General features: G+C 37.0%; 41 protein-coding genes, 1 tRNA gene, 3 rRNA genes, 1 pseudogene and 3 riboswitches (2 of these 49 running past the window's edge). Of the genes and pseudogenes, 19 read left to right on the plus strand and 27 right to left on the minus strand.

Going from position 1 to position 57,671, the window contains the following annotated elements; genetic code table 11:
- Window positions 1-1,348, minus strand: partial view of a beta-galactosidase gene (locus tag ACM9HF_RS00690; RefSeq protein WP_473613593.1) — the 5' portion only. 986 nt of this gene lie to the left of the window's left edge; 1,348 of the gene's 2,334 nt are visible here — the first part of the coding sequence; its start codon is at window positions 1,346-1,348; its stop codon lies beyond the left edge, outside the window.
- Between the two features lie 177 nt (window positions 1,349-1,525).
- Between ACM9HF_RS00690 and ACM9HF_RS00695 the strand changes: the two genes are divergently transcribed.
- The 3 genes from ACM9HF_RS00695 (at window position 1,526) to ACM9HF_RS00705 (ending at window position 5,207) form a co-directional block, all read left to right on the plus strand.
- Window positions 1,526-2,473: a sugar kinase gene (locus ACM9HF_RS00695; protein ID WP_473613594.1), complete on the plus strand. Its 948-nt coding sequence runs from the start codon at window positions 1,526-1,528 to the stop codon at window positions 2,471-2,473.
- A gap of 4 nt (window positions 2,474-2,477) precedes the next feature.
- Window positions 2,478-3,557, plus strand: coding sequence for a glycoside hydrolase family 117 protein (locus ACM9HF_RS00700; protein ID WP_473613595.1), 1,080 nt, complete (start codon window positions 2,478-2,480; stop codon window positions 3,555-3,557).
- A 75-nt stretch (window positions 3,558-3,632) separates the two neighbouring features.
- Window positions 3,633-5,207 carry an MFS transporter gene (locus tag ACM9HF_RS00705; RefSeq protein ID WP_473613596.1) on the plus strand — a complete coding sequence of 525 codons (1,575 nt, stop codon included), beginning with the start codon at window positions 3,633-3,635 and terminating at the stop codon, window positions 5,205-5,207.
- 552 nt (window positions 5,208-5,759) lie between these two features.
- Here ACM9HF_RS00705 and ACM9HF_RS00710 read toward each other — a convergent pair.
- The 8 genes from ACM9HF_RS00710 to ACM9HF_RS00745 form a co-directional block, all read right to left on the minus strand.
- Window positions 5,760-6,200 (minus strand): DUF3718 domain-containing protein, encoded by a 441-nt coding sequence (locus tag ACM9HF_RS00710; protein WP_473613597.1) that lies wholly within the window; start codon window positions 6,198-6,200, stop codon window positions 5,760-5,762.
- A riboswitch (cyclic di-GMP riboswitch) is annotated at window positions 6,181-6,274 on the minus strand. It overlaps the preceding gene by 20 nt.
- 257 nt (window positions 6,275-6,531) lie before the next feature.
- Entirely contained in the window at window positions 6,532-6,891 is a 360-nt protein-coding gene (locus tag ACM9HF_RS00715) for a DUF3718 domain-containing protein (RefSeq protein WP_473613598.1), read from the minus strand.
- A gap of 61 nt (window positions 6,892-6,952) precedes the next feature.
- Window positions 6,953-7,046: riboswitch (cyclic di-GMP riboswitch) on the minus strand.
- Between the two features lie 223 nt (window positions 7,047-7,269).
- The gene (locus ACM9HF_RS00720; RefSeq protein WP_473613600.1) at window positions 7,270-8,181 is read right to left on the minus strand and encodes a hydroxymethylglutaryl-CoA lyase; all 912 of its coding nucleotides are present in this window, start codon (window positions 8,179-8,181) and stop codon (window positions 7,270-7,272) included.
- On the minus strand, window positions 8,181-10,226 hold the full coding sequence (locus tag ACM9HF_RS00725) for an acetyl/propionyl/methylcrotonyl-CoA carboxylase subunit alpha (protein ID WP_473618242.1): 2,046 nt from the start codon (window positions 10,224-10,226) through the stop codon (window positions 8,181-8,183). The genes ACM9HF_RS00720 and ACM9HF_RS00725 overlap by 1 nt, the downstream gene beginning before the upstream one ends.
- A gap of 37 nt (window positions 10,227-10,263) precedes the next feature.
- Window positions 10,264-11,133 carry an enoyl-CoA hydratase/isomerase family protein gene (locus ACM9HF_RS00730; protein WP_473613602.1) on the minus strand — a complete coding sequence of 290 codons (870 nt, stop codon included), beginning with the start codon at window positions 11,131-11,133 and terminating at the stop codon, window positions 10,264-10,266.
- Between the two features lie 11 nt (window positions 11,134-11,144).
- Window positions 11,145-12,752 carry a carboxyl transferase domain-containing protein gene (locus ACM9HF_RS00735; RefSeq protein WP_473613603.1) on the minus strand — a complete coding sequence of 536 codons (1,608 nt, stop codon included), beginning with the start codon at window positions 12,750-12,752 and terminating at the stop codon, window positions 11,145-11,147.
- 106 nt (window positions 12,753-12,858) lie between these two features.
- Window positions 12,859-14,028 carry an isovaleryl-CoA dehydrogenase gene (locus tag ACM9HF_RS00740; RefSeq protein WP_076418743.1) on the minus strand — a complete coding sequence of 390 codons (1,170 nt, stop codon included), beginning with the start codon at window positions 14,026-14,028 and terminating at the stop codon, window positions 12,859-12,861.
- A gap of 36 nt (window positions 14,029-14,064) precedes the next feature.
- Complete coding sequence (locus ACM9HF_RS00745) at window positions 14,065-14,463, minus strand: MerR family transcriptional regulator (RefSeq protein WP_473613605.1); 399 nt, start codon at window positions 14,461-14,463, stop codon at window positions 14,065-14,067.
- A gap of 248 nt (window positions 14,464-14,711) precedes the next feature.
- Between ACM9HF_RS00745 and ACM9HF_RS00750 the strand changes: the two genes are divergently transcribed.
- Complete coding sequence (locus ACM9HF_RS00750; RefSeq protein ID WP_473613606.1) at window positions 14,712-15,896, plus strand: acetyl-CoA C-acyltransferase; 1,185 nt, start codon at window positions 14,712-14,714, stop codon at window positions 15,894-15,896.
- A gap of 84 nt (window positions 15,897-15,980) precedes the next feature.
- On the opposite strand, the gene ACM9HF_RS00755 is transcribed toward ACM9HF_RS00750, so the two are convergent.
- The 3 genes from ACM9HF_RS00755 to nhaA all read right to left on the minus strand — a co-directional run bounded on the left by ACM9HF_RS00755 (window position 15,981) and on the right by nhaA (window position 18,172).
- Window positions 15,981-16,343 carry a hypothetical protein gene (locus tag ACM9HF_RS00755; RefSeq protein ID WP_473613608.1) on the minus strand — a complete coding sequence of 121 codons (363 nt, stop codon included), beginning with the start codon at window positions 16,341-16,343 and terminating at the stop codon, window positions 15,981-15,983.
- A 169-nt stretch (window positions 16,344-16,512) separates the two neighbouring features.
- Entirely contained in the window at window positions 16,513-16,974 is a 462-nt protein-coding gene (locus ACM9HF_RS00760) for a hypothetical protein (RefSeq protein WP_473613611.1), read from the minus strand.
- Window positions 16,946-18,172 carry a Na+/H+ antiporter NhaA gene (nhaA, locus tag ACM9HF_RS00765; protein ID WP_473613613.1) on the minus strand — a complete coding sequence of 409 codons (1,227 nt, stop codon included), beginning with the start codon at window positions 18,170-18,172 and terminating at the stop codon, window positions 16,946-16,948. The genes ACM9HF_RS00760 and nhaA overlap by 29 nt, the downstream gene beginning before the upstream one ends.
- A 155-nt stretch (window positions 18,173-18,327) precedes the next feature.
- On the opposite strand from nhaA, the gene nhaR reads away from it, so the two are divergent.
- The gene (gene nhaR, locus ACM9HF_RS00770; RefSeq protein WP_473613616.1) at window positions 18,328-19,236 is read left to right on the plus strand and encodes a transcriptional activator NhaR; all 909 of its coding nucleotides are present in this window, start codon (window positions 18,328-18,330) and stop codon (window positions 19,234-19,236) included.
- Window positions 19,237-19,296: 60 nt separating this feature from the next.
- Here nhaR and ACM9HF_RS00775 read toward each other — a convergent pair whose 3' ends face one another.
- Window positions 19,297-21,663, minus strand: coding sequence for an alkaline phosphatase D family protein (locus tag ACM9HF_RS00775; protein ID WP_473613618.1), 2,367 nt, complete (start codon window positions 21,661-21,663; stop codon window positions 19,297-19,299).
- A gap of 295 nt (window positions 21,664-21,958) precedes the next feature.
- On the opposite strand from ACM9HF_RS00775, the gene ACM9HF_RS00780 reads away from it, so the two are divergent.
- Window positions 21,959-22,915 carry an adenosylmethionine decarboxylase gene (locus ACM9HF_RS00780; protein WP_473613619.1) on the plus strand — a complete coding sequence of 319 codons (957 nt, stop codon included), beginning with the start codon at window positions 21,959-21,961 and terminating at the stop codon, window positions 22,913-22,915.
- A 6-nt stretch (window positions 22,916-22,921) separates the two neighbouring features.
- On the opposite strand, the gene ACM9HF_RS00785 is transcribed toward ACM9HF_RS00780, so the two are convergent.
- Window positions 22,922-23,845: an AraC family transcriptional regulator gene (locus ACM9HF_RS00785; RefSeq protein ID WP_473613621.1), complete on the minus strand. Its 924-nt coding sequence runs from the start codon at window positions 23,843-23,845 to the stop codon at window positions 22,922-22,924.
- 208 nt (window positions 23,846-24,053) lie between these two features.
- Here ACM9HF_RS00785 and ACM9HF_RS00790 point away from each other — a divergent pair, with 208 nt between their 5' ends.
- The 10 genes and pseudogenes from ACM9HF_RS00790 to ACM9HF_RS00835 all read left to right on the plus strand — a co-directional run.
- On the plus strand, window positions 24,054-27,434 hold the full coding sequence (locus ACM9HF_RS00790; protein ID WP_473613622.1) for a methylmalonyl-CoA mutase family protein: 3,381 nt from the start codon (window positions 24,054-24,056) through the stop codon (window positions 27,432-27,434).
- Window positions 27,435-27,779: 345 nt separating this feature from the next.
- The gene (locus ACM9HF_RS00795) at window positions 27,780-28,898 is read left to right on the plus strand and encodes an enoyl-CoA hydratase/isomerase family protein (protein WP_473613623.1); all 1,119 of its coding nucleotides are present in this window, start codon (window positions 27,780-27,782) and stop codon (window positions 28,896-28,898) included.
- 9 nt (window positions 28,899-28,907) lie between these two features.
- On the plus strand, window positions 28,908-29,669 hold the full coding sequence (locus tag ACM9HF_RS00800) for an SDR family oxidoreductase (protein WP_473613625.1): 762 nt from the start codon (window positions 28,908-28,910) through the stop codon (window positions 29,667-29,669).
- 112 nt (window positions 29,670-29,781) lie between these two features.
- Window positions 29,782-30,318: a D-glycero-beta-D-manno-heptose 1,7-bisphosphate 7-phosphatase gene (gene gmhB / locus ACM9HF_RS00805; RefSeq protein WP_473613627.1), complete on the plus strand. Its 537-nt coding sequence runs from the start codon at window positions 29,782-29,784 to the stop codon at window positions 30,316-30,318.
- A 609-nt stretch (window positions 30,319-30,927) separates the two neighbouring features.
- Window positions 30,928-32,470: ribosomal RNA gene (locus ACM9HF_RS00810) — 16S ribosomal RNA — on the plus strand.
- A gap of 116 nt (window positions 32,471-32,586) precedes the next feature.
- Window positions 32,587-32,663 (plus strand) — tRNA-Ile (locus ACM9HF_RS00815).
- A 565-nt stretch (window positions 32,664-33,228) separates the two neighbouring features.
- A 23S ribosomal RNA gene (locus ACM9HF_RS00820) occupies window positions 33,229-36,119 on the plus strand.
- 141 nt (window positions 36,120-36,260) lie between these two features.
- A 5S ribosomal RNA gene (gene rrf / locus ACM9HF_RS00825) occupies window positions 36,261-36,375 on the plus strand.
- Together the 16S, 23S and 5S rRNA genes with 1 tRNA gene alongside form the textbook arrangement of a ribosomal RNA operon.
- Window positions 36,376-36,705: 330 nt before the next feature.
- Window positions 36,706-36,915 carry a helix-turn-helix domain-containing protein gene (locus ACM9HF_RS00830; protein WP_473613628.1) on the plus strand — a complete coding sequence of 70 codons (210 nt, stop codon included), beginning with the start codon at window positions 36,706-36,708 and terminating at the stop codon, window positions 36,913-36,915.
- Between the two features lie 13 nt (window positions 36,916-36,928).
- Window positions 36,929-37,135: pseudogene (locus tag ACM9HF_RS00835) on the plus strand (transposase); the annotation flags it as partial.
- A gap of 365 nt (window positions 37,136-37,500) precedes the next feature.
- On the opposite strand, the gene ACM9HF_RS00840 reads toward ACM9HF_RS00835, so the two are convergent.
- Window positions 37,501-37,947, minus strand: a complete 447-nt coding sequence (locus ACM9HF_RS00840; protein WP_473613631.1) for a GNAT family N-acetyltransferase — start codon at window positions 37,945-37,947, stop codon at window positions 37,501-37,503.
- 129 nt (window positions 37,948-38,076) lie between these two features.
- Here ACM9HF_RS00840 and ACM9HF_RS00845 point away from each other — a divergent pair, with 129 nt between their 5' ends.
- Window positions 38,077-38,613 carry a VC2046/SO_2500 family protein gene (locus tag ACM9HF_RS00845; protein ID WP_473613633.1) on the plus strand — a complete coding sequence of 179 codons (537 nt, stop codon included), beginning with the start codon at window positions 38,077-38,079 and terminating at the stop codon, window positions 38,611-38,613.
- Window positions 38,614-39,860: 1,247 nt separating this feature from the next.
- On the opposite strand, the gene ACM9HF_RS00850 is transcribed toward ACM9HF_RS00845, so the two are convergent.
- Window positions 39,861-41,453: an alpha-L-fucosidase gene (locus tag ACM9HF_RS00850; RefSeq protein WP_473613635.1), complete on the minus strand. Its 1,593-nt coding sequence runs from the start codon at window positions 41,451-41,453 to the stop codon at window positions 39,861-39,863.
- An 818-nt stretch (window positions 41,454-42,271) separates the two neighbouring features.
- On the opposite strand from ACM9HF_RS00850, the gene ACM9HF_RS00855 reads away from it, so the two are divergent.
- Window positions 42,272-43,930, plus strand: a complete 1,659-nt coding sequence (locus tag ACM9HF_RS00855) for an apiosidase-like domain-containing protein (protein ID WP_473613637.1) — start codon at window positions 42,272-42,274, stop codon at window positions 43,928-43,930.
- Between the two features lie 79 nt (window positions 43,931-44,009).
- On the plus strand, window positions 44,010-44,477 hold the full coding sequence (gene yfbV / locus ACM9HF_RS00860; RefSeq protein WP_473613639.1) for a terminus macrodomain insulation protein YfbV: 468 nt from the start codon (window positions 44,010-44,012) through the stop codon (window positions 44,475-44,477).
- A gap of 126 nt (window positions 44,478-44,603) precedes the next feature.
- Here the strand turns inward: yfbV and atzF are convergent, their stop codons facing one another.
- From atzF to ilvN, 11 genes are all read right to left on the minus strand, one after another.
- Entirely contained in the window at window positions 44,604-46,382 is a 1,779-nt protein-coding gene (atzF, locus tag ACM9HF_RS00865) for an allophanate hydrolase (protein WP_473613642.1), read from the minus strand.
- 38 nt (window positions 46,383-46,420) lie between these two features.
- A complete protein-coding gene (uca, locus tag ACM9HF_RS00870) occupies window positions 46,421-50,068 on the minus strand; it encodes an urea carboxylase (protein ID WP_473613644.1) in 3,648 nt (1,215 codons plus the stop codon).
- Between the two features lie 148 nt (window positions 50,069-50,216).
- Window positions 50,217-50,855 carry an urea amidolyase associated protein UAAP2 gene (locus ACM9HF_RS00875; protein ID WP_473613646.1) on the minus strand — a complete coding sequence of 213 codons (639 nt, stop codon included), beginning with the start codon at window positions 50,853-50,855 and terminating at the stop codon, window positions 50,217-50,219.
- Window positions 50,856-50,864: 9 nt separating this feature from the next.
- Complete coding sequence (locus ACM9HF_RS00880) at window positions 50,865-51,584, minus strand: urea amidolyase associated protein UAAP1 (RefSeq protein WP_473613647.1); 720 nt, start codon at window positions 51,582-51,584, stop codon at window positions 50,865-50,867.
- Window positions 51,574-52,356, minus strand: a complete 783-nt coding sequence (locus tag ACM9HF_RS00885) for an ABC transporter ATP-binding protein (RefSeq protein ID WP_473613648.1) — start codon at window positions 52,354-52,356, stop codon at window positions 51,574-51,576. Before ACM9HF_RS00885 ends, ACM9HF_RS00880 begins: the two co-directional genes overlap by 11 nt.
- Window positions 52,357-52,363: 7 nt before the next feature.
- Entirely contained in the window at window positions 52,364-53,188 is an 825-nt protein-coding gene (locus tag ACM9HF_RS00890) for an ABC transporter permease (protein ID WP_473613650.1), read from the minus strand.
- A 90-nt stretch (window positions 53,189-53,278) separates the two neighbouring features.
- Window positions 53,279-54,313 (minus strand): putative urea ABC transporter substrate-binding protein, encoded by a 1,035-nt coding sequence (locus tag ACM9HF_RS00895; RefSeq protein ID WP_473613652.1) that lies wholly within the window; start codon window positions 54,311-54,313, stop codon window positions 53,279-53,281.
- A 54-nt stretch (window positions 54,314-54,367) separates the two neighbouring features.
- A riboswitch (guanidine-I (ykkC/yxkD leader) is annotated at window positions 54,368-54,495 on the minus strand.
- Window positions 54,496-54,731: 236 nt separating this feature from the next.
- Window positions 54,732-55,628, minus strand: a complete 897-nt coding sequence (locus ACM9HF_RS00900) for a LysR family transcriptional regulator (RefSeq protein WP_473613653.1) — start codon at window positions 55,626-55,628, stop codon at window positions 54,732-54,734.
- A gap of 160 nt (window positions 55,629-55,788) precedes the next feature.
- A complete protein-coding gene (rlmA, locus tag ACM9HF_RS00905) occupies window positions 55,789-56,613 on the minus strand; it encodes a 23S rRNA (guanine(745)-N(1))-methyltransferase (RefSeq protein WP_473613654.1) in 825 nt (274 codons plus the stop codon).
- Between the two features lie 12 nt (window positions 56,614-56,625).
- Window positions 56,626-57,432, minus strand: coding sequence for an exodeoxyribonuclease III (gene xthA, locus ACM9HF_RS00910; RefSeq protein WP_473613656.1), 807 nt, complete (start codon window positions 57,430-57,432; stop codon window positions 56,626-56,628).
- A gap of 187 nt (window positions 57,433-57,619) precedes the next feature.
- Window positions 57,620-57,671, minus strand: partial view of an acetolactate synthase small subunit gene (ilvN, locus tag ACM9HF_RS00915; RefSeq protein WP_076417977.1) — the final stretch only. The gene runs 446 nt beyond the window's last position; 52 of the gene's 498 nt are visible here — the last part of the coding sequence; its start codon lies beyond the right edge, outside the window; its stop codon occupies window positions 57,620-57,622.

Below are 57,671 nucleotides of genomic sequence, written 5' to 3' on the forward strand. Positions count from 1 at the left end.
CCGTCCAGTTACCTAAAGAGGTAAATCCCCAGTTTTTCATTCTGTTAACGGTAACTTCTTGCCATTTGTCTAGGTAATTAGCGTTGTTTTGGCCGTATTTACGCTCTAAGTTGGCTGAATAAAAGCTGTACGTTTCTCCATGTTTAAGTGGACCTGAATGAGCACTTTTTCTGTAACCATAGTGTTTTCCTAATGGTTCATCGTAGCTAGGTAACCATTCAAACAAGTTTTTTCTAATTTCAGATGCAACAAATCTTGTTGGTATAGCGTTATTGCTGACGCGGTTTAATCCTTGAGAATCTTCAGGCGTTACATCGTTTGGATCTTTTTTCGCTAATACTTCTTGATCAAAATCATAGCCAGTCATTGTTGTAGAGTTTGATAAACGAATAATGTCGATACCTGTAGCAAAATATAAATAGCCTTCAGGATCAACTAATGACCATTTACCGTTGACTTTTTCGGTTCTAAAAAATCCTGTTGCTTTCAATTTAGGACCATTTAACCAACCTCCAAATTTTGAATAACCTTCTGTTAATTTACCGTCTAATAATTTACTTTCGGCATCTCTTTCTTTAATTAGATCAGCTTGAGAATTTATTTTAAAAGGAAAATTTTGTTTAGCATTTTGGCCAAATTCATCAACAATATGGGTTAAATATTGCTTGTTAAATTCTGGATTTTTTCTCAATCGAACATTTTTAATAATTATTGTTTTATCGTGTAACGCACTTTGTACACTTAAATTTATTTTCTTAATGCCTGCAAGGTTAAGATTTTTTTTACCCCACATAGAAACAAATTGTAATTCGTCTGATTCCCACGTATCAGGGTTTGATCTAAGGCCAGAGTTAAAATTTAACTCTACTGCTTCGTCACCTTCAGGCGTACCTAAATCATGGCCAGCCATTTTGGCGTAGTAAGTATTAGCCTTGCCTCTGGCGACATTAACGGTTCTTGTATAGTTAGCACCGTCGATATCTGTTATATCTAAGTATATTTGTACTGAATGTTCGCCTGGATTGGCTATATCAAATGCAAGGTTGAAGTCTTCAAAATGACTCCAATCCCACGGAGTTGATGGAGTAAAACTAATAGAAGCGTAGCTATTTTCTTTTGATTGAAAATTAACATTAAGCGCGTTATCACCTATAACACGAGTTTGCGTATTATAGGTTTCTATAAACTTATTGTCTGTATCGTTATTAAAATTTAGCAGGCTGGTTAGTTCAGAGCTAGCCGATTGTGTTTGTTTTACTGCTGTGTTTGATTGTTTTTCTGTTTGTTGGCAACCAACTACAGAGATCAAAGACGCAGCAACAATAGAGTAAATAAAATTACGGTTCATTTTTTTGCCTTATATTGTCATCTTTCTTTATTTAGCTGAGTATACCTATATATTTGTAAAATGAAAATTGTTAACAATGTTTGTTTTTTGAGGTAATATAATTAACTTAAAACTAGATTCTAAGTATAACGAAAATCGTCAGTGATGACTTAAAGGGTTAACGAGGCTTAATATTAAATGAAAAAACTTTTAGCTGTTGGTGAATGCATGTTGGAATTAACTCATGAAAATGCAGACACTATTAGAAAGTCTTATGCTGGTGATACCTATAATGCATTGGTATATGCCAACAGATTTAATCCTAATATAAAAACAAGCTTTTTTACTGCCATAGGTGCCGATGAAGTTAGTAATGATATGCAGGAAAGATGGGCATTTGAAAAAATTTCAAATGAACAATGTATAAAAACGAAAGAACTTACTATTGGAATATACAGTATATCAACAGACGAATTGGGTGAGAGGAGTTTTAGCTATTGGCGAAAAAACTCAGCAGCGACTCATATGATGACACTAAAGCCTTTAGATGAACTTGTGCAAATGTGCTCAGGCTTTGATATTGTTTTTTTTAGTGGCATTACATTAGGCATTTTATCTGATGAAGATAAAGGTTTACTCTTTGACCTACTAACGCAATTAAGGCGTTTAGGTAGCAAAATAGCGTTTGATCCTAATTATCGGCCTGCTATGTGGCAGAATAAGGAACATGCTATTCATTGGTTAGAGCAATCTTATAAAAATAGCGATATTGTTATGCCAGGGCTTGAAGAACATGAAGAGCTTTATGGTCATACAACTTATCAAGAAATAGCTGATTATTGCCATGCTTTAGATGCCAAAGAGGTGATTATTAAATGTGGTAAAAATGGAACTTATGGATTTGAAAACAACCAACAAGTTGCACATCAACCTTTTGAAGCCGCTCCTATTCAAGTAGATAGTACCGCAGCAGGAGATTCTTTTGCAGGTACATATTTAGCTTCAAGACTTTCTGACAGTACTATCTCCCAATCAATAAAAAACGCCTGCTTTATTGCAGGGAAAGTTGTACAACATAAAGGTGCAATTTTAAGTCAGACTATATATCAGTCTGAAATAGCAACGAAAAATAAAGTTAAGGTCTAAGCGTATGCAAGAAAAAAAACTAAGTTTGGCAAGTAAGCGTGCAATCGAACGCGGATATGATCAGAAAAACTCTGATTGGATGACAGAGTTTGATATAAAGCCTTTAAAAGGCGATTTTGCTTTTGAAGAAGGTGTTATAAGACGTGATCCTACCTCAGTGATCAAAGTAGGTGATTTATATCATTGTTGGTATACGAAAGGACAAGGAGAAACGGTCGGTTTTGGTTCTTCTAACATTGAAGATAAAGTTTTCCCATGGGATTTAACTGAAGTTTGGCATGCAACTTCACAAGATACTGAAACATGGAAAGAAGAAGGCGTTGCTATTGAGCGCGGTGAAGCAGGGGCTTTCGATGATAGGGCTGTTTTTACACCTGAAGTTTTAGTACATGAAAATAAATATTATTTGGTGTACCAAACTGTTCAGTTTCCTTATGTAAATCGTCAAATAGAGCAAGTGGCATTAGCTATTGCAGATAGCCCATATGGCCCTTGGAAAAAGTCTACACAACCTATTTTAAGTCCTTCAATGGATGGAGAGTGGGAAGGTGATGAAGATAGTCGATTTAATGTTAAATCTAAAGGCAGTTTTGATAGCCATAAAGTACACGATCCTTGTTTATTATTTTTTAATCAAAAATTTTATCTTTATTACAAAGGTGAAACTATGGGAGAGGGAATGAACTTTGGAGGGAGAGAAATTAAGCATGGTGTTGCTATTGCTGACAATATTGAAGGGCCGTATATTAAGTCTGAATATAATCCAATCTCAAATAGCGGGCACGAAGTCGTTGTGTGGAATTACCTTGGCGGAATAGCTTCATTACTAACGACCGATGGACCTGAAAAAAATACAGTACAATTTGCGCCAGATGGTATTAACTTTGAAATAAAAGCACATATTAAAGGTGCACCTGAAGCTATTGGTTTGTATCGTAGTGGTACAGAAGAACTTGAAAAACCAGGTGTAGCATGGGGACTTTGCCATAAATACGATGCTAGCTGGAACTGGAACTTTATTTGTAAATACACAACACGCAAGCAAATATTAGATGCTGGAACGTTCCAAAATACTGGTAGCTAAAACACATAAAACCACTTTAACGTATTGTCGTAAAGTGGTTTTCTTTTAAAAACATTCAAAAATAGGTAGTGTTATATGTTTACACCTACAAGAAATGCATTTTTATACTCGTTAATTATTGCCTTTGGTGGTTTTGTCTTCGGTTTAGATATCATCCTTATTTCAGGAACGATTAAAGCAATAACATTAGAATTTGGTTTAAGTGCGTTAGAAGTTGGTTATATTGTTTCAGGCCCAGGCTGGGGCGCATTAGTTGGGCTTATTTGTACCAGTTATTTTTCGGATAAATTTGGTCGAAAAAATACAGCATTAACCATCGCTGCGCTATATACTTTATCGGCTATAGGATCAGCTTATGCACCCAGTGCCGAATTTTTATTTTGGGCTCGTTTTCTTGGTGGTTTAGCATTTGCTTCTTTATCGCTAGCCTCTATGTATATAGGTGAAATTGCACCACCTAAATCACGTGGAAAACTGGTGGGTTTAAATCAGTTAAATATTGTTATTGGTATTTTTGTTGCTCAGATTTTTAATTACTACATTATTAATGCCACAGAACAAAATGCTGACTGGGCGATAAATATTGGATTACACGCGGATAACGCTTGGCGCTGGATGTTAGGTGCCGAAATAGTTCCAGCGTTCTTATGGTTTTTAGCGTTATTTATAGTACCTGAAAGCCCTCGTTGGTTGGCATTAAACGGAAAAGAAGAGCGAGCCAAACAAGCTTTGACTAAAATTACAGAGCCTGAAGAGTTAGACAAACAAATGCATGAAATTGTGCATAGTTTGAATGACACAAATCATCATGCATTATCTTTAGTTCAACAGTTTAAGTTACTTTGTACTCCTACAATGCGTACAGCATTAATTATTGGTGTTGTTATTACTATCATTCAACCTATGACTGGTATGAATGCCGTTTTAGCTTACATGCCAACCATATTTTCACAACTGGGTGGCAGTGAAAGTTCTGCTTTTGGACAAACAGTTATGGTAGGTGGTATAGGTTTATTATTTACAGTACTTGCTTTAGTCTTTATTGATAAACTTGGACGTAGACCTATTTTACTTGGCGGCTTAACTTGGGCTATTTTAAGTTTAGGACTTGTTACTTTAGGATTTTTTAACGCAACATATATGCTAACAGCTGAATCCGTTATCGCATTAAAAGACTCTGTAGATATTTCATTGTTACAACCTTTATTAAATGTAGAGTTTGCTTCTGATTTTGAATTTAAACAGGCAGTAGAAAATGTAATTGGTCGTGAAAGCTTTGTGAATTTAGAAGGTAGCATAATGACAGCCGCTACTTCTATTAATGGCTTAATGGTATTGATTGGTATTATTAGTTTTCAATGTGCTTATAACTTTTCGTTAGGGCCTGTTGTTTGGATACTTTTATCAGAAGTCTTTACAACGAAAGTACGTGCTGTAGCTATTCCATTATGTGGCTTTGTAGCGAGTGTTTTTGGTGGTATTGTTGTGCCGCTATTCTTCCCGTGGCAGTTAGCTAATATGGGGGCCGTTTCAACGTTTGGTTTGTATCTAATTTGTTGTGTAATAGGATTGTTTTTCTCGTATAAAGTTATCCCTGAAACTAAAAATAAAACCATTGAAGAAATAGAGCTTGAACTAGCAGCTAAATAAGGATATTGATTAAGTACTAAAGCCTCACGAATGTTGAGGCTTTTTTTTGATAACAACTTGGCTATTAATTATTTGAGTTATTTATCTTTAAATCATATTGATGTTTTGTATTATTTATTGAATTACAGGTTGTTATTTAGTTTTACCAGAGTGAAATAGGTTAATCTGATCCGAGATTATTGAATGATAGAAGCATTTCTAATACAAGGTGATGAACTTAATGGCCTTGAACTCAATATTAAAGAAGTAACGATGTCGAGAGCAAGATAAAATGGTCAAATACACAGGTTCATCCTTCGAGGCTGAACCTAAGCATATACGTCCTGTAGCCGAGATGTTTATTTTAATAAGGAGTGTTCTAATTATTAAATAATGATGTAATTGGACATCTGAAGGAGTATAAATGATTGGTTATTGCGATTGGTATAAGTAGCGATGTCGTTATACAAATATTGAAACGAAAAAAAACCAGCCTAAGCTGGTTTTTTTAATGACATAGAATTATCTCTAGTAAAACATATTGTAAAACAATAACGCCTACTAAAAATAAAGTTAGCTACTAACGCGTTCGTTAGCTACTTCTAATAATGGTTGCGATCCGGATTGCAGTAGAGCTAGGTTTTCAGAAACAACTTTCTTTGGTAATTTAGAAATCATCATAGAACCTGTTTCAATCGACCCTTGATCTGCTGCAAACACCAACAGGTTTTTACCATTACATTGAATACCATCAAAAATACTACGAATTTTAAGTTTATTCGTCTTTAAAAAAGAACGCATACGCTTCTTGTCATCAGCAGCCACATACTCACATACACTTTGGGCGATGTTAGCAGCTTGTGCTTTTGGTGTTGTTACGATAGACGTTAATGTTAAAGCAGTAATAGTAGAAACTAGTAATAATTTTTTCATTTTAATAACCTTGTAATTAATTGAGTTAGTAAAAGAAAAAACCACGGGATGTACCTGATAGTTCGGTAACTCCGCTGTCATAGATTTACCCAATGTAAATCCTTAGACCGGTGGTTTTGCGTAACACGTTTTCGCGTGTCTTGCCTTTTCTTTGTCGAGCGTAGTATCGCTAATCTTAAATTTTAAAGCAAGTAAATTTTTATCATATTAGAGTGAAATTTAAACTATATCATGTTCTTAATGGATTTTTATCTGACGATTTTTTTTGGGAATATATAATTAATACTGTGGTTTTGTTAATAAAATTTATATTGTTTATATGAAAAAACCAGCATAAGCTGGCTTTTTAATGACATAGAGTTATTTCTAGTAAAACATATTGTAAAACAAGTAACGCCTACTAAAAATAAAATTAGCTACTAACGCGTTTGTTAGCTGCCTCTAATAATGGTTGTGATCCGGATTGCAATAAATCTAAGTTAGCTGAGACAACTTTCTTTGGTAATTTAGAAATCATCAAAGAGCCTGTCTCAATTGAACCTCTATCTGCTGCAAACACCAACAGGTTTTTACCATTACATTGAATACCATCAAAAATACTACGAATTTTAAGCTTATTCGTCTTTAAAAAAGAACGCATACGCTTCTTGTCATCAGCAGCCACATACTCACATACGCTTTGGGCGATGTTAGCAGCCTGTGCTTTAGGCGTTGTTACAATAGTCGTTAATGTTAAAGCTGTAATAGTAGAAACTAGTAATAATTTTTTCATTTTATTAACCTCTGGATTAATTGAGTTAGTAAAAGAAAAAACCACGGGATGTACCTTATCGTTCGGTAACTCCGCTGTCATAGACTTATAATAATATAATCCTTAGACCGGTGGTTTTGCGTAACACATTTTCATGTGTCTTGCCTTTTCTCTGTCTTATTCAGTATATTAAATAAACACTTGAAAAGCAAGGGTAGTAAGCTTTTAGTAAATAAAAAACCTTTATATATCATAATCTTAGGTTAAGGGTAAGTTAAGGGGAAGTTAAGGTTTTGTAAAGGATATCCCCCTGGTGAGTTGTTTTTTACTCGTTAGGGGATTGTTTTTTAAAGACAAATTTGAAATGAGATTGCTTTTTGTATTTGTTAATTTTATGTTTTATGTTTTTAACGCCGTAGATACTTTAGAATTAGAGGGTTTACCTAATTTTTCACTTATAAACCAGCCAGCTTTTAGTAATTTATCCATATCAATGTTAGTTGTAATATTTAAACCATTGAGTAAATAGAGAACATCTTCAGTAGCTACATTACCAGAAGCACCTTTTGCGTAAGGGCAACCACCAAGACCTGCAACAGAGCTATCAATAACTGACACTCCATTTTCTAGTGCAGTATAAATATTAGCTAGCGCTTGTCCGTATGTATCATGAAAATGTACGGCAAGCTTTTCTACAGGAATACGTGCCTTTACTGCATCTAACATTTTTTGAACACTGGCGGGTGTACCAACACCTATAGTATCGCCTAATGAAATTTCATAGCAGCCCATTTGATACAGTTTTTCTGCCACTTCAGCAACTTTCTCTGGTTCAATATAACCATCGTATGGACAACCAACCACACAAGAAACATAGCCTCTCACTTTAATGTTTGCTTTTTTTGCTGCTTCAATTAAAGGGATAAATCGCTGTAAACTTTCTTCAATTGAGCAATTGATATTTTTTTGGCTAAAAGCTTCAGAAGCGGCACCAAAAATTGCGACTTCATCTACATTGGCATTAATGGCTGCTTCAAATCCTTTAATATTAGGTGTAAGCGCCATGTACTTTACGCCACTTTTTTTATTAATGCCGTTAAATACGTCGGTAGACGTTGCCATTTGTGGTACCCATTTAGGTGATACAAAACTGCCACTTTCAATACTGGTTACTCCAGCATCAGCAAGCATATCAATTAAGCTTATTTTATCTTCAGCTGAGATTAATTGTTTTTCGTTTTGAAGACCGTCTCTTGGGCCAACTTCCACAATAGTTACTGTTGTAGGGAAGTTTTCTGCTACGTAGCTCATTAGCTTTCTCCTTCATCTTTTTCAGTGACTGAAAATTCTAGCAATTCAGCACCACCGTCAACCATATCGCCTTCAGCGTAGAATATATGATCTATAACTCCGTCTGCTGGGGCTCTAATAGTATGTTCCATTTTCATTGCTTCCATGATCACAAGTGGTTGGTTTTTAGTTACCGTGTCGCCTGATTTTACTAAAATACTTACCATAGTGCCGTTCATTGGAGCGAGTAAACCACCGTGATTGTCATCATTGCCATGGTCACCTAAATCAGCTTGAATATTTTTGATAACAACCGCTCCTTGATGGGTATATAAGGTGATGATGTTATTTTCTAGTGTTGCTGATACTGATGATTTTATGCCATCAATGGTTGTTATTAATTGGTTTTTATTTACTACGCCGTAGCATGAAAATACAGTATTATTAACTGAAATAAGGTAATTGACTTTATTTGAATGAGTGTTGCTAGCATCAGCAACTTCTTCAATTTCAATATTGTATTCAGTCGCGTTGTGCTCAAGGGTTAATTTATGCGTGCACTTATCGTTAAGTTGCCAAGCATTGTTGTTGTTCCAAGGAGAAGTTGGATCAACAGCGCTTATTTTTGATTGATTTTGTAAGAGTAAAACCAATAAGGCTGATTTTGCTATTTCAATAGACGCTTGATTCGATAACGACTCGTTAGTATTACGGTTAAATATTGCATCGTGATGCTTTTCTATAAAACCGGTATCAATATCTTCATCAATAAAAGCCTTGCTGGTAACTAATTTACTTAAAAACTCTAAGTTAGTTTTTACACCGCCCACATGATATTCAGCTAACGCTTTGGTTAAACGTTGTAAGGCTTTTTCTCTGTTTTCGCCCCAAACAATTAATTTAGCGAACATTGGATCATAAAATACGCTAACTTCATCACCTTGGCATACACCAGTATCTATGCGAACAAACTCTGATTCTTCAGGTGTTTGCATAAAGGTGAGGGTGCCTGTATCAGGTAGAAAGTCATTGTCTGCATCTTCAGCATAAATACGTGCTTCAAAAGCATGGCCATGAATACTTAATTGATCTTGCGTTTTAGGTAGTGTTTCACCTGCGGCAACACGTAGTTGCCATTCAACTAAATCTTGCTTAGTTATAAATTCAGTAACCGGGTGTTCAACTTGTAGGCGTGTGTTCATTTCCATAAAGTAAAATGAGCCATCAAAATCTAGTAAAAATTCAACAGTCCCTGCACCTTGATAACCAATGGCTTGAGCAGATTTTATTGCCGCTTGACCCATTTGATCACGTAGCTCTTCGGTCATTGCAAAGGCTGGAGCTTCTTCTACGACTTTTTGATGACGTCTTTGTACCGAGCAATCACGCTCGAATAAATACACAGCGTTGCCGTAATTATCACAAAATACTTGAATTTCTACATGACGAGGTTGTGTTAAGTATTTTTCAACTAACATGGTATCGTCACCAAACGATGATAATGCTTCACGTTTTACCGCTTCAAAACCTTCGGTAAATTCTTCTGCACTCCATATTTGGCGCATACCTTTACCGCCACCACCAGCAGTTGCTTTTAATAGCACAGGATAGCCCATTTTGTCAGCCGCGCCTTTTATTACGGCTTCTGACTGATCGTCTCCGTGATAACCCGGTACTAAAGGAACGTTAGCGGCTTGCATAATGTTTTTAGCCGCAGACTTTGAACCCATAGCTTCAATAGCGCCAATAGGAGGGCCAATAAAGGTAATATTGTTTTGATCGCATAAGCGACAAAAATCAGAGTTTTCTGATAAAAAGCCATAACCGGGATGAATAGCTTGAGCACCTGTTTTTACTGCGGCTTCGATTACTTTTTCACTTAACAGGTAACTTTCTCTTGAAGGTGATTTACCTATGTAAACGGCTTCGTCTGCCATTTTTACATGAAGAGCATTTTCATCGGCATCTGAATATACCGCAACAGTTAAAATGCCCATTTTTTTAGCTGTTTTAATAATACGACAGGCTATTTCCCCACGGTTAGCAATGAGAATTTTAGTAAACATTTTACTCTGGTTGTTTTGGGTTGGTTGAGTGGTCATGTTATTTTTTTTCCTTACTAAGTGGTTCATTTATCCAAAGCGGTGTTCTTTTTTCAAAGAAAGCATTTAAGCCTTCCTGGCCTTCGGTTGATACTCTTATATTAGCAATACTTTTGCTGGTCATATTGATCAGGTCTTCATCTATTGTTTTGTTATTTACATCAAACGCGAGTTGTTTTGCTTGTTGAACGGCTTCCGGCCCATTATTTAAAATCGAATTTGTTAAACTTGTCACTGCATCATCAAGTAATGCAGGCTCAAATACTTCACTGACTAAACCTAAAAGTAGGGCTTTATCAGCTGAAAATCGCTCGGCAGTTTGAAAGTATCTTCTGCTTGCTCTTTCACCTATAGCATTAACGACATAAGGGCTAATAGTGGCAGGAATTAAACCTAATTTAACTTCGCTTAAACAAAAGCTGGCTTTGTTACTGGCAAATGCAATATCACAACAGCTTGCTAAACCCACAGCACCACCAAACGCAGCGCCTTGAATTTTAGCTATGGTTGTTTGTGGCATAAAGTTTAGCGCTTTAAGCATAAGGGCTAAGCCTTGCGCATCTTTAAAGTTTTCATCGTATGAATAACTCACCATACGCTTCATCCAACCTAAGTTTGCGCCAGCTGAAAAGCTTTTACCCGTTGACGCTAAGATCATGATTCTAATGTCTTCACGTTCTGTTATTTCTAAAAAAATATCAGTAAGGGTTGCAATAATGGTATCGTCAAAAGCATTATGGTTTTGAGGGCTGTTTAACGTTACTGTTGCTACGCCGTTAGTACTTACCGTAAACAAAACCAAAGATGAGTTATCATCTGTAGCTGTTTCGTTTGTTTTTGTATTTAAAATACTTGTTTTAGTGCTTGTCATAACAACCTCAATTACATTCTGAAAATACCAAATTTGGTGTCTTCAATCGGTTTGTTTAATGAGGCCGAAATAGCTAAGCCTAAGGTATCTCGAGTTTGTGCGGGATCAATAACACCGTCGTCCCATAATCGAGCTGATGCATAATAAGGATGACCTTGATGCTCGTAATTTTCTACAATAGGTTTTTTGAATTCAGCTTCGGCTTCAGCGCTCCACTCTTCACCTTTTAATTCTTTTTGATCACGCTTCACTTGTGCTAAAACACCGGCAGCTTGTTCTCCGCCCATTACTGAAATACGTGCATTTGGCCACATAAATAAGAAGCGTGGATCGTAGGCTCTACCACACATACCGTAGTTACCTGCACCAAAGCTTCCGCCAATTAATACGGTAAATTTAGGGACTTGAGCGGTAGCAACAGCCGTTACCATTTTAGCGCCATGCTTAGCAATGCCACCCGCTTCGTATTGTTTACCTACCATAAAGCCGGTGATGTTTTGTAAAAATACTAAAGGAATTTTTCTTTGCGAACACAGTTGAATAAAGTGAGCGCCTTTTTGGGCTGATTCACCAAATAAAATGCCGTTATTAGCGACAATACCTACAGGGTAGCCATAAATGCGGGCAAAACCACAAACCAGTGTTGTGCCATATAATGCTTTAAATTCGTCAAAGTTACTTGAGTCAACAATGCGTGCGATAATTTCTCTAATATCGAAAGGTTGACGTGAATCTTTTGGAATAATGCCGTAGATTTCTTCGGTGTTATAAGCTGGTGCTTGAACAGCTTCTATTTTAATTGATACGTCTTTAACGCGATTTAAATTAGCAACAGCGTTACGAGCAATATCTAGCGCGTGATTATCATTTTGCGCGAAATGATCAGCAACACCTGATGTTCTACAATGTACGTCTGCACCACCTAAGTCTTCAGCACTTACTATTTCACCTGTAGCAGCTTTTACGAGTGGCGGGCCTGCTAAGAAAATTGTACCTTGTTCTTTAACAATAATAGACTCGTCTGCCATTGCTGGAACATAAGCGCCACCAGCAGTACAAGAACCCATAACCACAGCAATTTGTGGAATAGCTTGTGCTGACATATTAGCTTGGTTAAAAAAGATACGACCAAAATGTTCTTTATCTGGAAATACATCGTCTTGATTGGGTAAGTTAGCACCACCAGAGTCAACAAGATAAATACAAGGTAAGTTGTTTTCTTGAGCGATAGTTTGCGCTCTTAAATGTTTTTTAACGGTAAGAGGGTAGTAAGTTCCACCTTTTACCGTGGCATCGTTAGCAACAATAATACACTCTTGTCCAGCGACACGGCCTATACCTGTGATAATACCTGCAGCAGGAATATCGTCGTCATACATTTTATACGCAGCTAATTGAGATAACTCTAAAAAAGGTGAGCCTGGATCGAGTAGGGCTTTTACACGATCTCGTGGTAACAACTTTCCACGAGATAAATGTTTTTCTCTACTTCTTTCACTACCGCCTAACTTAATGTTAGCAACTTTCTCTTTTAAGTCATCTACTTGCTTTTGCATATGAGCTGAGTTTTCGAGAAAGTCTGGGCTACGAGTATTTATTTTTGAAACTATTTTAGTCACGAAGAGCCACCTTGATTCTTTTTGTTATACCGATATTGAGCGTTGTATTCTATTCCTCCTAAATATAGGATTTAGGAGGTTGTTATTATTTTTTGAAGTAAACTGGTTATTTAGATTCAGCGAATAATTCGCGGCCAATCAACATTCTACGAATTTCAGAAGTACCAGCACCTATTTCATAAAGCTTAGCATCACGTAATAATCGTCCTGCTGGGAATTCGTTGATGTAACCATTACCGCCTAATAATTGAATAGCATCTAATGCCATTTTAGTTGCTAGTTCAGCTGAATAAAGGATAACGGCGGCAGCATCTTTACGGGTGGTTTCACCGCGGTCACATGCTTGAGCAACTGTATAGGCATAAGATTTAGCAGCATTCATTTGTGTATACATGTCTGCTACTTTGCCTTGTACCAGTTGAAATTCACCAATAGATTGACCGAATTGCTTTCGGTCATGGATGTAAGGGACCACTAAATCCATACACGCATCCATAATACCTAATGGGCCACCGCTTAACACAACACGCTCGTAATCAAGACCAGACATTAATACTCTAACGCCTTTGCCTTCTTCACCTAATATGTTTTCAGCAGGTACTTCACAATCCTCAAATACAAGTTCACACGTATTTGAACCACGCATACCTAGCTTGTCTAATTTTTGATGACGAGAAAACCCTGGGAAATCGCGTTCTACAATAAATGCTGTGATTCCTTTAGAGCCAGCGCTTGTGTCTGTTTTAGCGTAAATAACAAATACATTGGCATCTGGACCGTTGGTGATCCACATTTTGTTACCGTTAAGAATATACTTATCGCCTTTTTTATCGGCTCTAAGTTTCATACTCACAACGTCAGAACCTGCGTTAGGTTCTGACATAGCTAAAGCACCAATGTGTTCACCGCTACATAATTTAGGTAGGTATTTTAATTTTTGTTCATGACTTGCATTTTTACTTAATTGGTTAATACATAAGTTTGAACATGCGCCATAACTTAAGCCAACAGATGCTGAAGCTCTGCTGATTTCTTGCATCGCAACAATATGCTCTATGTAACCTAAACCAGAACCACCGTATTGTTCTTCAACCGTCATCCCTAATAAACCCATATCGCCAAACTTACGCCATAAGTCGTTTGGAAATTCGTTGTCGATATCAATTTGTGCTGCACGTGGCGCTATTTCGTCACGAGCAAAAGCATTAACTTGATCACGGATCATGTCTACCGTTTCACCAAGGTTAAAATTTAGAGAGGTAAAAGAAGAAATCATTTGCAGTTCCTTATTTGTATATTTACTTATACGTAATTATTTGTTGTTAATAATATTTGAAAGTGTTTTTTCACAGCTTTCTTCTAGGTTTTCTAATTCGTCTAGTACAATTTTTATGTCATCAAGCTGCTGCTTTAAATGCGCTTTTTTTTCTGAAATTATGCTCATCATTGTTTTTAATTGGGTAGCACTGGTTTTATCGTGGTCGTAAAGTTCAAAAATACGACCTGTTTCAGCCAAGGAAAACCCCAATCTTTTACCACGTAAAATAAGCTTTAAACGTACTCTGTCTCCTTGGCTATAAACTCTTGTTTGACCTTTACGTGTTGGAGATAGCAACCCCTGATCTTCGTAAAACCGTATAGTTCGCGTAGTAATATCAAACTCTTTTGATAAATCGCTAATTGAATACTTTTCAATTTTTTCTGAATTCATTTTGAACCTTTATGTTTTTATACCGTTTGGCATCGTTAAAATGATTGACAGATACGCTTGCGCTATATTCATTTTTAAATATTAGCGGAAGTTTACGTTAACGTCAACTTGGTGTATGATTTAATTTGTTAAATTAAAAATTCATACTATTGGTGATTAAATAAATTTAATAATGGATAGTTTTTTTTAAATACTCTGAAATGAGAAACTATATAAAATTAGTATAAATACAACTGTGAGGAATTAACATGTCTGCTGAAGATTATGTAGTAATAGCATCTGCTGTAAGAACTCCTATGGGTGGTTTTCAAGGAGGATTAGCAAGCGTCGAATCTCCTAAACTTGGTGCAACCGCGATCAGCGCAGCACTTGAGAAAGCTAACTTAGCGAATGACCAAATTGATGAAGTGATTATGGGCTGTGTTTTACCTGCTGGTCTAAAGCAAGCACCTGCTCGTCAAGCAGCTATTGGTGCCGGTTTAGCCTTATCTACTGTATGTACAACTATTAATAAAGTTTGCGGTTCAGGCATGAAAGCCGCTATGCAGGCACATGATGCTATTTTAGCAGGATCAATTAATGTAGCTATTGCTGGCGGTATGGAAAGCATGAGTAATGCACCTTATATGTTACCAAAAGCGAGAACAGGTATGCGTATGGGGCACGGTCAAGTGCTTGATCATATGATGTTAGACGGTTTAGAAAATGCTTATGACGGTATTTCTATGGGCTGTTTTGCTCAAGAAACGGCAGACGTGGCTAACTTTACTCGTGAAGATATGGATGCTTATGCAATACGTTCGTTGTCACGTGCAAATGCAGCTATTGAGTCTGGTGCTTTTAAAGAAGAAGTTGCAGCGGTTACTGTTCAATCACGTAAAGGTGATGTGATTTTTGATACTGATGAGCAGCCAGGTAATGCACGTCCTGATAAAATTCCTAGTTTACGTCCTGCTTTTAAGAAAGACGGAACGATTACTGCGGCAAACTCAAGCTCAATTTCTGATGGTGCCGCAGCACTTGTTTTAATGAAAAAGTCTGAAGCGGATAAGCGTGGTTTAAACCCTTTATGTAAAGTGGTTGCTCATGCTACACATGCGCAAGCCCCTGCAGAGTTTACTGTTGCTCCTGTTGGTGCGATGAATAAAGTATTAGCTAAAGCGGGTTGGACAACACAAGATGTTGATTTATACGAAATTAACGAAGCGTTTGCTATGGTGACTATGCTAGCCCTTAAAGAACTTTCTTTAGATGCTGAAAAAGTAAATGTTAACGGTGGTGCTTGCGCCTTAGGTCATCCATTAGGTGCTAGTGGTGCGCGTATTATGGTGACATTAATACATGCCTTGAAAAACAGAGGTTTATCTAAAGGTATAGCATCACTTTGTATTGGTGGTGGTGAAGCCACCGCTATTGCGTTAGAAATGTTATAAACAGACTCGAAAACAGCCGCTTTATTTTCTAATAAAGCGGCTGTTTTTTATGTTAGACCAATAAGTTAAAGTATTATTTCGAGTTTAGGTTAAATACTTTTTTAAATCCTCCTCAACAGGTTTTTCTTTCCATGAAGGCCTATTTTTTTGTTTACGTTTTAGTTTTTTAACTAGAGTGGTTCGTGCTCTAGTAAGTGCTATATTAACGGCTGAGCTCACAGAGTTTTGATTATCTGTTACCACAATATCAGGTATTCCTCCCGCATGAATAACAACGCGGCAAATTTTATCTTTACCCCCTTTAGGGCCATTTATATCGTTTACCGTAACGGTAATTTTTTGAATATTGTCACATATTTTATTAAACATACGGATTGCTTTTTGGCGAATACGTAATTTGCTTTCATTGTTTAATTCAATATTTAGCTCTGTAATCGTTAATTCCATTGTGCGCCTCTTTAATAAAAAGTAAAAAATAAAAAGTTAGATTAGGGCCTGTTTGATATTTTTACATCGTGATAGTGATTTTATGTGGAACGACCACACATCAATTACTATGCCTCGTATAAAAATCAAACAGACTGCTGCAAAAATATACCTGAAAGGTCAACAGACCCTAGTTACAAGGAAACTTGGTAATTAAGGTTTCTAGTAATACTTCTTTAAGTGAAATATCAGCGAGTTTTTCAATGTTTATTGATTTAGCTATAGTTGAAGCAATTTTTTTTCTATCATATTCAATAGGAATACAAAATTGATAAGTTGCATCAGATTTTAATCCTGAAGGGGCTGTAAATACGCGTGTTTGAAAAGCGCGTTTTAAAAAGTCGCTCTGTGGTTCCGATTGTTTTTTTATCATTGCTTTAGGTTGCACAGCAGCATATTCAGACAATAATGAAGAATCTATAAAACCATCGATATATAACTTACATGGGTTTATTTCACTTTTATCTTTCCCTTGTTGATATGCTGAACATGACTGAATAATGTCTGACTTAAAGTCAGCAAACGAAATGTTTGGAGATATAATTAAGGCAACAGCAGTTATATTAAGCAGTAGATGTTTTAGTTTTTTCATTGCTTTCTCCTAAGTTGTTAAGTAATTTTTTTGATGAGTGTTTAATTAACCATGCGCCAGTAAAGGCTGAAATTAATGAGCCTACAAGTACGCCCACTTTGACTTGGGTTTGATAAGCCAGACCTTGCTCTTCGAAGGCTAAAGACCCGATAAATAAACTCATAGTAAAACCAACGCCACATAATAAGCACACGCCGTATAGTTGAGTCCAAGTTGCATCTTTAGGTAATTTACACAGCTTTAATTTGATAGCGATAAAGCAGGCTGTAAAAATTCCAAGTTGTTTACCAATGAATAATCCTCCAATAATACCAACAGAAATAGGAGTAAATAATTCATCAACTGAAGCGTCGGTGAGTCCTACTCCTGCATTAGCAAAAGCAAAAAGAGGTAAAACAAAAAATGCAATCCAAGGCTGTAAACCATGTTCTATTTGGTACGACATGGATTGTGCTTTGTCACGTGCTATAGGAATAAACCAAGCAACAGCAAAGCCTGCCAAAGTAGCATGAACGCCAGATTTTAATACTGCTGCCCAAACAATAATTGATACCAATATGAAGGGGGTTTTATTTTCTAACTTCAATCGATTAAAAATTAATAAAGTTGCCAAACCAACAATAGCGACAACTAACGTGTTTGGAGCGAGATCTTGTGAATAAAAAATAGCGATAATTATTACCGCGCCAATATCGTCAATAATAGCTACAGATAATAGAAACAGTTTTAAACTTGGTGGTAGGTGTTTACCAAATAAAATAAATATACCCAGAGCGAAAGCTATGTCTGTGGCCGAAGGAATTGCCCAGCCGTTCATTGCTACAGCGTCTTGATAGTTAAAAGCTACATAAATTAAGGCAGGAAAGATAATACCTGCGATAGCGGCTAGAAATGGTAAAACAATTTGATCGGGTCGAGATAATTGTCCGTAAAATAATTCACGTTTAATCTCTAAACCTACTACAAAAAAGAAAATAGCCATTAATCCATCGTTTACCCAAAGTACTAAGGGTTTACTGATTGAAAATGTGCCGAGGGTGATGCTAACGGGAAATTCTAAAAAATCATTGTAGCTCGCACTAAAAATACTATTTGCCATAACCAAAGCAAGTGCGGCGGCAATAACTAAAATAATACCTGAGCTAGCATCTGTTTGTATAAATTGCTTCCATTGTAGGACAAGTTTATTTTCTGACATAGATACTCCTTTTTAGTTACCAGTAATAGTTATAAAGAAATAAAAGTAACAATAAAAGTCGTATAAAGTTGCGATGTACTCAATAATAAGTTGATAATAATGGTGTGTTATAAAAGTATATGTTTTTGTGAATTATCCTCCATAAAGGAAAGGTTATGGCTAAACTTAACTATCATCATTTGTACTATTTTCAAACTATTGCAACACACGGAAGTATTGCTAAAGCCTCTAGTGCTATACATATTACGCCACAAGCGTTAAGTGCTCAGTTAAGCTTATTGGAAGAGCAATTAGGGTATCCGTTATTCGAACGTAAAGGTAAACGCTTGGTTTTAAATGATATAGGCCATGTGACGTTAAGCTACGCTCAAGAAATATTTAGTTTAGGTGATGAATTACTTAATTCATTAAAAAACCATTCCACCGACTTTACTTATCGGTTTTCTATCGGAGTAACCGATGTTATAGCTAAAGTATTTTCATTTAATTTTTTGAAGGCTATTTATACTACTGATGAGTCGATAAAATTAGTTTGTAAGGAAACAAGCCTTGAAGTGCTACTAGGAGAACTTGCTACTAACAAATTAGATGCGGTATTAAGTGATACTTCTTTACCGCCTTATTCTCCTTTAAAAGCATATAGTCATTTAGTGGGGAAGTGTGGTTTAAGCTTTTTTGCGCATGAGAGTTTAGCTAAAAAGCTTATAGAAAACTTTCCTCAATCACTTAACGGTACGCCATTTTTTACTGCAGGTGAAGGCTCTAATCAGCGTTTGAGTGTGTTGTCTTGGTTCGAACAATTAAATATCTCACCTGTAATTATTGGTGAATTTGATGACTCTATTTTAGCACACTATTTTGGTCAAGCAGGGTATGGTGTATTCTGTGCGCCAACGATTATTGATAAACACGTGATGGAACAGTTTGATGTTAAATTAATTGGTAGAACAACAGATATTACTGAACATTATTATCTTATTTCGCCTGAGAGAAAAGTGAAGCATCCCGCGGTACAACTGCTTTTAAAAGAAGGGAAAAAATTATTTGAACAGCCAATAACCTAAGTTGAGGTATTGGCTGTATATTGAGTTAGTTATGGCTAACTCAATATTTTAGGGTATATGTTAACTAATTATATTTTCACCACGATTTTCTTTTTGATGAATAGTTACAGGCCAGCCAGGATATTGATTATCTGCTTTGCCATTAGTAACATCAACTAAAAACTTATACGCGTCTAAGGTGTAAGTGAGCTTTTCTGTGTCAAAGGTAATAAAGCCAAAACCACTGCCTTTTTCGTGCGCGTGTACATACCTATTGTCAGAGCGTCCCACTTCAGGGTTACCTACAGCATATATGTACATTTTATTACCAAAAGTATCTAAATACTCACCCGTTTGAGCAAGAGCATGGGCGGGTCTATTTTTGTAGGGTATATCAGCTGTGTCAGGGTTCCACCAACGAGGCCAGCCCACCGATATTGCAGGAGTACAGAAAGCCCAATTACTGTCACGTTGTTTATTAACACCATATTGAGTTAAGCTACCTAAATGTGTGTCGCCACAAATATGTAACGCCATAGAAGGTCGCATTATATCTATCGCTTTATTACGTGCAGATGCTGGAAAACCGCTAGAATCGAAATCATATTTTAAGTAACGATCAGGTTTCGGCTGATGTGTGGCAATACCCGCAAATACCGTTTGGCTTAACACCGCTTTAAGTTTACATGCATTCCAATCTTTGCCCCATTTTTCAAGAAAATCTTCTTGGCGTTTACCCAATAGATCTAATCCTGGAGGGTTATAAGCAGGGTTGATAAATAGTGGATCTTCATCCTGTCCTGTTACGCCTACTTCGACATTGATACTTTCTGGGGCGCTTTTCCATTGCCTATCAGCAAGAATAGCAAAGCTAACACTACCGTAAACTAAGTCTCCATAATACGAACTAATTCCGTTAGTAGGTGTTGGGTCATATGGATCAGGGTGATGTCCAACATTAGTTCGGTGAACCGTATTTACGACTCTAGGAGATTGAATATATCCGCCCAAAATACTTGCGCCAAAGTCTCTTTCTGGGTTTTTCATTGTGGCGCCACCTTCCCCCCACAAGTTACCTTGTAATACATCGTGATCATCAGGTAAACATACTGTTGGGCTGTTGCGCATTACGTCTCTAAAAGCCCAACCAAATTGGTAGAATTTTCGTAAATAATTAAGAATAGATTTATTATCAGGACTTCTAATATAACCAAAGCCACCATGGCTTTCATAGAGTTGATCGCCAGAGAAAAACACAAGATCAGGTTCAAGTTTAGCTACATTATCTGCAACTGGTTGATAGGGGAATCCAATGTCATTTTGGCAAGTCAATGCTGCCATGCGTAATTTAGGACCACTAGGATTAGCCTTTATATTTCCTGTCCAAGTATCAGGCGTTTCTGAGCCATCTTTGTGCTTTTCGATATAAACAATTCTATAAGGGGTGTCTTGGGTTTCATCCCAGTTAGCTATTCTAAACGTAGCAATCCAACCATCGCTATTTAACGTTTCTGTACCCAGCGATAGCCATTTGTTATCTCGTTTAACTTGTAGTTCCAACGTTTGGTTATCTTTATCGCCTAAAGGCCCTGTGTACGCACTGATTTTCATTACGTAACCTTCAGTGCTACGGGAATTACTGAGTGTATACATACTCCATAAAATAGGACCAAACTTTTGCTCATCGGTTACTGAAAATGCTTCACCTTGTAAAGACCATTGACTAAAACTGTAACGACAGCCTTGATTTTTTATGGGGGTTGGATTTGTAGTGACAGAGGCAATTGAAAAATTACTCACTAATGCAACATTACCCAATAATTTTTCTGAAGGTACTAAATGGGTTAGTTCACCTATAATTTTATTTGAAGCCATATCTTTAGCGACTAATTTTAATGACATAGCCTCTAATTGTGGGGAGCCATGAAGGTGAATAGATATATTTTTGTTAGCAATATCTATAGCTAATGGTGCTTCTTTATCACCAAGTACTAAATTGTTATTTAGTACACCACAATCATAACCTTCTTGAATAAAACAATTGCTTTTGTATTCATTTAAGTCGCTACGTGCACCTAAACGGATACCTGCGCCACCATCTTTTGTATTTTGTTCTAATCGCTTTAAGTTAACTGAAATGTTAAATTCGCTATTAACGTTGGTTAACTGATGCGTTAAAGAGTGGATACTTCTATTACCACCTTTGCTTAAACATTGTGCTTCACCATTTTTAACTTGCCAGTCTTCCATTGGATTAGCCCAAAACTCTCCGCCTAGCCAAACCCTATCATGAGTTTTTTGCCATTTATCTTGTGTTGCTATTGTGCCTGTTTTTACTGCGGTATTGGCTGTTTTTGTGTTAGTGCTAACGCAACCACTTACACCACTTGCAACTACACCTGCTGCAACAAACTTAAGAGCCGATCGCCTAGATAGTTTTTTGTCCATAGCTAATTCTTCTTTCTGTTAATTGTTGACAATATATTCACATTAAATATGAAAAAATTCAATTCATATATATTTGTTTTGTTGTTAAATGGATGGTTTTTGTGGGGATATATTGTTTAATGTATATAGATAATAAATATAGATAATAAATATATGTAGATAAATAATCTTTTTGTAAGCAATGGTTAATTTCTTGTTTTTACAGAAAGAGTCCCAATATTATTTGACTACAAAGTTATACACGCTTCATTGTTAAATTAATGAGATTAATAACCCTTAATAGTAAGGAATACACTTGTTTTTTGAAGGTTCTGAGAAGAAAGTAGAAGTGATCATTAAAAACTCTTCGTTTTCATTAATTGATGATGTGACAGATGAGTTTTGGCTTGAATTAGTTAAAAGAGCTAACGCTAAAATTCTTTCTTGTATTCAAAATAAGTGCTGTAAGGCTTTTATTCTTTCTGAGTCGAGTCTATTTGTATGGCATGATCGTTTTGTTATTTTAACTTGTGGGGTTACTCATTTAGTTAATTCAGTTGAATATTTTATTCAAGAACAAGGTGTTGAGTGTATTGAATACTTAACTTATCAACGAAAAAACGAGTATTATTCTCATGCTCAGCCCAGTTGCTTTGGCGACGATATAAAAGTATTGAATAAATATATTAAAGGTAATGCATTAAGGTTTGGTGAAATGGATAGCCATCATACTTTTTTGTTTTATAAACAGGGTGAACACAGAGTTCAGAATAAATCTTATGAATTATTGGCTTATCAAATTAGCGATCAAGTGTCTGAAAAATTCATCAATCCTAATATTACCGTCCAAGAAATAAGAAAATTTTTACAGTTAGATAAATTACTACCAGACTTCCTTATTGATGATCATATATTTGATCCTTATGGTTATTCTGTTAATGCTATTAAAGATGACAAATATTTAACTATTCATGTAACGCCACAAGCTGAAAGTAGCTATGTGAGTGTTGAGTCAAATATCAATTTAATTGAACTGTCTCCTCTTATTTTAGAGGTGCTTGAACCTAAGTCTTTTGATTTACTGAGTTTTAATGAAGTAGAGTTTAAACCATTAATTAAACAGTATATTAATAGTCAATATGTGAGTAAATCTTTAGTTGAACAACAGTTAAAAAATGGCTGCAATGTACACTTTGCTAATTATGTTTTACCTCAGCATAATTTTATAACTGCTACCGTGTTTGATTTGTTAGAAGAGCATAATGAATTGTAATCTTGTTTAGCTATGTCTTGATTCTCTATATTGTTTAGGGGATATACCAATTACTTTTTTAAATAAGCGTGAAAAGTAATAGGGGTCTGTATAACCTAATGCTTCACCAATACTTTTAATATTCTTTTCAGAGTTATCTAAATAAAAACATGCCCTTTGAATTTTCATATTAATAAAATGTTGTATAGGTGAACTATCGGTGAGCTCTTTAAATTTTTTCAAAAAATGAAATTTAGATAGCTGACTATGATGGGCTAAGGCATCTAAACTAAGCTCTTGATGTAAATTATTCTGCATTAGCGTTTCTACATCATTTAAATTAAAAGAGGAATTATTGTTAAAAGACGTAAGTCTTAATTGCAGTGCTAAAAAGCTTAATGATTGTTGTAAAACATGAACGGCATGAATAACGTTAGTGGCGGTATATCCTCTGCTGCCTAACTCAAGTAATTCATCAAAATCGTTAGATATATTAGTTAATGCGCCAACATGAGCGACACCATCATCCATCTTCATTAATAATCTTTGCGCAAAGTAATCAGCTAAACAGCCATCAAAGTTAATCCAAAACAATGCGTTTTTGTGTGCTATTTTTATGTTTTTTTTATTTTCTATTTGTAATTTATATTCAAATGCTTCATTTGGAGAAATAACAACAAGATCACCACGTTTTAACTTTCTTACTTTATTTTTATAATGCAATACTCCATGATCGGTTAATGAATAAATGAGCCAATGGCTACTGGTTCGCTTTTGTTGTATTTGATAAAAATTATTTTGAGATTTTCCAAGAGATATAGGGTACATGCCTTCTGTTAATGGGTGTACTTTCAGTTTATCTAATAAAAATATAGGAATAATTAGCCTAATATCATTCAAGTTTTTTTTTAGTTCAACCTTCCTTTGTTTACCTATAAGCGCGTTACTCATTTTATATTGCCTATTTGAAACTAATAACAATATAGTCCATCAAAATAACAATAAAATCAATTTTAGCGCCTTATTTAGTATGTTTAAATTTTATTATCAAAATAAAAATAGCAATAACGTACTAATTATTAAGTTGGAATATGTACTAACTTTAGGTCTTTGCTTCGTGCATTGTGCATCTTTCAGCTAAGTAGGGTGAGATATTTAAATGAATACTGAACGATACCAATTAAAAAATAAGATAAGAATTGTAACAGCAGCTTCATTATTTGATGGGCACGATGCAGCGATTAATATTATGCGTCGAATTTTACAATCAAGTGGTGCTGAAGTTATTCATTTAGGACATGACCGTAGCGTTGAAGAAGTGGTTAATACGGCAATACAAGAAGATGCTAATGCTATTGCTATGACCTCATACCAAGGTGGTCATAACGAATACTTTAAATATATGTACGACCTATTAAAAGAACGTGGGTGTGAACATATAAAAATCGTTGGCGGTGGTGGTGGTGTAATACTGCCTGACGAAATAAAAATGCTACATGATTATGGAATTACTCGTATTTATTCTCCTGACGACGGCCGTGAGCTTGGCCTTTTAGGGATGATTGATGACATGCTTGAGCGTTGCGACTTTAAAACAGGCATGAATGTGAAAAAAGATGATGTAGCCAATTTAAAGAAAAACGACAAACAAGCCATTGCTCGTTTAATTTCAGCTGCCGAAAATGCACCAGAAGAAAATAAAGCGGCTTTAGACAAAATTCGTAAAATAGCGGCGACTGGTACTACACCAGTTTTAGGTATTACTGGCACGGGTGGAGCAGGTAAATCATCATTAGTTGATGAACTTATTCGTCGATTTTTAATGGCAACTAACGATAGTAAAATCGCTATTGTGTCAGTTGATCCGTCAAAACGTAAAACAGGTGGTGCTTTGTTAGGCGACCGTATTCGTATGAATGCGGTTAATAACGATCGTGTTTATATGCGCTCACTAGCGACTCGTCAATCAAACCTTGCATTATCTGTTTATGTAAACGATACATTAGAGATCCTGAAAGCGACAGATTTTGATTTAATTATTTTAGAAACCTCAGGTATTGGTCAGTCAGATACTGAAATTGAAGAACATTCAGACGTTTCTTTATATGTAATGACACCTGAATACGGCGCAGCAACGCAGTTAGAAAAAATAGACATGCTTGATTTTGCTGACATCATCGCATTAAATAAATTTGATAAACGTGGTGCTTTAGACGCACTTCGTGATGTAAAAAAACAATATAAGCGTAACCGTGGCATGTTTGAAGCCGGCGATGAGGAGGTTCCTGTTTATGGCACTATAGCATCGCAGTTTAATGACCGTGGTATGACTGAACTTTATAATGCGGTAATTACCGCTTTAAATGATAAAGCAGGGTTAGTTGTTGGTGATATCTTGCCAATTGAAGGCACATTAGCTAATAAAAGTAGTGTTATTCCGGGTAACCGTATTCGTTATTTATCTGAAATATCAGAAAATAATCGTAGTTATGACGCTTGGGTAGAAAAACAATCACAAGTTGCGCAAAAGCTTTACGGTATTCATAAAGCGATTGAAACAGCAAAAGAAACAGAAACAGAGGTTTCTGAGCAGTTAGTTATGCAACTTGAAACTTTATATAGCAAAGTTGAGTTGGATCTTGATCCAAAAAACAAACTGTTACTTGAAGAGTGGCAAACTAAAGTTCAACGTTATAAAGACCCTGAGTTCAAATTTAAAGTACGCGATAAAGAATTATCAATTCAAACCCATTCTAAATCACTATCTAATTCTGACATTCCTAAAATCAGTATGCCTAAGTACCAAGGGTGGGGCGACATTCTAAAATGGAGCTTACAAGAAAACGTACCGGGTGAATTTCCATACACTGCGGGTTTATTTCCATTCAAGCGTGAAGGTGAAGATCCAACACGTATGTTCGCAGGTGAAGGTGGTCCAGAAAGAACTAACCGTCGCTTTCATTATGTATCAAAAGGTATGCCGGCAAAACGTTTATCAACGGCATTTGATTCTGTAACTTTGTACGGTAATGATCCTGCTATACGCCCAGATATTTACGGTAAAATAGGTAACGCTGGGGTTTCAATTTGTTGTCTTGATGATGCAAAAAAACTGTATTCAGGTTTTGATTTAGCCCATGCAATGACTTCCGTTTCTATGACCATCAATGGTCCTGCACCTATGTTATTAGGCTTTTTCCTAAACGCCGCCATTGATCAACAGTGTGAACGTTACATTACTGAGCAAGGTTTAGAAAAAGAAACTCAAGCGTTAATTAAAAAAATATATAAAGACAAAGGCTGCGAACGCCCAAGTTACCAAGGGGATTTACCCGAAGGTAATAATGGCTTAGGTTTAATGTTGTTAGGTATTACGGGTGACCAAGTATTGCCTCCTGCTATTTATCAAGAAATAAAAGCAAAAACCTTAACCTTAGTACGAGGAACCGTACAAGCCGATATTCTTAAAGAAGATCAAGCGCAAAATACCTGTATTTTCTCAACAGAATTTGCACTACGTTTAATGGGGGATGTGCAAGAATACTTTATTGAAAAAGGCGTTCGTAACTTCTACTCAGTGTCTATTTCTGGTTATCATATTGCAGAAGCTGGTGCTAACCCGATAACACAATTAGCATTAACGTTAGCCAACGGCTTTACCTTTGTTGAATACTACTTAAGCCGCGGTATGGATATTAACGAATTTGGTCCTAACTTATCATTCTTCTTCTCTAACGGTATTGACCCAGAATACGCAGTAATTGGTCGTGTAGCTCGTCGTATTTGGTCAAAAGCCATGAAAAATAAATATGGCGCTAATCCTCGTGCGCAAATGTTAAAGTATCATATTCAAACATCGGGTCGTTCATTACATGCGCAAGAAATTGATTTCAATGATATTCGTACTACATTACAGGCGTTATATGCAATAAATGATAATTGTAATTCATTACATACTAATGCTTATGATGAAGCTATCACAACTCCAACGGAAGATAGTGTTCGTCGTGCTATGGCTATTCAATTGATTATTAACCGTGAATTAGGACTATCGAAAAATGAGAATCCAATTCAAGGTGCCTTTATTATTGAAGAACTTACAGACTTAGTTGAAGAAGCGGTATTAACTGAATTTGATCGTATTAACGAGCGTGGTGGTGTACTAGGTGCAATGGAAACCATGTACCAACGTGGAAAAATTCAAGAAGAAAGCTTGCATTACGAACACTTAAAACATTCAGGCGAATACCCTATTATTGGAGTAAATACCTTCTTAAGCTCTAAAGGTTCACCAACAGTGGTACCTGATGAAGTTATTCGTGCAACCGAAGAAGAAAAGAATTATCAAATTGAAATGTTAGCAACACTACAAAAAGTCAATAAAGACCAAGCGCAAGTATTGTTGAAAAAACTGCAAACTGCAGCTATTAATCATGAAAATATTTTCGAGTTAATGATGGATGCGTGTAAAGTTTGTTCGTTAGGGCAAATAGTAAGCTCCTTATTTGAAGCTGGCGGTCAATACCGGAGAAATATGTAGTTAATATTCGGTAAATAAATAGCTCAAACCATTAGGGTCTGTTGACCTTTTAGGTATGTTTTTGCAGCAATCTGTTTGATTTTTATACGAGGCATAGTGATTGATGTGTGGTCGTTCCACATAAAATCACTATAACGATGTAGAAATATCAAACAGGCGCTGCCCAAGGGTACATTTAAAAGCGATTTATTCTTCGTTAAACCTTTTTTACATAGATGACTATGTGACAAAATGTTTGCCTTGACTAAAACGCTTTTAAATTGAACAAAAATCATACTCGAAAGATCAACAGGCCCTATAGTTAAGGTAATAGATTTAGGGCTATTAATAAAAGAGAATGAATAAATGAATTCAGTTATTTTTAAAGAGTTTACTTGTCGTCATAATCAAAAAATAGGCATTGCTGAGCTTAATAACCCTAAAGCTTTAAATGCCCTAAATCTTGATATGATCAGATTATTGCATACACAGTTAAAATCTTGGCAGAATGATAAGGATGTTAGTGCCGTTTTATTACAAAGTACTAGCGAAAAAGCATTCTGTGCGGGCGGCGATATTGTAAGCTTATATAACGATATAAAAATAGGCCAACATAACAAAGCACCTTTAGATGATAAAAAGTTAACGCAAAGCTTGTCATCAGATTTTTTTAAAGAAGAATATGCCTTAGATTTATATATTCACGAATATTCAAAACCCATTATTGTTTGGGGTAATGGATTTGTTATTGGTGGTGGATTAGGTCTATTTGCTGGAGCTAGCCATAGAGTTGTTACTGAAAATACACTAATGGCGATGCCTGAAGTTGCTATAGGCTTATACCCTGAAGTTGGTGCAAGCTGGTTTTTAAATAAAATGCCTCATAATATTGGAGAATTTTTAGCTATTACAGGGGCTTTTTTTAACGCAAGTGACGCACAATATTTAGGTTTGTCTAACTTTTCTATTAAACATAGCTATAAAAAAGAAGTCATTGACGTTTTATGTGAAATTGACTGGTCAGAAGGTGAAGACTCTTATAACCAAGTAGATAACGCACTAAACACTTTTGACAAGTTGTCTACTGCTGATATTCCTGAATCATTAATTAAACCTAATCAAGCTGTGATTGCTGATTTAATGAATCTTAATAATATAAACGATATTGCAACTAGCTTAAGTAATACTCAATATAACAATAAATGGCTAAAAGAAGCTCAAGTTAAATTTAATAACGCGAGTGTATTAAGTTCTGCTATTGCATACCAACAACTACAACGCACAAAAACATATTCTAAGGCTCAATGCTTTGAAGCTGAACTGAACTTATCTCGAAGATGTTGTCAGCATAAAGAATTAGAAGAAGGCATAAGAGCTCAATTGATTGATAAAGACAAAAATCCTCAATGGACATATAAACATTGTAAAGAGATAGAACCCGAAGTGATGACGTGGTTCTTTTCTCCTATTAATAGTACTGATTAAGGAATTTACATGAATTTACAAGATAAAGTTATCGTTATAACCGGTGGCGGACAAGGTTTAGGCCGTTCAATGGCTGTATATTTAGCAACTTACGGTGCGAAGTTAGCTTTAATAGATTTAAACGAAGAGTTATTAGCTGAAACCGTCAAGTTAGTTGAAAAGGCAGGTTCAACAGCAAAATACTATTTAGCTAACGTAACCTCTGAATCTGAAGTCGAAAATACTTTTACTCAAATTAATACCGATTTTAATGGTTTTGATGGCTTAATTAATAATGCAGGAATATTACGCGACGGTATGTTTGTAAAAGCTAAAGATGGAGTTGTTACTAAGAAAATGTCTTTAGAGCAATTTCAATCAGTTATTGATGTAAACCTAACAGGTGTGTTTTTATGTGGTCGTGAAGCCACTGTTCACATGATTGAGCAAAAGCGTAAAGGCGTTATTATTAATATGTCGTCTATCGCTCGTGGTGGAAACATGGGGCAAACTAACTATGCAGCATCTAAAGCTGGCGTAGTGGCAATGACAATAACATGGGCAAGAGAACTTGGCAGACATGGCATTCGTGTAGGAGCAATCGCACCAGGCGTTATTCGTACAGCAATGACAGATGCAATGAAACCTGAAATGCGTGACCGTTTAGAAAAAATGAAACCAGTAGGGCGCCTAGGCGAAGCTGATGAAATAGCCCATACCGTGAAATACATTTTTGAAAATGAATTCTTTACAGGTAGAGTTGTTGAGATTGATGGTGGTCTTTGTATGTAATTATCCTTACAGGTAATGAATGCAGTAACGAAAGAAAAGATGAGTTTTACTCGTCTTTTTTGCTATTTAAAGGTTAAATAACCATAAGTTAATATTTACTAAATGTATTTATATGAAAAAAGCATTATTTTTAGACCGAGATGGCATCATTAATGTTGATCACGGATATGTATATAAAATTGAAGAATTTGAATTTATGCCAAAGATCTTTGATTTATGTAAGCTAGCTGTTGAAAAAGGTTATCTTATTATTGTTATTACTAATCAATCAGGGATTGGACGAGGTAAATATACAGAGTTAGATTTTGAAAAACTAACAAAGTGGATGAATGAACAATTCTCTATTAATAGCATTTATATAACAGACGTTTTTTATTGTCCCCATCATCCAGAAAAAGCGATAGGTCATTACTTGAAAACCTGTGATTGTAGAAAACCTGCTCCAGGTTTAATTAATCAAGCTGTAAGCAAATATCAAATAGATGTTACTCAAAGTATATTTATTGGCGATAAGCAATCAGATATCGAGGCTGCAACGTCTGCAGGAATACAAAAGAAAGTTTTATTTTCTCATGTTCATTCACAAAGTCAGAAGTTAGATACCATTTACACTGACGATTTGGATAAAATAAGAACGATTTTTGTATGATTTGTTTGTTAATCAAACAACTTTAAATTAATTTAAAGTTTTTTCAAAATAAGTGTTGACGTCACCTCAAAAATCTCTAAAATGCGCTCCACTTCTTCAGGGAAACCCAGAGAAGGTAAGTATAGGAAATACTTAGTTCACTTAATAAGGATAACGAAGTGAGAGTTTTGATAGGTTTAGTTAGGCTTAATTGACGAATTAAACGAAAGATAACTTTTAAAATCTTTTAAAAAGAATTTCAAAAAGTTGTTGACATCAAAACTGAGACGCGTAGAATGCGCATCTCACTTCAGGCAAGGCCTGCAGCACAAGAGCTTAACGAATGCGATTAACCTCTTGCTTCTTTTATAAAAAGAAGCCTTTCTTTAAAAATTAGTTATCATGCAATTTGTGTGAACACTCACATTAAGATTGATTTTACATAGTCGGTTTTATGTGTTAGGTAGTTTACTACTTAATAAATAGAAAAGACGTAAAACAGCTTATGTTGATGTCACACAAAAAAGTATAATTTGATTTATCAAATTGTACGTTTTATGTAGTTACTGACTTCGGTTGGTAACACGACAGAATTCATTGAGCAGCATCGCAAGATGCACAAACGATTTATAATTGAAGAGTTTGATCATGGCTCAGATTGAACGCTGGCGGCAGGCTTAACACATGCAAGTCGAGCGGAAACGAGGATAGCTTGCTATTCGGCGTCGAGCGGCGGACGGGTGAGTAATGCTTGGGAATATGCCTAATGGTGGGGGACAACAGTTGGAAACGACTGCTAATACCGCATAATGTCTACGGACCAAAGGAGGGGATTCTTCGGAACCTTTCGCCATTTGATTAGCCCAAGTGAGATTAGCTAGTTGGTAAGGTAAAGGCTTACCAAGGCGACGATCTCTAGCTGGTTTGAGAGGATGATCAGCCACACTGGGACTGAGACACGGCCCAGACTCCTACGGGAGGCAGCAGTGGGGAATATTGCACAATGGGCGAAAGCCTGATGCAGCCATGCCGCGTGTGTGAAGAAGGCCTTCGGGTTGTAAAGCACTTTCAGCGAGGAGGAAAGGGTGTAGACTAATACTCTGCATCTGTGACGTTACTCGCAGAAGAAGCACCGGCTAACTTCGTGCCAGCAGCCGCGGTAATACGAGGGGTGCAAGCGTTAATCGGAATTACTGGGCGTAAAGCGTGCGTAGGTGGTTTGTTAAGCAAGATGTGAAAGCCCCGGGCTCAACCTGGGAACTGCATTTTGAACTGGCAAGCTAGAGTATTGTAGAGGGTAGTGGAATTTCCAGTGTAGCGGTGAAATGCGTAGAGATTGGAAGGAACATCAGTGGCGAAGGCGGCTACCTGGACAAATACTGACACTGAGGCACGAAAGCGTGGGGAGCAAACAGGATTAGATACCCTGGTAGTCCACGCCGTAAACGATGTCAACTAGCCGTCTGTAGACTTGATCTGTGGGTGGCGTAGCTAACGCGCTAAGTTGACCGCCTGGGGAGTACGGCCGCAAGGTTAAAACTCAAATGAATTGACGGGGGCCCGCACAAGCGGTGGAGCATGTGGTTTAATTCGATGCAACGCGAAGAACCTTACCATCCCTTGACATCCAGAGAAGAGACTAGAGATAGACTTGTGCCTTCGGGAACTCTGTGACAGGTGCTGCATGGCTGTCGTCAGCTCGTGTTGTGAAATGTTGGGTTAAGTCCCGCAACGAGCGCAACCCCTATCCTTATTTGCTAGCGCGTAATGGCGAGAACTCTAAGGAGACTGCCGGTGATAAACCGGAGGAAGGTGGGGACGACGTCAAGTCATCATGGCCCTTACGGGATGGGCTACACACGTGCTACAATGGCAAGTACAGAGGGCAGCAATACCGCGAGGTGGAGCGAATCCCACAAAGCTTGTCGTAGTCCGGATTGGAGTCTGCAACTCGACTCCATGAAGTCGGAATCGCTAGTAATCGTAGATCAGAATGCTACGGTGAATACGTTCCCGGGCCTTGTACACACCGCCCGTCACACCATGGGAGTGGGTTGCAAAAGAAGTGGCTAGTTTAACCTTCGGGAGGACGGTCACCACTTTGTGATTCATGACTGGGGTGAAGTCGTAACAAGGTAACCCTAGGGGAACCTGGGGTTGGATCACCTCCTTATCTTGAAGTAAAACGTTTTAATGGGAATAGCTGTAAAGCTATTTCAGAGTGTTCACACAAATTGCCTGATAACAAAAAAGAAGAAGTCCAACATCTAGCTTTGGATTCTATACAATAGGTCTGTAGCTCAGCTGGTTAGAGCGCACCCCTGATAAGGGTGAGGTCGGCAGTTCAAGTCTGCCCAGACCTACCAATTTAAATTTCTACTGCGTTATTTAACAAAGCGTTTAAAGAAGATTAAACGTCATCATTAAAGGCCTTGTGAAAATGTAAATTACAGTAGGATACTTCTTCAAAGAAAGAATAGAGACCAAATTTAACGTATCTCAACGTTTAACGAGATAGTTTAGATTTGGTTTTTTACCGGAAACGTTCCGTACGTTTCTCGGATTTTCCTCCATCCGTGGAGGTCAAACCAAAATTTTAGCCGAATGCGTGCTGAGATTAAGTTCTTTAACAATCTGGAAAGCTGATATAAATACCGGTATTTATATAGCACTCAACAGTGTCGCGCTGTTGTTTGTAACGTATAAATACCAAGCTATTGTTACTTCTTTTATCGGGAAGTGATGATGGTGGTCATGTTTCCTCCTCGGAAATGTGATCAACCCGATAACAAGCTTCTTATTTATAAGGAACTGTTATCAACTCTTATTCAAGACACACAATGTGTGCGTGAAAATGTCAGACTTTACAATTGCTGTGGTTTAGTCACCACGGTGTACTTAATATTCTTTCGAGACTATTTAGGGTTGTATGGTTAAGTGACTAAGCGTATGTGGTGGATGCCTTGGCAGTTAGAGGCGATGAAGGACGTGTTAATCTGCGAAAAGCTTTGGTGAGGTGATAAAAACCGTTACAGCCAAAGATATCCGAATGGGGAAACCCACCCGTCGTAAGGCGGGTATCGCTACCTGAATACATAGGGTAGCGAGGCGAACCGGGAGAACTGAAACATCTAAGTACCCCGAGGAAAAGAAATCAACCGAGATTTCGTTAGTAGCGGCGAGCGAACGCGAATTAGCCCTTAAGTGGTTTGTAAGTTAGTGGAATCTACTGGAAAGTAGAGCGATACAGGGTGATAGCCCCGTACACGAAAATAAACTTACCATGAAATCGAGTAGGTCGGCACACGTGAAACGTTGACTGAACATGGGGGGACCATCCTCCAAGGCTAAATACTCCTAACTGACCGATAGTGAACCAGTACCGTGAGGGAAAGGCGAAAAGAACCCCTGTGAGGGGAGTGAAATAGAACCTGAAACCGCATACGTACAAGCAGTGGGAGCCCGATTTAGTCGGGTGACTGCGTACCTTTTGTATAATGGGTCAGCGACTTATATTTTGTAGCAAGGTTAACCGAATAGGGGAGCCGTAGCGAAAGCGAGTGTTAACTGCGCGTTTAGTTGCAAGGTATAGACCCGAAACCCGGCGATCTACCCATGGGCAGGTTGAAGGTTGAGTAACATCAACTGGAGGACCGAACACACGTATGTTGAAAAATGCGGTGATGACTTGTGGGTCGGAGTGAAAGGCTAATCAAGCCGGGAGATAGCTGGTTCTCCCCGAAATCTATTTAGGTAGAGCCTCGCACGAACACCATTGGGGGTAGAGCACTGTTAAGGCTAGGGGGTCATCCCGACTTACCAACCCTTTGCAAACTCCGAATACCAATGAGTGATATGCGGGAGACACACTGCGGGTGCTAACGTCCGTTGTGAAGAGGGAAACAACCCAGACCGCCAGCTAAGGTCCCAAAGTACTAGTTAAGTGGGAAACGATGTGGAAAGGCATAGACAGCTAGGAGGTTGGCTTAGAAGCAGCCATCCTTTAAAGAAAGCGTAATAGCTCACTAGTCGAGTCGGTCTGCGCGGAAGATGTAACGGGGCTAAACTAGTCACCGAAGCTGCGGATTTGAACTTAGGTTCAAGTGGTAGGGGAGCGTTCTGTAAGCCGTTGAAGGTGTGTTGTAAAGCATGCTGGAGGTATCAGAAGTGCGAATGCTGACATGAGTAACGATAAGGGGAGTGAAAAACTCCCCCGCCGAAAGACCAAGGTTTCCTGTCCCATGTTAATCAGGGCAGGGTAAGTCGGCCCCTAAGGCGAGGCGGAAACGCGTAGTCGATGGGAAACAGATTAATATTTCTGTACTTCTATATATTGCGAAGGAGGGACGGAGTAGGCTAGGTGAGCACGGCGTTGGTAGTCCGTGTGAAAGACTGTAGGTGGGTGACTTAGGTAAATCCGGGTTGCTGTTAACACTGAGAGTCGAGACGAGTCTCTACGGAGATGAAGTCATTGATGCCATGCTTCCAGGAAAAGCTTCTAAGCTTCAGATATATAGGAACCGTACCCCAAACCGACACAGGTGGTTAGGTAGAGAATACTAAGGCGCTTGAGAGAACTCGGGTGAAGGAACTAGGCAAAATAGTACCGTAACTTCGGGAGAAGGTACGCTCTCTGGTGTGAATCCCTTGCGGAGTAAGCACAGGAGAGTCGAAGTAACCAGGTGGCTGGAACTGTTTATTAAAAACACAGCACTGTGCAAAATCGAAAGATGACGTATACGGTGTGACGCCTGCCCGGTGCCGGAAGGTTAATTGATTGGGTTAGCTCTGCGAAGCTCATGATCGAAGCCCCGGTAAACGGCGGCCGTAACTATAACGGTCCTAAGGTAGCGAAATTCCTTGTCGGGTAAGTTCCGACCTGCACGAATGGCGTAATCATGGCCACACTGTCTCCACCCGAGACTCAGTGAAATTGAAATTGCGGTTAAGATGCCGTATACCCGCGGCTAGACGGAAAGACCCCGTGAACCTTTACTATAGCTTGACAGTGAACATTGCTCCTACATGTGTAGGATAGGTGGGAGGCTTTGAAGATGCGTCGCCAGATGTGTTGGAGCCAACCTTGAAATACCACCCTTGTATGCGTGATGTTCTAACCTAGGGCCCTAATCGGGCTTGGGGACACTGTCTGGTGGGTAGTTTGACTGGGGCGGTCTCCTCCCAAAGAGTAACGGAGGAGCACGAAGGTTGGCTAAGTACGGTCGGACATCGTACGGTTAGTGCAATGGCATAAGCCAGCTTAACTGCGAGACAGACACGTCGAGCAGGTACGAAAGTAGGTCATAGTGATCCGGTGGTTCTGTATGGAAGGGCCATCGCTCAACGGATAAAAGGTACTCCGGGGATAACAGGCTGATACCGCCCAAGAGTTCATATCGACGGCGGTGTTTGGCACCTCGATGTCGGCTCATCACATCCTGGGGCTGAAGTCGGTCCCAAGGGTATGGCTGTTCGCCATTTAAAGTGGTACGCGAGCTGGGTTTAGAACGTCGTGAGACAGTTCGGTCCCTATCTGCCGTGGGCGTTTGAGAATTGAAGAGGGCTGCTCCTAGTACGAGAGGACCGGAGTGGACGAACCGCTGGTGTTCGGGTTGTTATGCCAATAGCATTGCCCGGTAGCTACGTTCGGAACTGATAACCGCTGAAAGCATCTAAGCGGGAAACAGGCTTTGAGATGAGTTCTCACTGGAGCTTTAAGCTCCCTAAAGGGTCGTTGGAGACTACAACGTTGATAGGTCAGGTGTGTAAGGGTTGTGAGGCCTTGAGCTAACTGATACTAATTGCCCGTGAGGCTTAACCATACAACACCTAAATAGTTTTGTATGAAGTTTGACACACTCTATGAGTGACACGTACACATGTGCGAATAAGAGATTAAAACGTATTTATAGTTCAATGAAAATAATTTTTTGTTGAAAGGCTTTCAAGATTGACCTTTTTTGTCTAGCGACAATAGCGATGTAGACCCACCTGATCCCATTCCGAACTCAGAAGTGAAATGCATTAGCGCCGATGGTAGTGTGGGAGTTCCCATGTGAGAGTAGGACATTGCTAGGCTTCTCATTAAGAAAAGCCCGATTCGAAAGAGTCGGGCTTTTTGCTGTCTGGTGTTAAACATTGCAGCAGTCGTTCCAAGGTCGAAAGTGTGTAGAATTTTTTATGTGAGGTCCTGTACATATACCAATCGAAATAACCCATTCATTATTTATACTTGCCTTAATGACCAATTATACCAATTAGTCTAATTATATGATCTAATGTCATTTATTTACTCATAATAAATGACATTGAACACTTATAGCTCACAAGAATTAAAAATACTCTCCAACAAAGTAATACCAATTAGTCTAATTATGTGATCTAATGTCATTTATTTACTCATAATAAATGACATTGAACACTCATAGCTCACAAGAATTAAAAATACTCTCCAACAAAGTAAAAGATCATCGAATGAGGCTGCGCTTGCTAGCCGTTTCACATTTTAAATCGGGTAAGAATAGATCAGAAGTTGCTAGAACACTTAATATTAGTAGAAGAATTGTTAATGATTGGGTTGCGAACTACATCAACGAAGGTTTATACCAATTAGTCTAATTATATGATCTAATTGGTATTACCACCGTATTCACCTGAGTTGAATCCAATAGAGCAAGTTTGGAGTTGGTTGCGCCAACATCATTTAGCGAATAGGTGCTTTCAAGGCTATGATGACATCCTCGATGCTTGCTCTGATGCATGGAACTCATTTGTGAGTGATGCAAAGCGGGTCATGAAAATGTGTAGTAGAGATTGGATTAAGGTGGGAAAAACTTAAGATGGAATGGTATTACATTGTTATTTAATAATTAGAGCACTCCCTATTATAATAAATGCCTCGCCTACAGGACGTTGGTGCTTAGGTTCCGTCTGGAACGATGAACCTGTGTATTTGACCATTTATTCTTCGTATAAAATAGGTCAATTCATTAATGCGTTTGGTATTAATTAACCCGAACTCGGCTTAATAAATGTTCTTCTAGCAGCTGTTTTTACTAACTTCTGCGTTAAATTCACTTGCAATAGGCCAGCTATTGACGCGTAAATTTGTCTTGAATTAAGTAAAATTATCAAGCTAGAAGCGAACTGATTTTTTAGTGATTACTTTTCAATGAGTTAACTATATCTTAACCCGAACTCAGGTTAATTAGTTATTTTGGTTAAGGAATAATTGATTTTTAGAAATACCTTTAAATCATTATTCTTTTTTAAATAACAATTATACCTGTCTATAAAATGACTAGGGATTTCAAGGGATTCACTTTCTTTAAAACCTATGTCTTTATATAAGCGGTATAACTTTTTATCAGCAAAACAAATAATATGATTATGTTCCCATTGTAGTGTTTCTATTAATAGCTTGGCATAACCTTTTTCTCTATAAAGGGGAGTAATTAATAATGCATGCAACAATCCATATTGACTACTATTAGTGATATAAGAAAGTATTACACTGCCAATGATGACGTTGTCCATTTTTATTATATAAGTATGATCGTAGCCCATAAAACTCGCTGAGTAGTTGTTGTCTTTATAAAAGCGTTTAATATCTTTTTTATCTTGTTTTGTCGCTTTATTTATTTCAAACATTTTTAGCAGTTCTTCATTACTATCGGCTATTGAGTTATGTATTTTACAGCGAAAATAATAATAAAATCTGCTAATTATTTTTTATTACATGCCGATATAAATATTAAGATGATTTGTGGGTGTGCTTAATTGCTTGTAGATAATATAAAAAATGAGATATTAATAAATGAATTGCAGTTAGGTGAGCAGCTTAACCAATGTGTTCATAAAAAAGAACGGTCTCAATTTTCTTTATTACTGGCGATGCTTACTGATGATGTTCAAGCTCACGCACAGTTCTCACTTCCTAAATCAGAAATAGCTACATCTCAAACAGACGAAGATAATTTAAGGAAGCAGTTTAAGTTACCTCAAGCGCAGCTTTTATCATTAAAGGAGATAGAGCAAGTTGGATCTTATAACCAAGCTGACTTAGTTCAAGGTAATAATTTATCAGAACTCCGTTTACTCAATGCCATTAATCCAACCCCTCTTGCCTTTAGAGACGACAAAAAATTTATAGCAAAAAATATACTAGAAAATACTAGCCTTTATTGCCAGAAAAAGTATAAGAGTAAAAAATTAGATAACGACTTTAAAGCAGCTAGGTTAGATTTTAAAGCGGCAGAGTGGTTAAACTCTATAAATGAAAGCATAAATTTAACATTGGAAAAGTCGGTTATTTAAAGCTAGTTATTAAATTAGCTAAAAATTTTAAATATAATTTTGCATAATATATAAAAACAGCGCTAGGCATTATTAGTAACTTCAAATCCAGTCAGATTGAAACCCTCGCAGACCTATTAACACTGTATGTGATCAATAAAGCTTATGGATCGATACTGTCACTATTAGAACCTTAAAGCTACCTTAAAGTCCTTGGCATGGTTGGTGTTAGCTGAAAAATTCATCGATACTACATCTGACAATAGTTAACCTCAATTCGGGATAAGCAAAGTTACTCAACAAGCTATTTTTGCGCTACTACTATTAGATAGAAAAATTTGCCTTGTTATACACAAAAATATCACTGTTGAGAGACTAATATAGCTTAGGAGAACAACGATACAGATTAAGTTTCTCATAAATAAGTATTTTAATTCATTCTCTAACATTCATTAACCCGAGTTGAGGTTAGTTAACCTTATTTGATAAAGGCTTTTACTCGTTGGGATTATTAAATGCAAGGAGCACAACAGGCACAGAGCATCATTGGTTAATTATACTGAAGAAATTATTTTGATTTATATTGTTGTAAATAGGTATATCGAATACTACACCTCTGAATTTATTGATAAAACGATTTACTTATCGGTTCTGAGGAAAGCAGTAAAACCTTTATCTTATATTTTTGTAAAGCTGACTTATTCTTTGTAGCTTATAGAAACAGAAGTTTACCTTATATAGAAAATAGGTACTTAAGTCAGAATAGAGTTTTAAGTGGGGGGCTGCAGAAGGGATTTTTGTTTATATACCATAGTAATTAAACCGAATTTATTTACAGGGTATTTTGCTTTTATTCCAGCAGCTTGTATATATACCCTTTACCAATCAAAAGGCTATTTCAGAGCTCTTGAGCGATATCAATTCAAGGAATGCTTTGTAATAATGGTTGCTCCCTTATAAAAAGCATTGTTGATGAAGTTATTTTGCTCAAGCGCTTCTTCGATGGGTCTAAAAACAATTTATACTGCGTTATTAACTTTAGTCAGGTTCTTACATGGATGTAGACCTTAGATTTCGTTTGGAACGTGAAATCTGTGCATAAATTGTTTTTAGTTCCCACTGAAACCTGCATCTTGAATGATAACGGGTATATTAATAATAAAACTGAGGGGAGAGCTTGTTGCACCATTAAGTTTGGGAAGTCGTAAACTTATAGTACAACAAACTCAAAAGAGTATTCATTTAAATACTCTTTTTAAAGCAAGATATTAACCCTTAGTTATTTTAAGTACTTGAGCGTGCTTAGAAGGAGAACCTGCGGGTAGGTTAACCATTAAACCTTTAGCTGTTTGTGTAAACGTTAATGTACCTTTATGACCAATTAATTCAACTTTAGCGATTTTATCTGTATAGTTTTTAGAATTAATACTACGAATTGTTACCTTCGCATTATCACCCGGCCACGCTAACATTGTTGCGTATAAAGTTCCTTCGTTTTGGGTAAAACGAATATCGCTGCTGTTAAAGTCTTTACGGTTTTTCTCAGCATCATTCGAGTTTTTACCATCTGGTACGTAAGTTTCACCTTCACCGTAAGTTATCCAAGGTCGAGTGTTATAAACCGCTTCACCATTTACAGCTAACCAATCACCAATTTCTTTTAGTAAAGCAATTTCTGGTTCAGGAATTGTTCCATCAGGTTTTGGACCAATGTTTAATAACAAAGAGCCATTTTTAGAAATTATATCCATTAAATCATCTACTAATGAATTAGCATTGCGATATTTATGGTTAGTTACATATCCCCAAGATGATAAAGATACAGAAGTATCTGTTTGCCAAAAATGGGGATGAATATCCGTCATGCCACCACGTTCAATATCTAACACGGCCGAACCAGGAGGGAACGAGCGCATGTCTGCATGTTCTTTGTAGTTAAGCGCAGGCATGTTTTTCCAGTTAACACCTTTGTTATAGTAGTAACTTGTAAACTGCTTTACGTGATCATGAAATGGTTTTGACGCCATCCACCAATCGAACCAAATAAGTTCAGGTTCGTATTTATCAACGATTTCTACAGTACGTAATAACCAGTCGTCCATAAATTCTTGGCTAGGTGGTGTTAAACCATCTTCTGAAGATTTCCTGTTAACCGCTGGACCGTATAAGTCACGAAACTCTTCGTTTTGTACATCTGATGGGAATTCTCTACCGCCATCATAGAACCACCAGTTTTCAGCTCTATGGCTTGATAAACCAAAATGAATATCTGTTTTATCTGTGGCATCTTTTAATTCTTGAATTACATCACGTTTAGGTCCCATTTCAACAGAATCCCAACGGGTGTAAGAATTGTCATACATTGAAAATCCATCGTGATGTTCAGCAACAGGAACAATATATTTTGCACCTGAATCTTTAATAATCTTCAACCATTCGTCAGCATTAAATTTTTCAGCTTTAAATTGAGGAATAAAGTCTTTATAACCAAATTCAGTTTGGTTACCAAATTTCTCTTCATGGTAAGTTTTTTCTTCGTTTGACTTTTGATACATTTTTCTTGGGTACCATTCGCCATTATGAGCAGGTACTGAATAAACGCCCCAATGTATAAAAATGCCAAACTTAGCATCTTGATACCAATCTGGAATTTTATAATTAGTTAAAGAGTCCCAGTTTGCTTTGAAAGGGCCTTGATTAGCCACGGCTTTAATTTCAGCAAGTTTAGCTGAGTTATCTAAAGCAGCTGAAGTATTATTTTTAGTTGTATTAGTGTCAGCACTACATGCTGTTAAACCTAAAGCTACTGCTATGGCTAATGTACTTTTAAATGTTGTTAGCGTTTGTTTTTTCATTTTCATTAATTTTCGTTGGTTGATGACTCAAAAAATGTATACGACACTATAATTTCAAATGCAGCATGATTGCAAATTTATTTATATATAAAACCAGTGTTTTTAATATGCATTACCGCAAATCATTCTTGTTTAATTTAAAAACACAGGCGCTTATGTGTTCTAATGTATTGAAATTATTGGTTTTAAATTTATATTGTTTTTTTATATATTGGCTTGTGGAATTGAATTTTATTGACTTTACTTTATTTATGTAAGATTGTTGGTAAAATTCAAATATTACATATAAAAATATAGTTTAATCCGTAAGGGTATAATTAACAGTATAGAGTATATAAAACACTTACTTATTGTTCTAAGTTTTTATTTTCTTTACACAAAGTTTTGCCAGTGTTTTAACGTTTAGTACGGCGTCTGAACGAAGTCAGTTTAACATTAATCAAGATTGGCAATATCGTAAAAGTAAAGTAGAAACGGCGTATGACAGTAATACATGGTCTAACAAATGCTGAAAAAGTGTAACTTTGCCTCATGCTTATCAGCTAACGTTGATTAATACCAATCGCAATAACCCATTGATCATTTATACTCGTAATCGCCAATTACATCGTTATTTATTTAATCATTAGAACACTTTTTATTAAAATAAATACCTCGCCTACAGGAAGTAGGTGGCTTATAAGCTGCGCAAGGCAATGCATTATATGTTTTTGAAAGTGACGGTAAAAAAATCTCTTTAGTTATAAAATCGTTAAATTTAAATGAAGCAATAAGAACACTTATATTTTATTTAATCTTGCTGGTTAAAAATTATGGAAAAAAGTATGAAAAAATTAATATCTTGTTTGCGCTGGCGCTACATCAGCCAAAGTTTAGTTTGTTTGTGGTTTGCATTATTTATGTGTACAGCGCAGGCAAAAGAAGTAGAAATTGAAAAATGGGAAGTTGTTGATATTCCTATTAACGCAACGGTAAACGCTAAACAATTATTTACCGTTGATGCTAATGCCATTTTTTCTCATACCTCAGGTAAAAAAATGACAGTACCGGTTTTTTATAATGGTGGAAATGAATGGTTAATTCGTTTTTCAGCATCAGATATTGGTAACTGGACATACAAAATAGAAAGTAAACAAAAATCGCTTAATGGTCGAGCAGGTCGTGTAAAGGTTGTGCAAAATGCTGATACAACTAACCATGGTGGTGTTATTTTAAGTAGCATAAATAAACAAAATTTTTACTACGAAGATGGTACGCCTTACTTTGTATTAGGTTATGAACTCGATTGGTTATTTGCTTTAGATTACGAAAATGATCAGGGCTTACCTAAAAGCGAACATTTACTTTCTTTAATTAAAGAAAATGGTTTTAACCATATTGTGATGAATGTTTATTCTCATGATGTGAGTTGGGATAAAGATCCTAAATTAGCGAGTCACCCTGAGCATGAGTTTGGTGGTAAACAAAATATATTTCCCTTTTTAGGTTCGAATGAAAAACCGGATCACTCAGCGTTAAATATTGAATTTTTTAAAAAGTTTGATCGTACCGTACAACTTTTACACGACAAACGACTTGTCGCTCATTTAATGATTTATGTGTGGAACAAATTAGTCAGTTGGCCTGAAATGAATAGTGAAGCTGATAATATGTACTTTGACTATATTGTTAAGCGCTATCAAGCGTATCCAAATGTTGTGTGGGACATATCTAAAGAAGCTTTATATTACGGCCGAGCAGACGAAGCTTACATTAAAGATCGTATAGATCGTTTACGTGCGCTTAATTATTATCAAAGATTAGTAACCGTTCACGACTATAAATACTGTACTAAATACCCAGAGCAAGTTGATTTTATTTCGACGCAAGATTGGAAGCATGATATTTATAATCAAATGTTAAATGTGCGTAAAAAGTTTCCTAATAAACCTATTTACAACATTGAACACGGAGGTTATGAACAATCACCTTATCTGGTATTTCCTGGTGACTATGTAGATCCTGAAGTGTCTGTTCGACGTAACTGGATGATTTTATTCGCAGGTGTTTACACAACATATTATTGGCAAGGTAGTTCATGGAATGTGATTATTTATAATCCTTTTGAACAACCTGAAAACTATGTAAAACCGCGTTTTGATTATTTTCAGCATATGAATAACTTTTTCACTCAGTACGATTTCTCTACATTTAAGCCCGCACCTAATAAAAATGGTTCAGGATATACGCTGCAAAATAATGACGATACTTATTTGATTTACGTGCCAAAAGGTAATTATCAAATGTCGAGAGGGGATTGGTTTTTACAAAATGTTAAAAATGGTGTGAGTTTTGAAAATAAACAAACGCGTAATTACCGGTGGTTTAATACCTTAACAGGTGAGTTTACTGAGCCTAAAACAATAACAAAAGGCATGCTTTTTATATCCCCATGGAGAGGACAAGCAGATAGTATTCTTATTAGTGAGTTAGTTAATAATTAATGTAATAGTGTGTTGAGTGCAGTAAGAGCGGTTTAACTTAAGAATAAAAGCAGAAATAACATTCGATAGAATAACTTTTATGCTATATTTATTTTATGGTACTCAACGCATTATACCGATGGAATTAAACCTTTTAGACATTATTAAGCTTGGTCGAAAATATATCAGCCTTTGGCCTGAACGTATCGAACTCGCCCAATACTTTAAAGATTATCGCACAGTTCAAGTTGCGCGTTTTGCTTGTAAATATTTACCTGCTATGGCGCTTTTTGTTTTTGTGATGCAATTATATTTTGGTGGCTATGAGTTATTGCCTCAAGCTTTAGTATACGGGTTATTTATTTTAAGTATGCCGGTACAAGCTTTAGTTATTTCAGGTGTCAAAGCTGATAAGTTTTTACCTCCTGATCTAGCTGCGTGGTACAAGGAAGGTGTTGCTAAATTTAATCAAAATGGTGGCGATATTAAGCTTTCGGTAAGTAAGCCTCGTTATATCGACTTAGCTCAATTATTAAATATTACCTATCGCAGTATGCCGATCAAATAATTTATAACTCAACTTTTGAATTTTTTATCTATTAAAAAGCCCGTAATAATTAACCTTACGGGCTTTTTGTTTTTTATTGTTTTAATAACGTACTTATCCAATCTATATACTTATTATGAATAAATATTACTTATTTTGATAAGCTCTCCAGCCACCAAACTCACTTATGTCAGTGCCTATTTCAGCTGAATAACCTTCGGCGATAAATCCTGTTAATGTTTCACCTGAATCTAATTCAACTTTACCTATGCCCAATGGTGCGGCAATTCCTTCAACAAAAGAACCAAATTCACTTATAGGTAGGCTCCATACTTCAACATCAAATGCGTTTCCATTGGCTGAATCTTTGAGTAATGCCGGTCGTTCGACAGCTCCACTAATGGCATACATTTTATAAGCTGCGGCTGTTTTTGTTGCGTGCTTTAGCATGCCGCCACGATCCGTTAATTGCCAATTTAACGCCATACCTGATAAATGAGCACCAGCAACAACAATATCTATAAAACCTTTACTAGGTGCTAGTGTCGATTTTGTTGGCGTATATTCAATACCTGTAGCGCCAAGAGGTAACTTATTAGCATTTCGTATACGACTAGCAAGTGTTAATAGCTTTTGGTCTGTCATCGCAGCGCTGAATAACGTAATACCGAAGGGCATTTTTGTTTCAGAAATAGAGGTAGGCACAGCAAGAGCTGCGTAATCAAGTATGTTCATGAAATTAGTGTAATAACCTAATTGTGAATTTCTCTCGATAGGTTTTTCATTAATTTCTTCAATGGTAAAATGTCTGCCTGCCGTTGGTGTTATTAATACATCAACACTTGCGACTAATCTATCGGCTTTTTGTTTAAAGTCTTGTACTTTATAAAATGCTGAAAAAGCATCTGTTGCTTTGTATTTGGTGCCATTGCTAATAATAGCGCGTGTTACATCCATCATCGCAGCAGGATTTTTGGTCATTATATCTTCTGTTGCTACGTAACGTTCTGCTATCCAAGGTCCGTCATATAATAATTTGGCTGTATCAAAAAAAGGTGAAAAGTCCATTTCAACTTTAGTACCACCAATCGCTTCTAATTGCTGAATTGCTTCAAAATAAGCTTTCTCGTAACTATCACTCCCAAAAAAGGCGAGCTGTTCAAATTGCGGAATAGCGAAGGTAAACTTTTCAGGAAAAGGAACTTGGCCTTGATTGGTTATAGGATTTTTTCTAGCGTAGCCGTCAGATTCATCAAAGTCTGCCGCTACAGCAAATACTGTTTGAGCATCCTCTGCGGTTAAGCTAAATACACTGGTACAATCTAAACTTTTACAAGCGCGCACCATGCCCGTTGAAGAAAACAAACCTATTGATGGTTTTAAGCCAACTAAGTTATTAAAACATGCTGGTACTCGGCCAGAACCTGCTGTGTCGGTTCCTAATGAAAACGTTGTTAATCCAACAGCTGTTACCACAGATGACCCCGCGCTTGACCCCCCAGAAATATAGTTAGGATCAAAGCTATTTGGTGTTACGCCATAAGGTGAACGTGTACCGTTTAAGCCTGTAGCGAATTGGTCGAGGTTTGTTTTTCCTAAAGGTATTGCGCCAGCGGCAATTAATTGCTCAACAACATGTGCCGATTTTTCAGGTACATAACTAAATTCAGGGCAAGCAGCGGTTGTTGGTATACCAGCTAAATCTATATTGTCTTTTATTGCAAACGGGATCCCCCAAAGAGGGCAGTCTTCAATCGACTTTTCTGCTAAAGCAGTAAGATAAGGGCTTACTTCTTGATGGGATAATAAATGGATCCAAGCTTCCGGATATTCAACGGCTTTACTTAACAATGTTTTGATTAAGCTATCAGGTGTTTGTTCGCCATTTTTATAAGCTTGATGAATAGCGCTAATGGTTAAGTTCATAATAATTCCTTATCTTTAATTCTGTTTTTACAATGTGGTTAGCTTTTTGATGAAAGTACTAGTAATGCTTGGCCTGCTTGTACCTGCTGACCTACTTCTACTAATACGCGACTAACGGTTGCTGATTCTGGAGAAGTGATCGCTATTTCCATTTTCATCGATTCTAAAATAATTAAACTGTCGCCTTCTGAAACACTTTTACCTTCTTCCGTTTCAACCAACCAAACACTACCCGCAGCTGTTGACTCAATAATAAACTCACCTTCAGATAAGCTTATTTCTGATGAGTCTTCAGGCATTTCAGATAGCGGTTGTGGATCTAATTGTCCTGCGGCTTTCCAGTTTTGTAATTCTTGTTCAAAAGCTCGTTCGCGCTGTTCTACAAATTTATCAATAGAGCGTTGTTGTTTGCTCCATTCTTTAGCTAGCTCAGGCATTGAAATCGTTGTTTCTTCAATTTTTGGTGCCCATTTACCAATAGGGAAGTCAGCACGAATACTGTTTAGTTCGTCATGAGATACTGGGTAAAATCTGATTTGATCGAAAAAGCGTAGTAACCATGGGTTTTCAAAAACATCGGTTTTACGGTAGCGATTCCACATTTGTGCGGTACGACCAACAAACTGATAACCGCCAGGGCCTTCCATACCATAAACACACATATAAGCGCCGCCAATACCTACTGAGTTTTCAGCAGTCCATGTGCGCGCAGGATTATATTTTGTTGTAACTAAGCGATGACAAGGATCTAGTGGCGTTGCTACAGGAGCACCTAAATAGACATCGCCTAAACCTAATACTAAGTAGCTTGCATCAAAAACAATATTGCGTACTTCTTCAATATCAGTCAGGCCATTGATACGACGAATAAAGTCGATGTTAGAAGGGCACCAAGGTGCATCTTTACGTACAGATTGAATATATTTATCAATCGCCAGTTGGCAAGCTTCGTCGTCCCAACTTAACGGTAAATGCACAATACGAGAAGCAAAACTTAATTGGCTTGTATCACCTAAAGCAATATCGAGTTTTTTCAGTTTTTCAATAAGAGGCTGAACACTAATAACGTGGTTATTATAATGTACTTGTAGTGAGCGTATGCCCGGCGTTAACTCTAGTACGCCATTAATGTTTTCAGCTTGAACGCTAGTTAATAAAGCTTGTACTCTTGCTCTTAACGCTAAATCAAGTACTAGCTCGCCGTACTCTACTAATAAGAACTTATCGCCTGCTTGACGAAATACGATGTCAGGCTCGCCGTCACTGGTTACTAACGTATCAATAATTGGCGATGCATCAGCTAAGTTAATTTCAGCTTGTTGATTTTCAATGTTTTGTGGTGCTAATTCTTGTAGTTGCTTACATTGAGCCAGCTCAATTTGTTGAGCTGAATGAACATCAACAACCTCAAACGATATTGAGTCGCCTGCTTTTAATTGCCCTAATTTCCATAAATCAGCACTTATCACGGTAAATGGACATACAAACCCGCCTAAACTTGGCCCGTCTGGACCTAAAATTACAGGCATATCTCCTGTAAAATCTACAGAACCAAATGCGTAAGCATTGTCGTGTATATTTGACGGATGTAAACCCGCTTCACCACCACTTGCTCTTGCCCATTCTGGCGTCGGGCCAATTAAACGAATGCCTGTGCGGCTTGAATTATAATGAACTTCCCATTGGTGTTTACTTATTGTGTCTATGTCATTTGGCGTAAAAAAGTCTGGTGACCCATGAGGGCCATACATAACGCGTAAAGACCAGTTATTGCTAATGTTTGCACTGAGTTTTGTTAAGGTTTCAAGAGGAACAACATTTGGAGTTGTTTCATTTACTGGTAATAAGTTAAGGAAATCGCCTGTACGTAATGCGCGTCCACAATGACCACCAAATTGACCTAAGGTAAACGTACTTTTACTGCCTAAGTATTCAGGACATTGCACTCCACCACTTATTGCTAAATAAGTACGTGCGCCCGTGTCTTTTACTGAACCTATTTTTAACGTTTGGCCTGCTGCAATATCAATAATTTGGTTGATGTTATAAGGTTTGTTATCAACCAATATATCAATATCGGCACCACATAAAACTACACGGCTTGCTTGGTAAAATGTTAATGATGGGCCTTGTATGGTTATTTCTAAACCTGCTGCACTTTCATCGTTACCTAATAAGCGATTAGCTAAACAAAAAGAGTAGAAGTCGAAAGGGCCTGATGGTGGAACGCCTATATCCCAAAAGCCTGTGCGAGCAGGATAGTCTTGTATGGTGGTCATTGTTCCTGGTTTTATTACTTCGAAACCATTGAAAGAGGCTTTAATGCTGTCGAGTGTACGCGTAAATATTTTGCCATTAACAAAAGCATCAGAGGTGAGTATTTCCCTTACGTAACCTATGTTAGTTGCAATACCATACAGCTCACTGTTTGATAAGTTGTCGTTTAATAATGCAATAGCTTCTGTTCTGTTTTCTGCTTTTACAATAACTTTAGCTAACATAGGATCAAAAAATGGTGAAACCTCTATACCTGCTTCAATCCAGTGGTCAATACGTACCGTTTTTTCGTTAGTTGCTATTTGTTCTGGCCAGTTAACTTGGGTTAATAAACCTGAAGATGGTTGAAAGTTTTTTGCTGGATTTTCAGCGTAAACTCTCGCCTGTATCGCATGACCTTTACTGGTTAAGTTATCAATACTTGATAAGTCTGTAGCATGCTCTGAAGCAAAATCATCAAATGCTATTTTTAACATCCATTCAACAAGGTCAACATCAAAACAAAGCTCGGTTATACCGTGCTCTACTTGTAAACGGGTGTTAACTTCTAAAAAGTAAAACTGTTGAGATGTTTCATCAAAAATATATTCTACTGTACCTGCATTTAAGTAGTTAATTGACGCCATAAGTTGTTTTGCTGTGGCATACATTTGCTGGCGTATTTCGTCAGATAAATTAGGGGCTGGCGTTTCTTCAATAACTTTTTGGTTACGTCGTTGGCTTGAACAATCTCGTTCACCTAATGTAACCACGCTGCCGTCGCCATTCGCAATAACTTGCACTTCGATATGTCGGGCTTTCTCAACAAATTTTTCTAAAAATACACCGTCGTTTGAAAAGTTTTGTGCGCCTAAGTACTTAACATTTGTAAAGGCTTTTTCTAATTGACTTTGGCTGTCGCATCGCTGCATACCTATACCACCGCCACCGGCAGTGCTTTTTAGCATAACGGGATATCCCACTTGCTCAGCGAAGGTTACTACTTCTTCAATATTTGCTAATAAACCACTGCCGGGTACTAAAGGTACACCTGCGGCTTCGGCAAGATCACGTGCTTGGTGTTTTAAGCCAAAGCTGATCATTTGTTCGGGTCTTGGGCCTATAAAGGCAATATTTTCTTTGGTGAGTTTTTCACAAAAATCAGCATTTTCGCTTAAAAATCCATAACCGGGATGGATAGCGTCAGCATTGACTTGCTTCGCTATAGATATAATTTTATTTTGGTCTAGATAGGTTTGCGTTGCTGCACCATCACCTAAACTGAAGGCTTGGTCTGCTTGGCGGACATGAAGAGATTCGCGGTCGGCTTCTGAATAAATAGCAACACTTTTTATACCTAACTTTTTTAACGTGGAAATAATACGACAGGCAATGGCGCCACGGTTAGCAATTAATACTGTCTTAAACATAATAATAAACTCATAAAGTGTGGGTCGTCCCACGATTATTATTGGTAAATAGGTCGTCCTACTTATCAATCTGCTTTATATGTTTTAACGAACTAAGCAGATATATTGTGATGTTAATTTGAGAGGGGATATATTCCGTCTCGGTTGCTTAATCCCAAATGAGTATTTCAACAGGCGTTGGGTTGTAAGCATTACATGGGTTATTTAATTGTGGGCAATTGGAAATTAAAACGATGGTGTCCATCAAGGCTTCCAGTTCTACATATTTGCCTGCGCCGCTAATGCCATCGGCAAACGATAATTTACCTTCAGCAGTAATAGGCACGTTCATAAAAAAATTGATATTGTGGGTAATATCACTTTTGTTAAGGCCTAGCTCTTCGTTTTCAGCAATGGCTAATAACCAACTGTCTCTACAGGCATGCATACATTTTTTTTCTAAAGCATAGCGAACTGTATTACTTTCGGTTGCACATGCGCCACCAAGGGTGTCATGTCGACCACAGGTATCTGCAACTATTTTTAATAGCGGGTTACAGTCGTTGGTCATTAGCACGGTGCCAGCCGTTAAGTACACATTGCCTTGTTCTCTTATTGTATCGATAGCGCTATAGCGTTCACTTGTGTCGTTTGCATTGAAAAATAAAGTATCTGCAGCTTGATTACCTTCAAGATCTAAAATACGTAAGGTTTGGCCTTTTTTTACTACTTTAAGGTAGTAATCACCGGCATCAATAATATCTCTAATATTGGCTTTTTCTGGTTGGAAGTTACTTTCTAATATCATGTTTTTCTCCTATAACCCCAAGTGATATAAACGATTGTTTTCAAAACCACGTAGGTTTTCGGCGCAAGCGTTTTTACATAGATCATCTTCAGCGATAGGCTCAGATTGTAATATTTGATATTCAACGGGTTTGAAAGGGTATTCTGTCGCTGGGTTTAATGGGTGAGGGCAAGTGTGTAATAACACTATGGTGTCCATCTCAAAGCGTAATTCGATATATTTTCCTGCACTTTCTTGTGGTGTTTGAAAGCTTAAATCACCTTTATCATTTGGCATAATACAACTAAACAGGTTTAAATTTGCTGCGAGATCTTTTTTGCCTAAGCCATACTTAGCGGCTTCAATTAAAAAAGCATCGTTACCATTTTGTAGCCAGTTGTTACTGTCTTTTTGATAGCTTTTATCACGCCATTTTGTTTTGACCATATTGCGATTACTGTTGCCACATACGGTGTCATGCCATCCTGCGCTGTCGTCAACAATTGAGCAAAAAATACGGCCCATGTCTGAATATAAGCAATGTCCTTTAGTTAACTTAAAGGTATGTTGGCATTTTAATGTATCAGGAGCGTTATATCGTTCGAGCAAGTTTTCAGGGTTATAAAATAGCATTCCTATATTTGCGCCACCTTCTACATCGATTAAACGTAAGCTAGTGCCTCGTCTTATGCGCATCGACCAGTGTTTTCCGCCCGGGAGGGTATCTTGATATAGCATTTTATTTTTCATTGTTGTGTCTCATTTTTTCTATAATGTTTTGAGCGTTTAATTGCTCATTATTATTTGATAGGGGGAGGTCAAACGTTACTTGTGCACCATAGGCATTGGGTGCTTGAGGATCATGTCTAACTTTGTCGAACACCCATAATCTAGAGCCCAGAGCAAAACCTTCTTTAATATCGTGAGTTACCATAAATATAGTTAGGTTGTTTTTTCTCCAAACATCGCGGATAAGTTCATGCATATCGCCACGTATACCGGGATCTAAAGCACCAAAGGGTTCATCAAGTAATAAAACTTTAGGTGATTTCATTAACGCCTGTGCGATAGCTAAACGTTGTTGCATACCACCTGATAACTCGTGTGGATATTTTTTTAGCGCAGGGGTTAATCCAACCGCTTCAATAAAAGTTAGGGCTTTTTCTTGTATCTGTTTATGCGCTTTCCCAAAGGTCCAACACATTACTTTTGCTGTTGAAAATTCATCGGCGATCATGACATTTTGCAAAACGGTTAAATGTGGAAAAACAGAATACTTTTGAAAAACAATACCGCGATCAGCATTTGGTTCATCTTCTAAAGGATTACCATCAAGGGTAATAGTGCCTTTAGTGGCTTTTTCTCGACCTAATAACATGTTTAAAAAAGTTGATTTACCACAGCCTGAAGCACCTACCATTGAAACAAATTCACCTTGCTCAACGTTAAGATTCAATCGCTCTAGTACTAAATTGTCACCGTAGGATTTCCAGACATTTTTTATTGTTATAAAACTCATCATGAGATCCTTATGTTTTATTTTCGATTGAGTGATACCAAGGAAAAGCTTTTTCAGAGATTTTTCTTAGTAAAAAATCCATAATAAAAGCGAGTAGAGTTATCCAAATTACGTAAGGAAAAATTACATCCATTGATAAGTAGCGACGTACTAAGAATATTCGATACCCTAAGCCTTCTTGTGCTGCTATGGCCTCTGCAGCAATTAAAAATAACCACGCTGCACCTAAAGACAAACGCATAGAGGCTAATAAGCTCGGTAATATTTGAGGTAGTACAACGCGAATACTAACGCTCCATGTTGTAGCACCTAGTGTTTGGGCTTTAATGAGTTGTTCTGCAGGTAGCTGTAAAACACGTGATTGCATATCGCGCATAATTACAGGAGCTGAACCTATAAATATCAACATGATTTTTGCTAATTCACCTAAGCCAAAACTTATAAATAAAATAGGTAATATGGCCATAGGCGGAATGAGTGATATAACCGTAATGAGGGGAGATAAACCTGATCGAGCTAAAGGGATAAGCCCTGTTAACAACCCCATTATTAAGCCTGAAAGTGCGCTAATTGATATGCCAATTAAAATACGATACAAGCTGGCTGAGGTGTCTTGCCAAAACAAATACTCACCGGTACGTTTGTTTTCGGTAAAAGCTAAACGATCAACGGCACTATAAATTTGAGTAAAACTAGGTAGCAGTTTATCGTTTGGATTTTCAGCTAATCGGATATTGGACGCATTCCAATAAACAAAAAGGATGATGATAAACGGCAATAAGCTTAAAAATATAGCTAAGGGTTTAGAAGGTTTATAATTCATTATTTTTTTCATAGGAAACCTGACGTTAATAAGTTGGGAGTAGTGGTAGCATGTTAACCATTCACTACTCTTTCTAATTTATTCGCTATTTAATAAACTAAATTACAACTTATTTTTTGCTGCCATTTCCATGAAAGTAGGGTCGAAGCGTAGTTGGATATTACTTTTGTTACCTACAACGCCTGCAGGGGTTTCAATACCAATGAAGTTAGCATCAGAAGCACCTTCACCAAGTAATCCGTGTGTAAATGAGAACTTAGCGATGTATTCCATTGTTTTAAGTAGCTGATTACTTTTTGTGAATGTAACGGCATCATCTGCGTTATAAAACATTTTTGTAGTAGATAATTGTGCTTTGTAGCCCGCTAAATCTGTACCTGAATCAGCACCTAGTTGCGCTAATATGGCGTCGTTATCTTTCATGTTTTGCATTATTTCGTACCAAGCACCTACTAAAGCTTTACCTAATTTAGGGTTTTCTTTTAAGGTTTTAGTATTCACTACCATTAAATCTATAATTTCACCGGGTATTTTTGATGAATCAAATACCTTGGTGCTTTTAGGTATAGACATAATTTCAGATAATAATGGATTCCATGTAACTACAGAGGTTACATCTTCTGTTGTATAAGCAGCAACCATATCGGCGTCAGCCGTATTGACAACTTTAACGTCGCGTTCAGTTAAGCCAATGCTTTCTAACCCGCGAGCTAATAAGTAGTGAGAAACGCTTAATTCAACTAAATTAACTTGTTGGCCTTTTATTTCAGATAATGTTTTTTTATCTTTTAATACAATACCGTCGTTACCATTTGAAAAGTCACCCACAACAAGTGCAGTGCTATCTACAAAACTTGCAGAAGGAATGGTTAAGGCGTCCATATTAGTCATAGTACAAGCATCGAATTCGCCTGCGGTATATTGGTTGATTGATTCTATATAATCATTTATTTGTACAATATCGATTTCGATGTCGTATTTGTCAGCCCATTTTTTGATAATGCCTGATGAGTCGCCATAGTCCCATGGCATCCATCCAACATAAATAGACCAACAAACAGAAAATTTGTCTTGAGCAAATACATTGCTAGAAGTAAGTAGGGTAAGTACGAGTAGTATATTTTTTAGTTTTTTCATGGGGCATCTCCATTAGTTACACAGAATTAAAATAGCAAGAGGCTTAATTAAACTACCTCCCGGGCTTTTATCCCTCCGTGTAACCCTTTTGCAGATGCAAAATATTCAATCAAGAATACAAGCTGGGTTGATAACTCTCGGACCAGACGTTTTTGCAAACCGGAACCCTAGTTATCTATTTAGATTTGAAGTCGAATCATTAACGCTATAATTATTACTGTAGTTTTAACGTTCGCCTCTCGCTTTTGATTAATGTAGAGAGTCTTTTGTGGAATGTATACTGCATTATTTACAGCTTAGTGATGCATTATTTGCATCGCTAAGCTGTGTGATATATCAGGAGAGGGTTTACTTTTAATCATTAGAATGAATAACCTAAAGCATTTAAAATAAAGTTATGTGGTTAATTTGGGGGTGTTTAATCGACTTCTAATGCATTGATCAATTGCTGGGCAAATTTAGCAGAAGCTACGGGCAGCGTTCTCCCTTTAAGCTGACCAACATAAACAAAACCTGGAGGTAAATCTTTTTCATTGATTTTTATCGCTGCCATTCCCATAAAGCTAAGGTCTTTTGGTAAACCTAGTTCAATCTGAAAAGTAATGTATTCGCCCAGCGAGGCTGTGTAGCGTAAAAATTCAAAACTGTCTGATTCTATTGCGGGTTCTAATTTATACAGTGCTTTATTGGCTTTTTTATCTAAAATTTGTCGTAAACCATATTCTTTAGTGGGAAGCGCTAAAGGATACTGAATGCAGTCACTTAATTTAATTTCTTTTTTGCCTGCTAGAGGATGGTTTTTAGAAACTAAAGCATAGGTTGGTTGTTTAGATACCGCGAGTATTTGAAAGTCTGTCATTAATTCAGGTTCAAAAACTACAGCGATATCAGCATTCATATTAATAAGTTCTTGCTCTGCTGATTTTCTGTCTCGTCTTTGAACATTAAATGTGACTTTTGGGTGTGAATTATGGTAGCTATCAATCTGTTGCGGTAAGAAAAAGGGAAGCAGGGCTTGACTACAAGCAATACTAATATGGCCTTTTCGTTCGCCTCTTAAATCAGATATTTGGCTTTTTACTTTTTCAATATCGCTGAGTTGTTCTCTTACATGATGTAGAAATACTTCGCCTGCTGCCGATAATTGAACTCCCTTAGGTAGGCGTTCAAAAATATTTACTCCAAGTTCATTTTCTAGTGCAAGCATTCTTCGGTTTAATGCTGTTGAGGTAATGGTGAGGGATTCAGCTGCTTTTCTAATAGAGCCAACCTCCGCTATTGTTTTAAAAAAAAAGTAATCTTGTAAATGACGCACATTATCTCCGCTGCATTTTTTGCACTAGTATGTTATTAAAATAACATTATATGTTAGCGGTCGTCATTGGTTAAATTGATATTAAGCAACATAGACAAATATTGGCTGGATTTAAGAGACGCATAAGTCATTATAAATAATAACTTATGCCGACAGTATTTTAGCTAGATTTTTGATACAAACGAATTAAGAAATCAGCTTGGCAAGAGAAGCTGTGTTTGCTCTTTAATTCTTCAATAACTTCAGTAGAGGCTTTAAACGCAAACGGAGTCATAGAAAGTAAGTTGATAATGTCATTCGAATTACTGAATTCCATTGTGTAATTTAACTTTTCTTCGTTGATTAAAGTTAAATTTTCAATGGGATCTTTTGCCGTATCATGTTCTTTAGCATCAATATAAATTAACGATTTTAATTCTATTAGGTGTTTTTCTGCTGGCGTTACTGTTAGCAAGTAACCTTCAGCTTTTAAAACACGCGTAAATTCGTTTTCTAAAATAGGTGCGTAAATCGAATTTATCCAACCTATCGAATTCTCAGCAAAAGGTAAGTGAGATAAAGTTCCTACGCTAAAGTGACAGTTTTTGTAGCGTTTGGCAGCAATTTTTACCGCCGATTTAGAAATATCGATACCGTAAACTTGGTTGTTATCAGTTTTGTATTGATGAGTATAAAAACCTTCTCCACAGCCAGCATCAAACACGGGCAGGGTGGTTGTTGCATATTGATGATACAAAGCCATTAACTTGTCGATTAACGGCTGGTAATAACCATTATCTAAAAAGGATCTACGTGCATTGACCATATCAGCATTATCGCCAGGCGATTTAGAGTGCTTATGTTGAACAGGTAACAGGTTTACGTAACCTTCTTTGGCTTCATCAAAACAATGATTATTACTGCATCGATAGGTTTTACCCGAAAGTAATAAAGTTTCATTACATAACGGGCAAAGGTAGTCAGCTGTGGGTTTGTTATTGGTCATGTTTATTTATAATTACTCGAACGTTGACCAAATAGGCGCATGATCAGATGGCTTTTCTATGCCACGTAATTCGTAGTCTATGTCTGATTCTACACAAGTTTTAGCAAATTCAGGCGTTGCTAATACAACATCTATACGTAAACCTCGGTTATCAGGGAAGCCCTTTGAGCGGTAATCAAACCACGAGTATCTTTCTTCACGTGTGGGGTGTAATTCTCTAAAAGTGTCTTTAAAACCCCAATCCATTAATGTTTTAAGCCATTCGCGTTCTTCTGGTTGGAAACTACATTTACCCGTTTGTAACCAGCGTTTTCTATTGGGTTCGCCAATACCTATATCTAGATCAGTTGGTGAAATATTAATATCACCCATCACTACAACGTTTTCGTCAGGCGTGTGATGATCATTTAGGTAAGTCATTAAGTCTTTATAAAATTGGCGTTTGTACGGGTATTTAGTTTCGTGCGAGATGTTGTCGCCTTGTGGGAAATAACCGTTTAACACAGTCACTTTCTCGCCTTTTTCATTAGTGGTAGTGACCATGATCATTCTTTTTTGCGCTTCTTCATCGTCAGTAGGAAAACCTTTTTGTACGCTATCTGCAGGTTTTTTACATAACATCGCAACGCCGTAATGGGCTTTTTGACCATGAAAATACACTGAATAACCCATAGCTTCAACATCGGCTAACGGAAAAGCTTCATCGTGAACTTTAATTTCTTGTAAACCGATAATGTCAGGTTGGTGCTTGTCGATAATAGCTTGTAATTGATGTAAACGTGCGCGAAGGCCATTGATATTAAAAGAGATGATTTTCATGATTTTTACCCATAGTTAACTTGGCGATAATGCTAACAGAACTGGTAAATTGATGTGACAATTAATTTGACTTTTTCTTACTTTTTAACAATTAAATAAAAATAATCAGGAATGAAAAAACCACTCATTGCTGTTGTTTACTTTACGCATTGAGTGGCTTTTAAAATTTTACTTTATTGTAAGGTATTTACACTCTAAGTGCTTTTTCTCCACGAGCAATACCGACACAGCCAGAACGA

This window comes from Colwellia sp. RE-S-Sl-9 (assembly GCF_048296855.1).
In the GTDB taxonomy this organism is placed as follows: domain Bacteria; phylum Pseudomonadota; class Gammaproteobacteria; order Enterobacterales; family Alteromonadaceae; genus Pseudocolwellia.

Coding starts and splice junctions, on each gene's coding strand:
- ACM9HF_RS00695 (WP_473613594.1), top strand. CDS start 1,526: ATGAAAAAACTTTTAGCTGTTGGTGAATGCATGTTGGAATTAACTCAT.
- ACM9HF_RS00700 (WP_473613595.1), top strand. CDS start 2,478: ATGCAAGAAAAAAAACTAAGTTTGGCAAGTAAGCGTGCAATCGAACGC.
- ACM9HF_RS00705 (WP_473613596.1), top strand. CDS start 3,633: ATGTTTACACCTACAAGAAATGCATTTTTATACTCGTTAATTATTGCC.
- ACM9HF_RS00710 (WP_473613597.1), bottom strand. CDS start 6,200: ATGACAGCGGAGTTACCGAACTATCAGGTACATCCCGTGGTTTTTTCT.
- ACM9HF_RS00715 (WP_473613598.1), bottom strand. CDS start 6,891: ATGAAAAAATTATTACTAGTTTCTACTATTACAGCTTTAACATTAACG.
- ACM9HF_RS00720 (WP_473613600.1), bottom strand. CDS start 8,181: ATGAGCTACGTAGCAGAAAACTTCCCTACAACAGTAACTATTGTGGAA.
- ACM9HF_RS00725 (WP_473618242.1), bottom strand. CDS start 10,226: ATGTTTACTAAAATTCTCATTGCTAACCGTGGGGAAATAGCCTGTCGT.
- ACM9HF_RS00730 (WP_473613602.1), bottom strand. CDS start 11,133: ATGACAAGCACTAAAACAAGTATTTTAAATACAAAAACAAACGAAACA.
- ACM9HF_RS00740 (WP_076418743.1), bottom strand. CDS start 14,028: ATGATTTCTTCTTTTACCTCTCTAAATTTTAACCTTGGTGAAACGGTA.
- ACM9HF_RS00745 (WP_473613605.1), bottom strand. CDS start 14,463: ATGAATTCAGAAAAAATTGAAAAGTATTCAATTAGCGATTTATCAAAA.
- ACM9HF_RS00750 (WP_473613606.1), top strand. CDS start 14,712: ATGTCTGCTGAAGATTATGTAGTAATAGCATCTGCTGTAAGAACTCCT.
- ACM9HF_RS00755 (WP_473613608.1), bottom strand. CDS start 16,343: ATGGAATTAACGATTACAGAGCTAAATATTGAATTAAACAATGAAAGC.
- ACM9HF_RS00760 (WP_473613611.1), bottom strand. CDS start 16,974: ATGAAAAAACTAAAACATCTACTGCTTAATATAACTGCTGTTGCCTTA.
- nhaA (WP_473613613.1), bottom strand. CDS start 18,172: ATGTCAGAAAATAAACTTGTCCTACAATGGAAGCAATTTATACAAACA.
- nhaR (WP_473613616.1), top strand. CDS start 18,328: ATGGCTAAACTTAACTATCATCATTTGTACTATTTTCAAACTATTGCA.
- ACM9HF_RS00775 (WP_473613618.1), bottom strand. CDS start 21,663: ATGGACAAAAAACTATCTAGGCGATCGGCTCTTAAGTTTGTTGCAGCA.
- ACM9HF_RS00785 (WP_473613621.1), bottom strand. CDS start 23,845: ATGAGTAACGCGCTTATAGGTAAACAAAGGAAGGTTGAACTAAAAAAA.
- ACM9HF_RS00790 (WP_473613622.1), top strand. CDS start 24,054: ATGAATACTGAACGATACCAATTAAAAAATAAGATAAGAATTGTAACA.
- ACM9HF_RS00795 (WP_473613623.1), top strand. CDS start 27,780: ATGAATTCAGTTATTTTTAAAGAGTTTACTTGTCGTCATAATCAAAAA.
- ACM9HF_RS00800 (WP_473613625.1), top strand. CDS start 28,908: ATGAATTTACAAGATAAAGTTATCGTTATAACCGGTGGCGGACAAGGT.
- gmhB (WP_473613627.1), top strand. CDS start 29,782: ATGAAAAAAGCATTATTTTTAGACCGAGATGGCATCATTAATGTTGAT.
- ACM9HF_RS00830 (WP_473613628.1), top strand. CDS start 36,706: ATGACATTGAACACTCATAGCTCACAAGAATTAAAAATACTCTCCAAC.
- ACM9HF_RS00840 (WP_473613631.1), bottom strand. CDS start 37,947: ATGTTTGAAATAAATAAAGCGACAAAACAAGATAAAAAAGATATTAAA.
- ACM9HF_RS00850 (WP_473613635.1), bottom strand. CDS start 41,453: ATGAAAATGAAAAAACAAACGCTAACAACATTTAAAAGTACATTAGCC.
- ACM9HF_RS00855 (WP_473613637.1), top strand. CDS start 42,272: ATGAAAAAATTAATATCTTGTTTGCGCTGGCGCTACATCAGCCAAAGT.
- yfbV (WP_473613639.1), top strand. CDS start 44,010: ATGCTATATTTATTTTATGGTACTCAACGCATTATACCGATGGAATTA.
- atzF (WP_473613642.1), bottom strand. CDS start 46,382: ATGAACTTAACCATTAGCGCTATTCATCAAGCTTATAAAAATGGCGAA.
- uca (WP_473613644.1), bottom strand. CDS start 50,068: ATGTTTAAGACAGTATTAATTGCTAACCGTGGCGCCATTGCCTGTCGT.
- ACM9HF_RS00875 (WP_473613646.1), bottom strand. CDS start 50,855: ATGATATTAGAAAGTAACTTCCAACCAGAAAAAGCCAATATTAGAGAT.
- ACM9HF_RS00880 (WP_473613647.1), bottom strand. CDS start 51,584: ATGAAAAATAAAATGCTATATCAAGATACCCTCCCGGGCGGAAAACAC.
- ACM9HF_RS00885 (WP_473613648.1), bottom strand. CDS start 52,356: ATGATGAGTTTTATAACAATAAAAAATGTCTGGAAATCCTACGGTGAC.
- ACM9HF_RS00890 (WP_473613650.1), bottom strand. CDS start 53,188: ATGAAAAAAATAATGAATTATAAACCTTCTAAACCCTTAGCTATATTT.
- ACM9HF_RS00895 (WP_473613652.1), bottom strand. CDS start 54,313: ATGAAAAAACTAAAAAATATACTACTCGTACTTACCCTACTTACTTCT.
- rlmA (WP_473613654.1), bottom strand. CDS start 56,613: ATGACCAATAACAAACCCACAGCTGACTACCTTTGCCCGTTATGTAAT.
- xthA (WP_473613656.1), bottom strand. CDS start 57,432: ATGAAAATCATCTCTTTTAATATCAATGGCCTTCGCGCACGTTTACAT.